Origin of the sequence: Streptomyces sp. NPDC052682, assembly GCF_040678435.1 — a bacterium.
In the GTDB taxonomy this organism is placed as follows: Bacteria; Actinomycetota; Actinomycetes; order Streptomycetales; family Streptomycetaceae; genus Streptomyces.
On the sequence record NZ_JBFATS010000002.1, the window covers coordinates 355,165 to 412,029 of the forward strand.

Sequence of the window (56,865 nt, forward strand, 5' to 3'; positions counted from 1 at the left end):
CGTGGTGGCGGTGTTCGCCCCATCCAGGGCGGACACCCCACCGAGGTTCGGGGCGGTCCCGCCACGCGCGCGTGGCGGCCCCCTTCCGCGTCACCCGAACCGCCGTACCCCCGACGGCGTCACCACCGCGTGCACCGGCCGGTCGTGCGCCTCCTCCGGGACGCGCTCGACGACCTCGGAGTCGTACAGCAGCACCACCAGTGCCGGGTGTGCCCCGGCCCGCTCCAGGCGCGCGAGCACACGGTCGTACGACCCGCCGCCCCGGCCCAGGCGCATCCCCCGCGCGTCCACCGCCAGCCCCGGCAGCAGCACGGCGTCGGCGGCCGTGACGGCCTCCTGCCCGAGGCGGGCCCCGGCCGGTTCCAACAGGGCCATCCGCCCGCCGTGTTGCACGCGCGTGAGGGAGTCCGGACCGTCGTACACGCCCCAGTCCAGGTTGTTGTCGGGGAGCAGCACCGGCAGCAGGACGCGCACGCCCCGCGCGCGCAACGCATCGAGCAGCGCGAGGGTGCCCGGTTCGCTCCCCACGGAGACGTACGCCGCCACCGTGCGCGCCTGCGCCAACTCGGGCAGGCCGAGGGCCCGGCGGGCCAGCTCGGCCGCGGCTTCCCGCACGTCACCGGCGGGCAACCCGCTCCTCACCGCGAGGAGCTCCCGCCGCAACCTCCGCTTGTCAGGATCGTCCGCGCGTCCGCCATGTCTCAAGGTCGCTCCCGAAGTGTTCTGATGTGTTCATATGAGACCCAACTGGCCTGAGTCTCAGATTCCTCATAAACACACCGGATAAGGTGTCGGGCATGACTCAGTCGCACCCTCGGATCAGCAAGGCTGTCATTCCCGCGGCAGGCCTCGGTACCCGGTTCCTGCCGGCCACCAAAGCCACTCCCAAGGAGATGCTGCCGGTCGTGGACAAGCCGGCGATCCAGTACGTGGTCGAGGAGGCCGTGGCCGCCGGCCTCGACGACGTCCTCATGGTCACGGGCCGTAACAAGCGGCCCCTGGAGGACCACTTCGACCGCAACTACGAGCTGGAGTCGGCTCTCGAGCAGAAGGGCGACGCCGAGCGCCTGGCCAAGGTCCAGGAGTCCAGCGACCTCGCGACCATGCACTACGTCCGCCAGGGCGACCCCAAGGGCCTGGGTCACGCCGTGCTGTGCGCCGCCCCGCACGTCGGCGACGAGCCCTTCGCGGTCCTGCTCGGCGACGACCTGATCGACCCGCGCGACCCGCTGCTCAGGCGCATGGTCGAGGTCCAGGAGCAGCGCGGCGGCAGCGTGATCGCGCTCATGGAGGTCGCCCCCGAGCAGATCCACCTCTACGGGTGCGCCGCGGTGGCGACCACCGAGGACAGCGACGTCGTCAAGGTCAGCGGACTGGTCGAGAAGCCGGACGCGGCCGAGGCCCCGTCCAACTACGCCGTCATCGGCCGCTACGTCCTCGACCCGCACATCTTCGGCATCCTGCGCACGACGGAGCCGGGCCGCGGCGGCGAGATCCAGCTCACCGACGCCCTCCAGCAGCTCGCCGCCGACGAGACGATCGGCGGCCCGGTGCACGGCGTGGTCTTCAAGGGCCGCCGCTATGACACCGGCGACCGCGGCGACTACCTGCGTGCCATTGTGCGACTCGCGTGCGAACGTGAGGACCTGGGCCCGGAGTTCCGGGCCTGGCTCCGCCGTTACGTCACCGAGGAGATGCAGCAGCTGTGAGCAGCGCCGCGCCCCGCACCGCAGGCCCCGACCACCTCTGGACGGTGGACGAGCACCTGGAGGACATCCTCGCCACCGTCCGCCCTCTCGAACCCATCGAGCTGAACCTCCTCGACGCCCAGGGCTGCGTCCTGGTCGAGGACGTCACGGTGCCGGTGTCCCTGCCGCCGTTCGACAACAGCTCCATGGACGGGTACGCGGTGCGGGTCGCGGACGTCGCGGGCGCGAGCGAGGAGTTCCCGGCGGTCCTGGAGGTCGTCGGCGACGTGGCGGCGGGCCAGGCCGAGCTGCTGCACGTGGGCCCCGGCCAGGCCGCCCGCATCATGACCGGCGCCCCCCTGCCGCCCGGCGCCGAGACCGTCGTGCCCGTCGAGTGGACCGACGGGGGGCTCGGCCAGGGCCCGGTCAGCGGCATGCGCGCCCGCAGCCTCGCCCCCGAGGGCGCCGAGGGCCATGTGCACGTGTACCGCCCGGCCGAGGCACGCGCGCACGTGCGCGCCCAGGGCAGCGACGTCAAGGCCGGCGACCGTGCCCTGGAGGCCGGCACCGTGCTCGGCCCGCCGCAGCTCGCCCTGCTCGCCGCGATCGGCCGCGGCACGGTCCGTGTCCACCCGCGCCCGCGCGTGGTGGTGCTCTCCACCGGCAGCGAACTCGTCCAGCTCGGCGAGGAGCTGGGCGCCGGCCAGATCTACGACTCCAACAGCTTCGCCCTGACCGCCGCCGCCCGCGACGCCGGCGCCATCGCCTACCGGGTGGGCGCCGTCGCCGACGACGCCGACACCCTGCGCTCCACCATCGAGGACCAGCTGGTCCGCGCCGACCTCATGGTCACCACGGGCGGCGTGAGCGTCGGGGCGTACGACGTCGTCAAGGAGGCGCTCGCCCACGTCGGCGACGCGGACGAGCCCGGCAGCGGCGTGGAGTTCCGCAGGCTCGCCATGCAGCCCGGCAAACCGCAGGGCTTCGGCTCCGTCGGCCCCGACCACACCCCGCTGCTGGCCCTGCCCGGCAATCCGGTGTCGTCGTACGTCTCCTTCGAGCTGTTCGTCCGCCCGGCCATCCGCACCCTGATGGGCCTCAAGGACGTCCACCGGCCGCGGACCCGGGCCACCCTGGCGGCCGGCAAGGCGCTGACCTCGCCCAAGGGACGCCGGCAGTTCCTGCGCGGCACCTACGCCGACGGCACGGTGAGCCCGGTCGGCGGCGCGGGCTCCCACCTGGTCGCCGCCCTGGCGCACGCCGACGCGCTGATCGTCGTCCCCGAGGACGTGGAGTCGCTGGAGCCCGGCGCCGACGTCGAGGTGGTCCTGCTCGGCTGAGAGCCGCTGGTTGGCGGTACCGTGTCGCGCACAGCAGGCCCGTGCGCCGCACCGCGCCGGGCCCGGACCGGGAGCGGCACACGAACATGAGTACCGAGGACCGACGTACGCGCCACGGACGTACGCAGGACCGACTGACGCACCTCGACGACGCGGGCGCCGCCCGCATGGTCGACGTGTCCGACAAGGACGTGACCGCGCGCACCGCCCGCGCCAGCGGACGCGTGCTGGTCTCGCCCCGCGTGGTCGAGCTGCTGCGCGGCGAGGGCGTCCCGAAGGGAGACGCCCTGGCCACCGCCCGGATCGCGGGCATCATGGGCGCCAAACGCACTCCCGACCTCATCCCCCTGTGTCACCCGTTGTCGGTGTCCGGTGTGACACTGGACCTGTCGGTCGCGGACGACGCGGTGGAGATCCAGGCCACCGTGAAGACGACGGACCGCACGGGCGTCGAGATGGAAGCCCTCACCGCGGTCTCCGTCGCCGCGCTCACCGTGATCGACATGGTGAAGGCGGTCGACAAGGGAGCGGTCATCACGGACGTACGGGTGGAACAGAAGAGCGGCGGCAAGTCGGGCGACTGGAGCCGGGCATGACTCCCGACGCCTCGCCCGCGCCGTACCGCGCTCTTGTCGTGACCGCCTCCAACCGGGCCTTTGCCGGTGTGTACGAGGACAAGGGCGGCCCGCTGATCGCCGAGGGCCTCGAGGGCTTCGGCTTCGCCGTCGACGGCCCGCAGGTGGTGCCCGACGGCGAACCGGTGGAAGCCGCGCTGCGTGCCGGCGTCGCAGCCGGGTACGACGTCATCGTGACCACCGGCGGCACGGGGCTGTCGCCCACCGACCGCACCCCCGAGGCGACCCGGAAGGTGATCGAGTCCGAGGTGCCGGGCATCGCCGAGGCCGTCCGGGCGTACGGCCGGGACAAGGTGCCGACCGCGGCCCTGTCGCGGGGCCTGGCCGGTGTGGCGGGGCGCACGCTCATCGTGAACCTGCCGGGGTCCACCGGCGGGGTCCGCGACGGTCTGGCCGTCCTGGAGCCCCTGCTGGTGCACGCCGTGGACCAGATCCGCGGCGGTGACCACCCCAGACCGGACGCCAGTAGTGGGGGTGCGAGCTGAACAGCCCATCCTGGCCGGTCGAGCTGGTGGACGGCGACGTCCTCCTGCGGCCGATAAAGATGCGCGACCAGCGGGCCTGGCGCGAGGTCAACCGGCGCAACCGCGACTGGCTGCGCCCCTGGGAGGCGACCATCCCGCCGCCCGGGCCCGGCGGGCCGCTGGCCCACCGTCCCACCTACCGCCAGATGGTCCGCCACCTGCGTGCCGAGGCGAACGCCGGCCGGATGCTGCCGTTCGTCATCGAGTACCAGGGGCGGCTGGTCGGGCAGTTGACGGTCGCCGGGATCACCTGGGGTTCGATGTGCTCCGGGCACGTCGGCTACTGGGTGGACGAGGCGGTCGCCGGCCGGGGCGTGATGCCGACGGCCGTGGCACTCGTCGTCGACCACTGTTTCCGCACCGTCGGGCTGCACCGCATCGAGGTGTGCATTCGCCCCGAGAACACCCCGAGCCGCCGGGTGGTGGAGAAACTCGGATTCCGCGAGGAGGGCCTTCGGCCGCGCTATCTGCACATCGACGGAGCCTGGCGCGACCACCTGGTCTTCGCGCTCACGGCGGAAGAGGTCCCCGAGGGGTTGCTCAGGCGCTGGCACCGGGCACGCTCCCACAGCGAGCCGCCCCGCAACCCGGGGATTCACCACAGCCCGGGAAATTGAATAAGTGTTCGAATTTGATCGCGTGGCGATCGGCTCGGGGCGGGGAATTCCGGCCGAAGTGGTCCACTGATCGGATCTGTCGCAAAAAAAGTTCGAAATATCAGCCAGATCGTGCGACACACCGGCTCAATTGGCAGATGGCCTCACGCAAACCCCTCTACCGTGTGAGGCGTGAGCAGCAGCGGCCTCATCTACGCAGTCATTGTCGGGGCCTGGGCCGCCTACTTGGTGCCGATGTGGCTCCGTAGGCAGGACGAGCTGAACGAGGCCCGTCCGACGGAACGCTTCAGCACCGCCATCCGGCTTCTGTCCGGAAAGGCGGCCATGGAGCGCCGGTACGCCAGGGACCTGCAGGCGCGCTCCGCCGACGAGGGGGAGCCCGCCGCCGTCGACCCGGACGCGGTCACCGACTCGGTGGACGTCCGGGCCTTCGCCGTGTCCCAGACCCGCCCGCAGACCCAGGTTCCCCTCCCGCCGCACCCCGCGGAGCACCCGGAACCGGAGCGCGGGCACGCGGACGGCGGCCCGGCGCCCGAACCCGCCGAGGCCGGAGCGCGCCAGCGCGTGCCGGCGGCCCGACGCGCGCAGTCGGCGCAGGCGTCACAGGCGGCCCAGGCGGCCGCCGCGCGCGCCCGGCGCTCGAAGGTTCTCGCGCGCCGTCGGCGCACCACCGTGGTGCTCTTCCTCGCCTTCACGCTCGGCGCGATCGTCGCCGCCGTCGGGGGCCTGGCCTTCCTGTGGGCGCCCGGGGTGCCCGCCGTGCTGCTCAGCGCGTACATCGCCTACCTGCGCTCCCAGGAACGCCGCCGCTTCACCTACCAGATGGACCGCCGCCGCGCCGAGGCCGCCGCCCAGCGGCTGCGGGAGCGTCAGCGCCAGCCGCGCCGGCCCGCCGCCGGCCCATCGCTCGACGAGGACGCCGACGAACCCGGCCAGGCCGCCCCCGAGCCGGTGACCGACCCCGGCCTGTCCGCGCTCGCGGCCGACCGGCGCGCGCTGGTCGAGCAGACCGACCACGCCGAGTGGGTCGACCAGCAGCGCGAGCGGCAGCGCCGCCCCGGCCAGGGCGACAGCTGGGACCCGGTCCCCGTGCCGCTGCCGACGTACGTCACCGCCCCTGTCGCCCCCCGGGCCACGCCCGAGGTGGACCTCGGCGCTCCCGACACCTGGAGCTCTGCGCGCTCCAGCGCCGTCGCCCCGGACCGCGAGGAGGAGCCCGGCGAGGCCCCCGGGGAGCCCGGCTCGCGCGATGAGGCCGACGAGACCGGGCGCAGCGACGCCCGCCGGGTGGCCTCGGCGCGGCGCGCGCGGGAACGCGGCCGTACGCCCCTGTTCGACCAGTACGAGGACGGCGAGCGGCCCCGGGCCGCCAACGAGTAGCCCGCGGGCACCCCGCCCGCACCGGCCCCGGGACCGGCCCGGATACGGATTTTTGAGCAGGCCGGTCGGGGTGCTAAGGTTTCTCTCGTTGCAAGGGCCTGTGGCGCAGTCCGGTAGCGCACCTCGTTCGCATCGAGGGGGCCAGGGGTTCAAATCCCCTCAGGTCCACGCACATCAGAGCCCCGGTCGGTGATCACCGACCGGGGCTCTGTCATGTCGCGGTTCCCGGCCCGGACTTCGCTCGCCGAAGACTGAACAGCGCTCGGGCCGAGCGCCGCCCTCACAGCATCTTCGCGAAGCACAGACTCGACTCGTAATGGCGGTAGTAGCCGAACTTCTCGCACGGCTCGTAGCCGCTGGAGACGTACAGGGCGACCGCCTCCGGCTGCTTGGTGCCGGTTTCCAGGACCATGCGGACGCGGCCGGCCGTGCGGGCGTCCTCCTCCAGGGCCGCCAGGATGCGGCGGGCCAGGCCCCGGCCGCGCATTCCCTCCACCACGTACATCCGCTTCAGCTCGGCGTCGCCGTCGCGGTTGCCCTCGCCGTTGGCGTCCTGGGCACGCCAGCCGCCCGAGGCGACCGGGGTGCCGTGCTCGTCGTACGCCAGCAGGTACAGGCCGTTCGGCGGCTCGAAGTCGGACGGGGCGAGCGGGGTGGCGTCGCCGCCGTCGCCGTAGCGCACGGAGTATTCGGCCTGCACCTCGTCGTTGAGCTTGACGGCGTCGGGGTGGTCGAAGGGGACACGGCGGATATCCATGCCGGGCATCGTACATCTCTTCGAATACGGGGTGTCCCGGCGGCCCGGCCCCTCCAGTGTGCCGGTATCGTGCCGGGGTGCTCACCGTGACCTCCGTCAACGTCAATGGACTGCGGGCCGCCGCGAAGAAGGGCTTCGTGGCGTGGCTCGCGCAGACCTCCGCCGATGTGCTGTGCCTGCAGGAGGTGCGCGCGGAGCCGGAACAGCTGCCCGAGCAGGTCCGGGCGCCCGGCGGCTGGCACGTGGTGCACGCGCCCGCGGCCGCCAAGGGCCGGGCCGGCGTGTCCCTGTACACGCGGCGCGAGCCCGACCGCGTGCGGATCGGCTTCGGGTCCGCCGAGTTCGACGGCAGCGGGCGGTACGTCGAGGCCGACCTGCCCGGGGTGACCGTCGCCTCCCTCTACCTGCCCTCGGGCGAGGTGGGCACCGAGCGGCAGGACGAGAAGCTGCGGTTCATGGGCGAGTTCCTCGCCTACCTCAAGGAGCTGCGGCAGCGGGCCGCCGCCGACGGCCGTGAGGTGCTGGTGTGCGGCGACTGGAACATCGCCCACCAGCCGGCCGACCTGAGGAACTGGCGCGGCAACACCAAGAACTCCGGCTTCCTGCCCGAGGAGCGGGAGTGGCTGTCCCGCGTCCTCGACCCGGCCGACGGCGGATACGTCGACGTCGTGCGGGCGCTGCACCCGGAGGTGGACGGGCCGTACACGTGGTGGTCGTACCGCGGGCGGGCGTTCGACAACGACACCGGATGGCGCATCGACCTCCAGGTGGCCACGCCCGGGCTCGCCGGGCGGGCGGTCAAGGGGGTCGTGGAGCGGGCGGCCACGCATGCCGAGCGGTGGTCGGACCACGCGCCGGTGACGGTCGTCTACGACCGTTAGTCCCGCCCGGTCCGCTCGCGCATCCGCCGGTCCAGGGCCAGGGACAGTTCCGCCTCCACCACGCTGCGCGCCAGCGGGCGCAGGCGGGGCAGGTCCTGTTCGGGGGCGTGGCGCAGGATCAGGTCGGTGAAGAGGGCGGCGAGGGCGTCGGCGTGCCGGCGGACCTCCCGGCCCGCCGCCAGCACCTCCGCGAGGGGGATGCCCTCGCGGACCAGGGCCGAGGACACGTCCAGCAGGCGGCGGCTGATGTGGACGATCTCGTCGCCGTCGGTGCCGAGGTAGCCCAGCTCCATCGCCGCCGCCAGGTTCTCGGGGGTCACCTCGCCCTCGAAGCGGGCGGCGAGTTCCTCGGGGGTGAGACGGACCGGCTCCTCCTCGGTGGGGGTGCCCACCCCCAGCAGGTCGGCGACGTCGCGGCCGTGGTCGAAGGCCTCCGCCAGTTCCGCGATGCCGCTGAGGGTGTGGCCGCGCTCCAGCAACGCGGCGATCGTCCGCAGGCGGGCCAGGTGATGGTCGTCGTACCAGGCGATACGGCCCTCGCGGCGCGGGGGCGGCAGGAGCTTGCGTTCGCGGTAGAAGCGCAGGGTGCGCACCGTGATGCCGGCCAGCTCGGCCAGCTCTTCCATGCGGTATTCACGCTTCTCGGCCACCACCGCACCTTAAGGCGTACCGCTGGTAACTTTCCCTGCCAGCCCCCTACCCATCGGTACGGAGCTGCCCTACTCTCCCCATTGTGCCAGTGTTCACTGGCATGGTTCCGGGTGGTGCGTGGAGGCTTTGCATGACCGAACACGAACATGTGCGGGTCGCGGTGGTCGGCTGCGGGTTCGGCGGGCTGGGGGCCGCCGTGCGGCTGCGCCGGGAGGGGATCACCGACTTCGTGGTCCTGGAGCGGGCCGGCAGCGTCGGGGGCACATGGCGGGACAACAGCTATCCGGGGTGCGCGTGTGACGTGCCGTCCCACCTGTACTCGTTCTCCTTCGCGCCCAACCCCGACTGGCCGCGCGCCTTCTCCGGGCAGGAGCACATCCGTGCCTACCTGGAGCACGTCACGGACGTCTTCCGGCTCCGGCCGCACCTGCGTTTCGACTCGGAGGTGACGCGGATGAGCTGGAACCCCGAGCGGCTGTGCTGGGACATCGAGACCAGCGGGGGACGACTGTCCGCCGACGTCGTGGTGTCCGCGACCGGCCCGCTGTCCGAGCCGAGGATCCCCGGCATCCCGGGGCTGGATTCCTTCCCCGGCACGGTGTTCCACTCCGCCCGCTGGGACCACGACTACGACCTCACCGGCAAGCGCGTCGCCATGGTGGGGACCGGAGCCTCCGCGATCCAGATCGTGCCCTCCGTCCAGCCGAAGGTCGGGCACCTCACCCTCTTCCAGCGCACCCCGGCCTGGGTGCTGCCCCGCGTCGACCGCCCCATCAGCGGCGCCGAGCGGTGGCTGCACCGGCAGCTGCCCTTCACCGCCCGGGTGCGCCGCGGAGTGCTGTGGGGCATCCGGGAGTTGCAGGTGCAGGCGTTCACCAAGCACCCGGGCGAGCTCGGCTTCGTCGAGCAGCTCGCCAGACGCAACATGGCCCGCGCCATCAAGGACCCGGCGCTGCGCGCCAAGCTCACCCCCGACTACCGCATCGGCTGCAAGCGGATCCTGCTGTCCAGCGAGTACTACCCGGCCCTCGCCCAGCCCAACGTGGACGTCGTCGCCAGCGGGCTCAGCGAGGTCAGGGGCTCGACCGTCGTCGCGGCCGACGGCAGTACGGCCGACGTCGACGCGATCATCTTCGGCACGGGCTTCCACGTCACCGACATGCCCATCGCCGAGCGGGTCGTCGGCGCGGAGGGCCACACCCTCGCCGAGGTATGGAAGGGCGGCATGGAGGCCCTGCGCGGCGCCTGCGTGGCCGGCTTCCCCAACTGGATCTCGATCATCGGGCCCAACACCGGCCTGGGGAACTCGTCCATGGTCCTGATGATCGAGTCGCAGCTGAACTACCTGGCCGACTTCCTGCGCACCCTCGACGTCCTGGGCGGCCGCGCCGCCCTGGACGCCCGCCCGAGCGCCGTACGCGCCTGGAACCACCGGGTGCAGGAGCGGATGAAGCGCACGGTGTGGAACACCGGCGGCTGCACCAGCTGGTACCTGGACGCGAGCGGCCGCAACACCACCATCTGGCCCGGCACGACGAGCGAGTTCCGGCGCGCCACCCGGCACGTGGACCTCACCGAGTACGACGTGCTGCGCGTCCCCGCCGGCCGGCCCGCAAAGGTGGCGTCATGAGCCGCCTGACGCACGTCTCCTCCGGGCCGTACGCCCCGCCCGCCCCGGCCCGCGAACTGACCGCCGTCTCCTCCGACGGCGCCCGGCTGCACGTCGAGGTGCACGGGCCCGAGGGCGCACCGGCCGTCGTCCTGGCCCACGGCTGGACCTGCTCGACCGCGTTCTGGGCGGCCCAGATCCGCGACCTGGCCGCCGACCACCGGGTCATCGCCTACGACCAGCGCGGCCACGGACGCAGCCCCGCCCACCCGGCGTGCACCACCCACGCCCTCGCCGACGACCTGGAGGCCGTGCTCCGCGCGGCCCTGGCCCCGGGCGAGAGGGCCGTGATCGCCGGGCACTCCATGGGCGGCATGACGGTGCTGGCCGCCGGCGGCCGGGAGGCCTTCCGCGCCCACGCCGCCGCCGTCCTGCTGTGCAGCACGGGCAGTTCGCAGCTGGTCGCCGCCTCCACCCTGCTGCCGCTCGGGCCCGGGCGGCTGCGGACCTGGCTGACCCGGCGCGTCCTCGGCTCCCGGGCACCGCTCGGGCCGGTCACACCGCTCGCCCGGCGGATCCTCAAGTACGGCACGATGGGCCCGGGTTCGGCCCCGCACATGGTGGAGGCGTGCGCGCGGATCGTGCACGCCTGCCCCCGGAAGGTGCGCTACGCCTGGTCGCAGATGCTGGACACGCTCGATCTCGACCACGCCGTACGGGAGTTGGCGGTGCCGGCCGCGGTGGTCGTCGGGACCGCGGACCGGCTGACACCGCCGGTGCACGCCCGTGCGCTGGCCGCCGCGCTGCCGCACTGCGCCGCACTCACCGAACTGCCCGGCGTCGGGCACATGACGCCCGTCGAGGCGCCGGACCTGATCAGCTCGACGATACGGGAACTGGCCGGCACCTATGTGCGGGTGACCCTCGAGGAGGGGGCGGTATGAGCAAGCTGGAGGGACGGGTCGCCGTCGTCACCGGAGCGGCCCGGGGCGTGGGGGAGCTGCTGGCCCGCAAACTGTCCGCGCGCGGAGTGCGGGTGGCGCTGGTCGGGCTGGAACCGGACGAGCTGAAGCGGGTCTCCGAGCGGCTGCACAGCGACAGCGCCCACTGGCACGCCGACGTCACCGACCACGAGACGATGGCGCGGGTGGCCCGGGAGGTCAAGGACCGCTTCGGCCGGGTGGACATCGTCGTCGCCAACGCCGGGGTCGCCACGGGCGGTCCGTTCGCCGACTCCGACCCGCGGTCCTGGCAGCGGGTGATCGAGGTGAACCTCATCGGCTCGGCGGTCACGGCCCGCGCCTTCCTGCCGTCGCTGCTGGACAGCCGCGGCTACCTGCTCCAGATCGCCTCGCTCGCGGCCATCACGCCCACGCCGATGATGACCGCGTACTGCGCCTCCAAGTCCGGGGTGGAGGCGTACGCGCACAGCCTGCGCGCCGAAGTCGGGCACCGGGGCGTGAAGGTGGGCGTCGCCTACCTGTCGTGGACCGACACCGACATGGTGCGCGGGGCCGACCAGGACGACGTCATGCGGGAGTTGCGGCAGCGCCTGCCGTGGCCGGCGAACCGGACCTATCCGCTGGGACCCGCGGTGGACCGGATCGTCGCCGGGATCGAGCGGCGGTCCAGCCATGTGTACGGGCAGTGGTGGCTGCGCGGCATGCAGGGCGTCCGCGGCTGCCTGCCCGGGATCGTCGGGACCGTCGGGCAACGGGAGATGCGGCGGTTCGCGGACCGCCTCGACGGCCTGCGCACCGGGCTGGTCGGAGCGGGCGGCGCGGCCGATGAGCAGGAGCGCACTACGCACCGTGACTGATCGACATGCGCAGGGTGACCGCCCGTGTGAATCTGGTCGGGCCAGATCCCCTCACCCCCCACGGGAGTGAACCCACATGGGTATGAAGGACCAGTTCCAGGAAAAGTCCGAGCAGTGGCAGCAGCAGGCCAAGCAGAAGGCCGAGCAGGCCCGGGAGCGCCTCCAGGAGCGCGGCGAGCGCGGTGAGCGCGGCCGCCGGCGCGAGGAGGGCATGGACCCGATGCAGCCGGAGAGCGAGGACCGCCTCGACGACGAGCTCGACCAGGACTACCGGTAGTCCTGACGTCTGACGTCGTGTGCTTCAGCGCGAGGGGTGCCCCCGACCCGGGGCACCCCTTCCGCGTCCCGCTCAGGTCCGCGGCGGCAGCTTCGGCCGGGAGCGGTCCGGCACGTCGCTGTAAGTCGGCGGTGTCGCCGCCGGGTTGGTCTCCAGCAGCTCCAACGCCAGGTCCACCGCGTCGGCCAGCTGGGCGTGCCGGCCCTCCGCCCAGTCCAGCGGGGTGCGCAGCACCTCCACGTCGGGGGTGACGCCCTTGTTCTCCACGGACCAGCCGTAGGCGTCGAACCAGGCGGCGTTCATCGGCACCGTGATCACCGTGCCGTCGCCCAGCCGGTGCCGGCCCGTCATGCCGACCACACCGCCCCAGGTGCGCTGCCCCACCACCGGTCCGAGCCGCAGCAGCTTGAAAGCGGCGGTGATCATGTCGCCGTCGGAGGAGGTCGCCTCGTCCGCCAGCGCCACCACCGGGCCGCGCGGGGCGTTGGAGGCGTACGACACCGGCTGCGCGTTGCGCGTCAGGTCCCAGCCCAGGATCGTCCGGGTCAGCTTCTCGATGACCAGCTCGCTGATGTGCCCGCCCGCGTTGCCGCGCACGTCCACGATCAGCGCCGGGCGGGAGACCTCCATGCGCAGGTCGCGGTTGAACTGCGCCCAACCGGAGCCGCCCATGTCCGGGATGTGCAGGTAGCCGCACCGGCCGCCGCTCAACTCGCGCACCACGGCACGGCGTTTGGCCACCCAGTCCTGGTAGCGCAGCGGACGCTCGTCGACGAGCGGGACGACGGCGACCCGGCGGGGCGGGCCCTGGCCGCCGGCCTGGCGGAACGTCAGCTCCACCGTCGTACCGCCCGAACCGGCCAGCAGCGGGTACGGGCCCGCCACCGGGTCCACCGGGCGGCCGTCGACATGGGTGAGGACCGCGCCGTCGCGGATGCCGGTGCCGGCCAGCGGGGAGCGGGCCTTGGAGTCGGAGGAGTCGCCGGGCAGGATCCGGCGGACCGTCCAGCCCTCGTCCCGGTGCACGAAGTTGGCGCCGAGCAGGCCCTGCCAGCGCTGGTAGTGCGCCGGGCCCTCGTTGCGGCGGGCGGCGGCGACGTACGCGTGGGAGGTGCCGAGCTCGCCGAGGACCTCGCGCAGCAGGTCGGCGAACTCGTCGGGGGAGGCGACCCGTTCGACCAGCGGGCGGTACTGCGCCAGCACCCCGTCCCAGTCGATGCCGCACATGTCCGGCTCCCAGAAGTAGGCCCGGATCAGCCGCCCGGCCTCCTCGTACGCCTGGCGCCACTCGGCGGCCGGGTCGGCCTGGTGCAGGATGCGGCGCAGGTCGATCCAGGTGCTGGAGTCACTGTCGCCGGGCTCGGTGGCGGGCACCGCGCGCAGGTCGCCCTCGTCGAGCAGCACCAGCCGGGTGCCGTCGCCGCTGACCGAGAACCAGTCGAGGTGGCCGACCAGTTCGGACCTCTTCGCCTTGGTGAGGTTGAAGTGCTCCAGCGTCGGCCGCTCGCTCGGGTCGTCCGGGTTGGCGAAGGTCTCGCCCAGCGCGCCCGAGATCGGCCAGCGCAGCCAGACCAGTCCGCCGCCCGCGACCGGGTGCAGCCCCGAGTACTTGGAGGCCGCCACCGGGAACGGCGTCACCCGGTTCTCCAGCCCCTCCACCTCCACGGTCACCGTGCCGTGCTCGCCGGTCTCCTCCTCGTCCAGCGGGTCCAGACCCCCGGCGGCCGGGCGGCCCTCCGGGTTCAGCGCGAAGGGGGAGGGGGTGGCCGACGACAGCGGCACCAGGTACGGGCGGCAGCCCAGCGGGAAGGACAGGTCGCCGGTGTGCACGTCGTACACCGGGTCGAAGCCGCGCCACGACAGGAAGGCCAGGTAGCGGCCGTCGCGGGTGAAGACCGGGTTCTCGTCCTCGAAGCGGCCGCCGGTGACGTCGAGAACGAACCGGTCCGTGATCCTGGCGAGTTTGATCTGCCGCAGCGAGCGCCCGATGCCCGGGTGCGACCAGGCCAGCCACGCCCCGTCCGGGGAGAACGCCAGGTCCCGCACCGGCCCGTTGACCGACCGGATCAGCTCGGTGACCTCGCCGCCGGACTCCTCCCCGGTCTCGACGAGCAGCAGCCGCCCGTCGTGCGCCGCGACCGCCAGCCGCTCGCCCTCCGGGTCCGACACCAGCTCCAGCACCCGGCCGAGCCGTCCCGCGGCCAGCCGCCGGGGCGCCCGGTCACCGGTCGCCCGGGGCAGGGAGGCGATCTCGATCGCGTCCTCGCCCTCCGCGTCCGTCACGTACGCCACCTGCCCGCTCCCGCCCAGCATCTCCGGCATCCGCACCCGTACGCCCGGGGTGTCGGTGAGGGTGCGGGCCGGGCCGTCCCGGTGGGTGAGCCAGTACAGGCTGCCGCGCACCACCACCGCGCTGGCGCGCCCGGTCTCGTCCACCGCGATCCCGTCGATGTGCTGCGCCGCCGGCACCGGGTACGGCCGCCGTCCGGCGCGCGGCCCGCTCAGCCGGACGTCGAGCCGGCGCGGCACGCAGTCCGGGGCCAGGTCGTCGACGATCCACAGGTCGCCCGCGCACTGGTACACCACCCGCGCGCCGTCGCTGGCGGCGTGCCGGGCGTAGAAGGCGTCGTGGTCGGTGTGGCGGCGCAGGTCGGAGCCGTCGTACGCGCACGAGTAGAGGTTGCCCACGCCCTCGTGGTCGGAGAGGAAGGCGATCCGGCCGCCGACGAACATCGGGGAGTGCAGGTGGCCGCGCAGGCCGTCCATCAGCCGCTGCCCGTGCAGCCACAGCCGGCCCGTCGCCCCGCCCCGGTAGCGCTTCCAGGCGGCCGGCTCGTGCGGCGGTGTACCGGTCAGCAGCAGGGTCTTGCGGACGCCGTCCAGGTCGGCGACCTGGATGTCGGAGGCCGGACCCCAGGGGAGCCGGCGGCCGGGGTCGCCGTCCGGGGAGAGCTTGTAGGCCCAGGTGTAGTGCGAGAACGGCTCGCCGTGCGAGGCCACCGCCAGGATGTCGGCGTGCCCGTCGGCGTCGGGGGGCGTCCAGCCGCAGACCCGGGTGTCCGGGCTGCCCCAGTAGCTGAGCCGGCGGCCCGGACCGCCGTCCACCGGCAGCAGGTGGACCTCCGGCACCAGGCTGCGCCAGCTGGTGTACGCGAGGTGGCGGCCGTCGGGGGAGAAGCGGGGGTGGCCGGCCTTGGTGCGGTCGACGGTGAGCCGCCAGGCGCGGCCGGGTCCGTCCAGCGGGGCGAGCCAGAGGTCGTCCTCGGCCACGAAGCTCAGGAGATCGCCATGCAGGTGCGGGAGGCGCAGATAGCTCACCTCACCATGCTTTTCCGGGGGATGAAGCGGGGCAAGTCGTAACAGAGGGAGGGCGCGGCCGGGCCGTGACGCGCTACACGTACGAAACGGTTTCGTTTTCATAGGCGACTGCGCTACAGTCGCGTCGTACGAAACGGTCTCGTTCCCCTCAGGAGGCGGTGAGAGATGACCGAGGTCGCGGCGGCGCGCCGCAGCCGGATCACTCCCGAGCGCGAGGCCGAGCTGTACCAGGCCGTGCTCGACCTGCTCCGCGAGGTCGGCTACGACGCCCTCACCATGGACGCCGTGGCCGCCCGCACCCGGTCCAGCAAGGCCACCCTCTACCGCCAGTGGGGCGGCAAGGCCCAGCTGGTCGTGAAGGCCATACGGCACATCAAGCCCGGCGAGATCAGCGAGGTCGACACCGGGTCCCTGCGGGGCGACCTGCACGCCCTGATGGCGCGGGAGGACGACTGCACCATCGAGCGGAACTCCGCGCTGATGCGGGGCGTGGCGATGGCGATGCACCACGACCCGGAGCTGCGGCACGAGTTCCGGGAGCAGTTCATCGAACCCGAGATGGCGGAGTTCCGGCACGTCATCCAGCGCGCCGTCGACCGGGGCGAGGTCCGCCCGGACTGCCCGGCCCTGGAGTTCCTGCTGCACATGATGGTCGGCGGGTTCGCCACCCGGGCGCTGCTCGACGACGAGCCGCCGACCCAGGCCTTCCTCACCTCGTACATCGACGCCGTGGTCCTCCCCGCCCTCGGCGTGCCCCCCTCCTCCTGAGAGATCCCCCACCTCCTCCTGAGAAGTCCCCACTCTCCACCTGACGTCACCGCTCAGTCGTCGGGCTGATCACCCCTGCCCCGAAAACCACGACCTGACCGGGAGTACGCCCTCGTGGCCACATTCCTCTACCGACTCGGCCGGCTCTCATTCCGGCGGCGGCATCTCGTCGCCCTGATATGGGTCGCGCTGCTGACCCTCGCGGGGGTCGGCGCGGCCAGCGCCCCCACCCCGGGCGCCACCTCCTTCTCCATCCCCGGCACCGAGGCCCAGAAGGCCTTCGACCTGCTGGAGCAGCGCTTCCCCGGGATGAGCGCCGACGGCGCCACCGCCCGGGTCGTCTTCAAGGCGCCGAGTGGCGAGAAGATGACCGACCCCGGCAACAAGGCGACCGTGAAGACGACCGTCAGGGAGCTGTCCGACGGCTCCGAGGTCGCCTCCGTCACCGACCCCTACCAGGCCAGGGCCGTCAGCAAGGACGGCACGATCGCCTACGCCCAGGTGAAGTACAAGGTCTCCGGCATGGAGCTCCAGGACGCCGGCAAGGACGCCCTGAAGCAGGCGGCGCAGCAGGCGCGGGACGCCGGGCTGACCGTCGAGATCGGCGGTGACGCGCTCCAGGCGGTCCCGCACACCGGCACCAGCGAGGTCATCGGCATCGCGGTCGCCGCCGTGGTCCTCGTCATCACCTTCGGCTCGCTGCTGGCGGCCGGTCTGCCCCTGCTGACCGCGATCATCGGCGTCGGCATCGGCGTCGCGTCGATCACCGCCCTGGCGAGCACGCTCGACCTGGGCTCCACCACCTCCACCCTGGCCACGATGATCGGCCTCGCGGTGGGCATCGACTACGCCCTGTTCATCGTCTCCCGCTACCGCGCCGAACTGGCCGAGGGCCGCGACCGGGAGGAGGCGGTCGGCCGGGCCGTCGGCACCGCGGGCTCCGCGGTGGTCTTCGCGGGCCTGACCGTCGTCATCGCCCTGGTCGGCCTGTCCGTCGTCAACATCCCCATGCTCACCAAGATGGGCGTCGCGGCCGCCGGCACGGTCGCCGTCGCGGTGCTGATCGCCCTGACGATGATCCCCGCCCTGCTGGGCTACGCGGGCCGCCGGGTGCGTCCCGCGGGCGAGAGGAGCAGGCTGCTGGGCGGCGGCCGCACGCCGAGGAAGCCCGGCCGCCCGAACATGGGCACCCGCTGGGCGAGCTTCGTGGTACGCCGCCCGGTCGCGGTCCTGCTGCTCGCTGTCGTCGGCCTGGGCGCCGCGGCCGTACCTGCCGCCTCCCTGGAACTGGGCCTGCCGGACGACGGCTCGCAGCCGGTCTCCACGACCCAGCGCCGGGCCTACGACCTGCTCTCCGAGGGATTCGGGCCCGGGTTCAACGGCCCGCTGATGGTCGTCGTCGACGCCAAGGACAGCGACGACCCCCACGCGGCCTTCGGTGACGTCGCCGACGGCATCAAGGGCCTGAAGGATGTCGTCACGGTGACACCGCCCGCGCCCAACAAGGCCGGCGACACCGCGACGATCACCGTGATCCCCGGCTCCAAGCCGTCGTCGGTGGCCACCGAGAACCTGGTGCACGCCATCCGCGACCAGGGCGCTCAGGTCAAGGCCGACCAGGGCGCGACCGTCCTGGTCACCGGCGCGACCGCGATGAACATCGACGTCAGCCAGAAGCTCAACGACGCCCTGCTGCCGTACCTCGTCCTGGTGGTGGGCCTCGCCTTCCTCCTCCTGATCGTGGTGTTCCGCTCGATCCTCGTCCCGCTGAAGGCGGCGCTGGGCTTCCTGCTCTCCGTCATGGCGGCCCTCGGCGCGGTGGTCGCGGTCTTCCAGTGGGGCTGGCTGGCCGGCCTGCTGGGCGTCGAGGAGACCGGACCGGTGATGTCGATGATGCCGATCTTCATGGTCGGCGTGGTCTTCGGCCTCGCCATGGACTACGAGGTGTTCCTCGTGACCCGCATGCGGGAGGCCTACGTACACGGCGAGAAGCCCGCCCAGGCCGTGGTGACCGGCTTCCGGCACGGCGCGCGGGTCGTCACGGCCGCGGCCGTCATCATGACGGCGGTCTTCGCCGGCTTCATCGGCTCCAGCGAGGCCATGGTCAAGACGATCGGCTTCGGCCTGGCGATCGCGGTCCTCTTCGACGCCTTCGTGGTCCGCATGGCCATCGTCCCCGCGGTCCTCGCCCTGCTCGGCAGGACGGCCTGGTGGCTGCCGAAGTGGCTCGACCGGGCCCTGCCCAACGTGGACGTCGAGGGCGAGGGGCTGCGCACGGAGGCCGACGCCCGCCGGGACGGCGACCTGGAACCGGCCCGCGTCTGACGCCGCCTGCCCGTCCCACCGGCCGGTGAGGGCTCACCCGGGGACCCGGGGGATCCCTCACCGGCTGTGCCGTACCTGGAGAGCAACCGCCTCCGCCGCGCGGTCACTTGACCGGATACGACGAGAAATCACGCTGTTGCGGTCTCGTAACCTGGGGTGCTTGACGACACACACCGTCACGGAATTGGCTTTCAGCCACCTGGGTCGCGATGCTGCTCCCTCGTCCGGAAGGCACCTCAAGTGAACGCGCGTATCACCCGTCGGTCCGCTGTGCGTCGTCGCAGCGCCATAGCCCTGGCCGTGTCCGTCTCCCTCCTCCCGCTCACCGCCTGCGGCGCCCTCGACAGCGTCGCGGGCAGCGACAGCTCCGCGACCCCGAAGAAGGGCGACGCCATCACGGTGGGACTGCTCCTGCCCGACAAGGACACGGCGCGCTTCGAGAAGTTCGACTACCCCCTCATCAAGGAGGAGGTCGCCGCCCTCACCAACCACAAGGGCAAGGTCGTCTACGCCAACGCCGAGGCGAGCGTGGCCCGGCAGAGCCGGCAGTTCCAGCAGATGATCGCCGACAAGGTCGACGTGGTGCTGGTCGACGCCCTGGACGCCAAGGCCATCGCCTCGGACGTGCGCAAGGCCAAGGACGCGGGCATCCCGGTCATCGCCTACGACCGGCTCGCCCAGGGCCCCATCGACGCGTACGTCTCCCACGACAACGAGCTCGTCGGCGAGGTGCAGGGCCGCTCCCTGGTGGACAAGCTCGGCGGCAAGGCGTCGACGGCCAAGGTCGTGGTGATGAACGGCGACCCCGCCGACCCCAACACGGGCCTGTTCAAGAAGGGCGCCCTGAGCGAACTCCAGGGCAAGGTCAACATCGTCAAGCAGTACGACACGACGAAGTGGGCGCCCGAGATCGCCAAGGCCAACATGACCAAGGCGATCCAGGCCGTCGGGCTGAACGACATCGCCGCCGTCTACTCGGCGAACGACGGCATGGCCGGTGCCGTCATCGAGGCGCTCAAGGAGGCCGGGGCCACCAGGATCCCGCCGGTGACCGGGCAGGACGCGAACCTGGACGCGGTGCAGCGGATCGTCGCCGGTCAGCAGTACATGACCGTGTACAAGTCGTTCCTGTTGGAGGCGACCAACGCCGCGAAGATCGCGGTCGCCAAGGTCCAGGGCCACGACATCGAGTTCGACGCGCTGGCCAACGACCGGGTCGACAGCCCCACCCAGAAGGACATCCCGGCCATGCTGGTGCCCGTGGTCGCCGTCACCAAGGACAACATCAAGGACACGGTCGTCAAGGACGGCGTCTACACGGTCGACCAGATCTGCACCGCGCAGTACAAGGCGGCCTGCGCGGCGATCGGCCTGCAGTAGCCGACGGCTCCTCGCGACGGACGCCCCCCCGGCCCGCCCTAGCGGCGGGCTGTGAGGAACGCCTGGGGGGTCGACTCCCCGTACGCGTCGGCCGGGGCGCGCACCGTGCGGGACAGGAGCGTGAACCCGGCCGCCTCGAGCAGCTCCGCGACTTGGCCGGGCCGTCTGCGCAGGAAGTCCAACGCCACCGGGTGGCCGAACGGCCGGTCGTGGCGCCGTGGCTCGTCGCCGGCCTGGAAGGCGACGAGCAGATGGCCGCCCGGGGCCAGCACCCGGCGGAACTCGGTGAACAGGGCGGGCAGCCGGTCCACCGGGGTGTGGATGGTGGAGTACCAGGCGACCACGCCCGCCAGCGCGCCGTCGGCCAGGCCCAGCTCCAGCATCGAGCCCTGGACGAACCGCAGGTCCGGGTTCTCGCGCCGGGCGACGGCGAGCATCGACTCCGACACATCGAGGCCGAAGACGGACAGCCCGAGGGAGGCCAGGTAGGCCGTCACCCGGCCCGGTCCGCAGCCCAGGTCGGCCACCTTCCCGCCCGGTCCCACCAGCGCGGCGAAGCCGTCCAGCAGGGCCCGGTCCAGCGGGCTCGCCGCGATCACGCCCCGGAACAGCTCGGCGTAGTCGTCGGCGATGGCGTCGTAGAAGGTGCGGGTGGCGGTCAGGAAGTCGGAGTCGGTCATGGGCGGGCACGGTACCCGGGGGCACTGACAACCGGGTCCGACGGTCGAGCCGGCCGTGGAAAGGGCAGGAGCCCCGTCACCGGGCGGTGCGGGGCTCCTTGGGCACTGCTATCGATCAGACAGGAGTGACGTTCTCCGCCTGCGGACCCTTCGGGCCCTGCGTGACGTCGAAGGACACCTGCTGGTTCTCCTCGAGGGACCGGAAGCCGGTCGCGTTGATCGCGGAGTAGTGGACGAAGACGTCGGGGCCGCCGCCCTCCTGGGCGATGAATCCGAAGCCCTTTTCGGCGTTGAACCACTTAACGGTTCCGGTAGCCATAAGCCCTCCTTGGGCTCAAAAGGGTTGCCCTGCTCCAGAACCAGCAAGTGTGAAGATGTGAGTTCTGCACAACTGCATATGTCTGAGAACGACGAGAGCCCGCGGTCACATGCTCCGCAGGCTCTGTACTGCAAGGGAAACCAAACTGCAACTTGCGAATGAGCCTAGCACGGAGGCGGCGGAAAGCAACAGAGGTCAAGATCACGCCACCCGAAGGTTTGAACCTCGCTGGTCCGGATGGCGGAGCGGCGCCTCGGGCGGGGGAGCGGCGGGCCGGACGGCGGGCCGGACAACGGGGCGTCGGGCGGCGGGGCGTCGGGCGGCGGGGCGTCGGGCGGCGGGGCGTCGGGGCGTCGGGCGCGGCCGAGGGGCCGCGGTCCGGGCCGTCCCGCCCGAGGGCTAGCCTCACGATGTGGAGAATCCTCGCACCCGGCCGCGTGTCGGCCACATTCAGTTCCTGAACTGCCTGCCCCTGTACTGGGGGCTCGCGAGAACGGGCACGCTCCTCGACTTCGAGCTCACCAAGGACACCCCGGAGAAGCTCAGCGAGAAGCTGGTGCAGGGCGAGCTCGACATAGGGCCGATCACCCTGGTCGAGTTCCTCAAGCACGCCGACCAGCTCGTCGCCTTCCCCGACATCGCGGTCGGCTGCGACGGCCCGGTGATGTCGTGCGTGATCGTCTCGCAGACCCCGCTGGACCGCCTCGACGGCGCCCGCGTCGCCCTCGGCTCGACCTCGCGCACCTCCGTCCGCCTCGCCCAGCTGCTGCTGTCCGAGCGCTACGGCGTCCAGCCCGACTACTACACCTGCCCGCCCGACCTCGGGCTGATGATGCGGGAGGCCGAGGCCGCCGTCCTGATCGGCGACGCTGCCCTGCGCGCCAACATGCTCGACGGCCCGCGCTACGGCCTGGACGTGCACGACCTCGGCCGGCTGTGGAAGGAGTGGACGGGCCTGCCGTTCGTCTTCGCGGTCTGGGCGGTACGCCGCGACTACCTGGAGCGCGAGCCGTTGATCACCCGCAAGGTGCACGAGGCCTTCCTCGCCTCCCGCAACCTCTCCCTGGAGGAGGTCGGCAAGGTCGCCGAGCAGGCGGCCCGCTGGGAGGCCTTCGACGAGCAGACCCTCGCGCAGTACTTCACCACCCTCGACTTCCGCTTCGGCGCTCCGCAGCTTAGGGCGGTGGCGGAGTTCGCGCGCCGGGTGGGCCCGACGACCGGTTTCCCGGCCGACGTGAAGGTCGATCTGCTCGAGCCCTGAGCAAGCGCCGGGCGGCGCACTACTCTGCTGGCAGCAGGCGGTACGGGGGAGGGGTGACGCCATGCGGCCGCTGGACGCCGACGAGCCCACGGTCGTGGGGCCCTACCGGCTGCTCGGCCGGCTGGGCTCGGGCGGCATGGGCCGGGTCTACCTGGGACGCAGCGCCGGGGGCCGTACGGTCGCCGTGAAGATCGTGCACCCGCACCTCGCGCTCGACGAGGAGTTCCGGGCCCGGTTCCGGCGCGAGGTGGCGGCCGCGCGCCGCGTCGGCGGCGCCTGGACGGCCCCCGTTCTCGACGCGGACCCCGAGGCGCGCGTGCCGTGGGTCGCCACGGCCTACGCGGCCGGCCCCTCTCTCGCCTCGGCGGTCGCGGACGAGGGCCCCCTGCCCGCCGCCACCGTACGAGCACTGGGGGCCGGCCTCGCCGAGGCGCTGGCGGCGGTCCACGACCTGGGGCTCGTCCACCGGGACGTGAAACCGTCCAACGTCCTGCTCACCCTGGACGGCCCCCTGCTCATCGACTTCGGCATCGCCCGGGCCACCGACGGCACGGCCTCCCTCACCTCCACCGGCGTCTCGGTCGGCTCGCCCGGCTACATGTCGCCCGAGCAGATCCTCGGCAAGGGCGTCACGGGCGCGGCCGACGTGTTCTCCCTCGGCGCGGTCCTGACCTTCGCGGCGACCGGGCAGCCGCCGTTCCCCGGGGACTCCTCGGCGGCCCTGCTGTACAAGGTCGTACACGAGGCCCCCGACCTCGGTCCGCTCGACGGTGAGCTGCGGGAACTGGCGGAGGCCTGCTTGGCCAAGGACCCGGCCGCCCGCCCGGCCCCCACCGAGGTGGCCCGGCGCCTGGCCCCCGAGGGCGCGGCCCGGCTGGTGGCGGGCGGCTGGCTCCCGGGCGCCCTCGTGGAGCAGGTCAGCCGCCGCGCGGTGCAGGTGCTGAACCTGGAGGCGGGCCAGGACGGGACCGCGGAGGCGGTGTCGGGACCGGTGGGATTCAGCAGCGTGTCGGTGGGGGAGGGGGCCGCGGAGGCGGGTCCTGCGCCGGCAGATGGGTCGGATACCGGGAGACCACCGCGGGCCGGGCGGACCGGCCCGGCTGGTGGGGCGGCGGCGCGGGTGCCGGGGGGCGGGCGGACCGGCTCGACCGATGAGGCCGGGGCGGGGGTGCCGGGGGCCGGGGAGCGTGGTGAGGCGCGCGCCGGCGGAACGCCGAGTGGCGGGGCCACGGGGGCCGCGGCGGCGCGGGTACCGAGTGGGGGCGGCTTCGGGCCTCCGCCGGTGCCGCCGGCGCCCGCGGTGGCGGCGTACCCCGCCCCGCCGGAGGAGACCCGGGCACCGGCGACGCCCGCACGGGACAGCCACGTACAGAACGCCCCCGCAGGGGATGCCCGTGAACGGGACGCCCACGCAGGGGAGGCCCCCGGTCGGGACGCCCCGGGTCGGGACGCCCACGCAGGGGAGGCCCCCGGTCGGGACGCCCCGTCCCGGGACGCTCACGTACAGGACGCCTCCGCACGGGACGCCTCACACATCCGCACGGGACACATCCGCACCGGACGCCTCCTCACGAGACGCCTCCCCGCGGGACACGGCCGTCTCCCCCGGACGCCGCCCCGGCAAGGTCACCGTCAGTGTGTCGGCCACGTCCGCCCAGGAGGGCGGGGGGCGGGTGCGGAGGCTGAGCTGTTCGGTGGCCCTGGCGGTCGCGGGGGCGATGGCGGCCGTGACGATCGGGTCGGTGTTCGTCTTCCACCTGCTGCCGGACTGGCAGCGCGACGACGACGACAGCAGCGGCGCAGGCGCCGGCCCTCCCTCCGTGAGTGCCAGTTCCACCGCGGCCGACAGCGCCCCGCCCACCGCCGTCCCCGCCCGCTACCTCGGCACCTGGGAGGGCGAGGGCAGCGCCCTGGACGGCAAGCTGCCCCTGGGCACCTTCCGTCTCACCGTCCAGCGGGCCGAGGCCGGCCAGGAGCTGGGCCGGCTCCGCCAGACCGACCAGCTCGGCGGCGTCTGCGTCGACGTACTGACCCTGAAGCAGGTGACGGACAAGCAGCTGGTGGCGACGTCCGTCGGTGCCAAGGGCAACCACGGCGGGTGCAACCCGGCCCGGACCACGGTCCGCCTCACGCCGGTCGGCGACGACCTGCGCTACCAGTCGGACAGCGCGGAGTCGGGACGGCCTCAGGCACGGTTGTCGAAGGTCAAGTAGCTTCCTGCCCCGGCACCGGCTCACCCCGGGATGACGACCGTCCGCAGCTCCCCGTCCCCGAGGTGCAGCATGCCCTTGCCGGGGGCGACCTGCCCGCCCACCATGCTGCGGGACAGGCGCACACCGATCAGGTCGCCGCTGGAGGACTCCTGCGGGGAGAGCAGGATGCCGCGGCGGGCCTTCTTGGCGTCGACCTGCCAGCCGGAGAAGCCGCTGCACACGTCCTCCTCGTCACCGGCGATGACCAGGGCGAGACCGCGTTCCGCGCCGCGGGAGACGAGCTTCTTCAGCTGGCTCTCGGCATCGCAGTCCTCCAGGATCTCGCCGTCGTCGACGAGCACGGCGATCGGCTCCTCCACAGATGCCTGGTCGATGAGCTCCTCGAAGTCGTCCTCGTCGATGTCGTCACCGGTGAACACCTTCAGGACCCCCTCTGTGCCGTCGAGTTGGCGCAGCGGGGACTGGCGGGGAGCGGCGACGACCAGACGGGTGCCCTGGGCCAGGAACGACTGGGCGAAGTTCATCAGCACCGTGGAGCGGCCCGACTTGGCCGGGCCCGCGATGACGAACGCCGGTACGCCCTGGGCGAGATCGGGCCCGAAGCCGACGATCTCGTCGCCGCCGATGCCGGCCAGCGCCCACAGCCGGGACCGGGACGCCTCCGGGTCGCGCAGCTCCCAGGCCTCCGCGAAGGAGATCCGGCTGGGCAGGCTGTCGACCCGGAACGGGCGCCGGTGCCGGGGCACTTCGGCATCCCGGGCGGCGGCCGCCTCACCGATCGCGGCCAGCGCCGCCGCCTGCCCCTGACCGGTGGTGTCCGCGGCGAGCAGCGCGAACTGCGTCTCCGTACCGGACTCATTGCGGAACGCGCGGCCCGGCGGGATCTCCTCGGGCACCTTGCGGGCCGGGATGCCGAGCGCGGAGAAGTCGCTGCGGTCGGCCAGCCGCAGACCGTACTTGTCCTCCGTCAGCGTCGCGATACGGCCGACGAGCAGCGTACGGTCGCCGGTCAGGACCAGGTGGATGCCGACGCTGGCGCCCTCGCGCATCATCGTCTGCAACTCGTCGGTCAGCGTGCCGTGGTCGATCTCGCCGAGGGTGGGCACCCAGCCCTCCCAGCGGTCCAGCATCACGACGATGTGCGGCAGCCGCTCCTCCTCGGCGACCGCGGCCCGCTGCTCCCCGATGTCCGCGAAGCCCTTGTCCGCCAGCAGGTCCTGGCGGCGGCCCATCTCGCCCTTGAGGCGGTTGACGAGCCGGACCACCCGCTCGGTCTGGTTCCGGCCGACGACCGCGCCGCAGTGCGGCAGCCGGGTCAGGGCGTTGAGCGCGCCGTTGCCGCAGTCGATGCCGTACAGGTGCACGTCGGCGACGGAGTGCGTACGGGCGATCGAGCCCGCCAGGGTGCGCAGCACCTGGGAGCGGCCGCTGCGGGGCGCGCCGCCGATCATCAGGTGGCCGAAGGTGGAGAAGTCGACCACGACCGGGCGGCGGGACTGCAGCGCGGGCAGGTCCTCGACGCCGTACGGGGCCGGCGGCAGCTTGCCGGGGGCGGGTGCGGTGGCCGGGACCTCGATGTCGTCGAGCAGCAGCGTCTCGTCGAGGGCAGGCAGCCACGGGCTGTGCTGGGCGGGGATGCCGAGCGACCGGTTGGCGTCCCGGATGGCGTCGACCAGGACCTTCAGGTCGGTGATCTCGTCGTCCTCGCGCGTCTCGGCCTTCGGCTTGACCAGCGCGGCCCGGCCGAGGTCCTCCCAGGCCAGCGGCCCGACCCAGGGCGCGAGCGCGGCCGGGTCCGCGGCGCCCGGCCGCCTGCCCCCCACCCGCCCCGACTGGAACGGCACCAGCGACGCGTGGCCCAGCCGGGCGTACGCGCGGCCAGGCGTGCTCTTGGAGATGTGCCCGGCCTCCGGCGAGTCGATGACGTCCGTCGACTCGCCGCTGTCCGTCACACGCAGCGCGATACGGAGGTTGGTGTTGGCGCGGATCTCGGGCGAGACGACACCGCTGGGCCGCTGCGTGGCGAGCAGCAGATGAATGCCGAGGGACCGCCCTCGCTGGGCGATGTTGACCAGGCCCGTGACGAAGTCCGGCAGGTCACGCACCATCGAGGCGAACTCGTCGATGACGATGAGCAGCCGGGGCAGCGGCCGGTACGACGGATCCCGGCGCACCAGGTCCTGGTAGTCCTCGATGTCCTTGGCGTCGGCCGCGGCCAGGATGTGCTCGCGCCGGTGCAGCTCGGCCCCGAGCGACTCCAGGGCGCGTTCGACGAGATGGGCGTCCAGGTCGGTCACCATGCCGACGGTGTGCGGCAGATGGACACAGTCCTTGAAGGCCGCGCCACCCTTGTAGTCGACCAGCACGAACGTCATGTTCTCGGGCGTGTTCGCCACTGCCAGCGCCGCCACGATGGTCTGCAGCAGCTCCGACTTGCCGGAACCGGTCGTACCGGCGATGAGGCCGTGCGGGCCGTCCTTGCGGATGTCGATGCCGAAGGGACCGTCGTACGACTCACCGATGACGGCGAGCGTCGACTGCCCGCCCATCCGCCAGCGCGCCGCGATCGCGTCGGGCGTCGGCGGCTCCAGCTGGAGCACGTCGAGCAGCCGGCTCGAGCCGGGCAGCGCCGAGTCCTCGGTCTCGCCGCTGATGTCCCGCAGCGGCGACAGTGCCCGGGCCAGCCGCAGACACCAGGCGGGGGAGACGAAGTCGGGCCGTACGTCCTTCAGCCGCTCGGCGCCGGCCTCCTCCACACGGAGCCTGAGCCGGTCGGGTTCGTCGGTACGGGCGGGCTCGGTGGCGGTGGTGTGCCACGCCTGGAAGGACGGGAACCCGCCGGCGACCTGCAGGGGCTGCTCCTGCTGGGCGAGTTCGTACTCCTGGGCCTTGGGCTCCGCGACGACGAACGCCTGGCACTCGCCCGGCAGGAACCGCTCCTCGGCGTCGAGGCAGAGGGCGAACATCGACACCGACGGCCCTTCGCGCAGCAGCCGCACCACACCCGGCAGCGACCGCAGCCGCCGCGACCCGTCCCACACCACGACGATGTCCGGATCGCTGAACGTGACGCCCTGGGCTTTGTTCTCCTCGGCGGCCTTCTTGCGCGCGTCGAGGATCTGCGTCAGCTCACCGATCCGGGCACCGACGGTCTCGGCGTCGGTGCCGATGAGCACGTTGACATCCTGGCCCCCGCTCGGCCGGGCGTGCGGCAGCCACCGCACCCAGTCCCAGGCCTCCTGGGCGCTGTTCTCGCTCAGTACGTAGAACTGCACGTCCATGGGGCTGTGCAGCGCGGCGGTCTGCGCCACGGCCCACCGCCCGAGCGCGCGGGCGGAGTCCCCGGGCCCGGCCATGCCGATGACGCCCAGGTGCCGCAGTGACAACGCGACGGGCGCGTCCTCGATCTTCCACGTCACTTCGCGCCGGTGGTCGTCCTGCTCGGGATCGTCGAGGACGACCTCGGAGGGCAACCGCCCGGTGCCGACCCGGATCAGCAGATGGTCCCGGTCGGTTCGCCGCCGCTCCCACAGCCGGGTCCGCGGCCCGGTGCCGAGGGAGAGCACCGTGGCCGGATCCGGAATGGCCTGCCGTCGGTCGTTCCGCTCGGCGACCAGCGCGTCCTGCGCGTCCTTCTCGATCCGCTCCTTCTGCTCCTTGTACTCCTGGACCTGTTTGGCATGGGACTTGCGCCCGTGCTTCTTGTCGTTGAAGTAGTTGGCGAACAGCAGGATGGGGCTCAGGCCCGCCATGATCAGGTAGTACCAGCGCTGGAAGATCAGCACCGATACGACGGCCCCGACGAGCGGCGTCAGTGCCATCAGCCAGGGCAACGGCCGGGGTTCGTACTCCCGGGGCGGCGCCGGCAGCCGGAACCTGGTCTGCCGCTCGGGCGGCCGCAGCCGCGGGGGCCGGTTGTAGTCGAGCCCTATGCCGTCGTCGGACCACTTGAGAGCGGCGTTCGGGGGCGTGTAACGGGCCAGCTCCAGCAACGAGTTGCCGACGGCGATCTGCCCGCCGAGGGGCCAGTCGTAGGTGGTGCCGCCCTTCTTGTCACCGCTTCTCTTCTCGCTGCCCTGTCTGCCCTTCTTCTTCCCGGCCTTCTTCTGCTGGTCCTTGGTCTCCCCCTCGGCCTCGCCCTGGACCTCTTCGATGGGCTTGCCGTCGAGAGTGACGCTGTCCTTGTCCCCGTGGACGGCGACCTGGCAGGTCCCGTCGGTGGCCACGGAGAGGGTGAGGGCGCGGGAATCGACCTCGGGATCGTCGACACGGACGTAGTTCGCGGGCCCGCTGCCGATGTCGTACCGCCCGACCCCCAGCCGGTGCACGAACCCGGCGGCCGGCCCGCCGACGACCCGCAGCTCGACCAGGCCGGTCGGCTCACCCGGCAAACAGCCGGACGGATCCTGGAGACTGACGACGGCGCCCTCGCGCAGCGGGGATCCCACGACGGTGGCGGCGGGGTCGACGGCGTACCCGTCGACGTAGATGAGGGGGCTGTTGTCGGTCGGCGTGTGATGCCCCCCGATGGGAATCACCTGGGCCCCGCTGTTCCCGACCTGCTTGGCCAGTTCCTGCGCGATGTCCCCCACGGTGGACTCAGGATCGGCATCGAGCACGACGTCGGCGGAGCCACCGCCGAACGGGTCGACGACGGTCAGAGTCAGGCGCACGCTTGTCCTCCCCAGGCCCCTGTGGCCGCTTTCCCTGCGCGGATCTGCTTCCGCAACGCGGGTCACAGTCGAAGCGACGATATCTGCTTGGCGTGCGGCCCGGTATCGCACGGTCGGCGACCTGCCGATGAGCTTCCCGATGGCAACGGCGTGCGCACGAGCTCCCGACGCCTTGTTCACAAAGCCGGTATGTGACACCCCAGTTCACCCCCGTAAGCTGCTGCCTCGTATGGACAGGGAGCCACGGGGGTTGGCCCTGCGGCGTGTTGAGAGGGAGCGGCTTCATGGCCAAGGACCTTGACATCACATATCAGGACATGCGGGATGCGGCCAAGCATGTCGTGAAGGAGAAGGAGAAGCTCCAGGAGAAGCTGGAGGCGCTCCGCAAGTACATCAACAACCTGGTGAACTCCGGCTACGTGACGAAGAGTTCGTCGAAGGCGTTCGACGAGAACTTCGACGAGTTCGTACGGGGCACGAAGGACACGCTGGACGGTCTGGACGGCATGGGGGACTACCTGACCATGGCGGCGGACAAGTTCGAGCAGATCGACGAGGAGCTGGCCAAGCAGGCTCGGAGCAAGTAAGCCTCGGCGGCTGTGCAGGGGGACGGCGCGGCATCTGCGGGCAGGTGCCGCGCCGCACCCACGGCCGGCGGGCGTCCCGTGACCGCGGTTGCCTTGGGCGTTCCCGCGGTGGGGCCACCTCGTTCTATGCATCCCCCGCCAATCCCGTCTCCGGCATTGCGTCTGTCCGGTACTGGCCTCCGGGCAACCACGACCGCCAAAGCAGATGAGCATGCACATGGAACCCTGCACGGCCGACCCACATACCTTCGTTGGGCGAGTGCGTGCATAGCGCCGACGGTTCGATCGGTGAGCCGCTACGTCAACGGCAAGGCCGACGAGACGCCGCCCTGTGGGGTGACGTACCGGGGTCGTCGGATGGCAGCTCGTACCCGTTGAAGGTGACCTGGACGTGGGAGAGCACTTGGCGACGAACAGGAGGCATTGGCAGCGACCTGCCCCGTGCGTGAGATCCAAGCCGTTCACCGGTAAGGGTGGCTTGGGCGTATGAGGGGCGAGCGGTGTGTCCTCGGGAGAGGTAACGACTGGTGGCTAGATAGGCCGATCATGCTGGTTGCAAGGGATCCGACCGCCGCTTCCGCGTGGGGAATCGTGGGGCGTTCTGGGTTGTCGGATCGTGCACAGCATTGCTACGTAGAAGGGCCGCTTGCAGGCAACGCTGACTGCAGCGCTCTAGGCGGGTAGCATATTGCCCCGCTATGTGGATTCGACATGGCGTATCCACAGACTCCTCGCGAAATCATCCACAGCATCTGCATAGACAGCCATGCGGCCAGGATCGTTCCATACCATGTAAAAGCAAATATCAACGCCGGCCTCGTCAACCCGCCAGCCATATCGGACGGTAGCCTGGAGCAGGTCATCGACGGTCGACCAGTAGCGAGTTGACCGCAACCCCTGGCCCAAGTGTTCGGTGACGAACGGGTCTACTTCCACAGGGCCCAGCAAACTTGGTGCGTCAGCCTGCACGATCTGCCGCAAGGTAGAGTCCCGCTCCCCAACAATATCTGCCATGAAAATGAAGGATGGGACGGGGGCTTGGTCGGGATCAGGGATAAACAGGAACGCCTGATCCGCAGGTGTTAGCTCAGGAAATCTGGCGACAAATGAAGCAAGTTGTTGCCGAAGTGCCTTGACTCTACGCCGCTTGGGCCTCTCTTCGTGCGCATGCAATACGGAAAGAGCGCAAAGTTCGGCCCACTCTTCGCGCTCCTCATTGCTGCCCCAATGCATGAGTGTTGGAAACCACTGGAGAGTCTCTGAATCTGTGTCAACAAGCTTCATGGGTGGCTCCATCGAAAAGTCGTCATGACGGCATCGAAAAGGTCGACGAGAATGTCCGCCATTTCGCTGTCTGGCTGTCCGTCTGCGATGGTGCTGAAGGAAATAGCTACCCATTTCTCTGGGATGGAATTCGGGATCTGGAGAATGTACTCGACCCGCCGTGAAGGGAAATCGACTTCTCTGTTGGGATCTGCTTCACCCACACCGTCCATCCGGAACCCCACTGCGCCATCAATCATGACTTCGTCACTGTGCGAGGCTTGCGGACGTAGAGACCTTAGATTTGGACCAGAGCCCAATCCAGCTGTCGGCACAGCGAGGGGCTCGGAGACGATAAACGAGGCTGCAAGAGCCATGCCATCAATGCGCTCAACTGGCAGATACAGGTCCATGGCATGCGCTTCGCGGGCTTGCCGAGCGACCCTCTTGAGCCGTTTGACGAGCTCCAAGCGCGCTTTGATGAGGTCATCCCGAGGGACTCCCGCTGGCAACTCGTCCAGGGAGCCATCCACGATGCGCTTGATCACTTCACTCGTTCCCTCCCGCAGCGGGATTCGATTCCAGCCAGGTGGTGGCACGAGCGTGTAACCGGTAGGGGGTGCGGCTTCGGATTCACCGGTTTGGGACACGTGAGATCCTTTCCCATATTACGGAGCCAAGCACCAGTAGTGGCGTAACGAACGCCCCGAAAACCCCCACCCAGTAACTGGTGACGATCGAGGGAAGTACCAGTGTGAAGGACATGACCATTGAGTGTGTCAGGCCAGCGGGGCGGTGCCCAGTCCGCGGATGCTGGGCGAAAATGACGAGTAGGCACACGATGGCAGCTGAGACAACGCCGCGCTGGAGCCACACCCATGCGGGACCTAGTTCCCGAGGGATTAGGAAGGCGCCACCGGCATAGACGAAGAGGTAAGCAAGCGGCACGATAATGCACAGCCGAGCAAGTGCCACGACCCCGCCGCCTAGCCGTTCGATCAGCGAACCGGACATTTTCCCGTGCGGTGTCACGCGATCGTCAACTCCATTTCCGGACATCTACCACGAAGAGCCGATAGGTGCTTTCCATGTATTTTCTTTCCAGTCATTATAGCCGTCGCTTGACCACTTATCTGGGATGACTCCGCCCGTTGTCTCGGAGGCAGCACTCCAGGCATCGCTCTGACCGAATATCTTGTCCGTAGCGTCGGCTCCGGCTCCAGCATAAATGGAAGCCAGCGCAATACCATATCCCGCTCGAGCTTTGGCGGTATTCCCAACAGTCGCCTCAGGGAAGGCGGCATTGTTTTTGGAAAACTGAGCTGCATGAGCTGCAAGCTCATCGTCACCGAGGTGGGCCCAACGAGATGCGGGACTAACCTCGGGAAGTTCCTTCGTCACACGCCCAGCCTCACCTGAGATTTTCTTACGAGTGTAGGTGAGGAGATCCTTATAGAACTTCTTCGCGCCTTCGTCGGCCGTGTTCGCGATGGCTCTTTGAAGCGAATTCATCATCGACCTGTGAGCGGCCAGTCCAGCCCTGGCACGGGAGGTACGGACGGTGATAGCTGCCGCTTTCGTCGCGGTGTTGGCCCCCTTCAGCATCGTTAGGCCGGCTCGTCCGGCGCCCATGGTGAGGAGGCCAATTGAATCCATGGCTACTTCCATCCAACTTGCTTCGCCCGCTGCTGCCAGGAGCGATCTCGCGCCAAGGATGATGGCGCCAAGTGTGATGGCCAAGACGTTCAATCCCGGAATGAATAGCGCAATGACACCGATGATCGTTGCTGCCCAGCCCAAGGCGTCCAGCACGATTTTGATCGTGTCAATGTTGTCATGAATCCATCCCTTGAAGTCGTCCCACCAGCTGTCTTCAATGGCATCATCCAACTGGTCGCGGATCTTGTCGGCGTGATGGCGAGCCCGTTCATCACGTTCGCCTCTGATGCGATCCAACTGATCTCGAAATTCACGTAGCGGATCGCCCGCCGTGCCGCCTGCCGAGGGCTGAGACGTGGTACCGTCTCCAGGCGCTTTCTTGGCCTTCTCTGCCTCAAGGTTCTCCTGTTCCCTCTTTGCGTTGGACAGTACCCTATCGGCTCGGGTTTGGAAGTCCTCCAGATCATTCGCCCAATTGGTCAGGTGTCCGTGGACTCGCTCGTATCGATCTGCTACCTGTCCTAGGCGCTTTTCGAGCTGGCCGGATTCTTCCTTGAGCTTGGCAGCGTATTTTCCCTTGAGTTCGTTGTCGTTACCGATTCCCCGTAGCATTCGCGCCTGGTCGCGAAGTGAAGCGGCTACGGACTTCATGTGGCGTACTTCGCGGCGAATTTCCTCAGGGTCGCCTGGTACGGGATCGGAGTCGGCGAGCGGATGCCAGTCACGCGGGCGAGGCTTGGAAGACCCTGTCACTTCTTCTTCCTGGCCTTTCGGAGCTCATCGGCCAGCTGCTTATCTGCGCCGGTAAATGCATCGATTGTGGACTTCACGAGTCCACCGACGCTTTCCAAGTTCTTGAGCAACGCACTGCGATGATCGTCCCAGTTGTCGACGAACTCGCCCATGGCGTCCGATATTTCCCCACTACCCCAATAGGGGTGCATGCTATCTTTTCGGTGGCTGAGGTTCTTGAGCTCTTTATGAATGCTCTTCAACCGGGATTCTGACTTTACAAGTAGATCGACGTTGACTACGAGGTCGGAGTCGCCTGCCATGACGTTGTTTAACTCTCCCGCACTAGGGTCTCATCGGTCTGTGGTCACCCCGTCATCGATTAATGGCCTGTACCTCTTGCACGGCAACGTCCTGGTCGTTGCCGAATGCGCCGTTGGGTAGTTTGCCTGCGGCGCCACCTGTGCCTGCCCATGTGATCTCCCAAGTGATCGTGGCCTGCAGTTTGAAGGTGTCGCCGCCGGACGAGCGCAGGTACTGGATGCCGCAGGGCGGGATCAGTTGGGCCTTGCCTTTGACGTAAGGCTCGCCAATTGAACCATCGTCGTTGATCGTGCATTCCCCTGAGGCTGGGTAGGTCCGGGCGTCCTTAGTGCCTGGTTCCAGCTTGAGCGAGATCGGCTTGGCGGTGGTGGTGGCTTGGATGTTAAGGCCGCCCGCGTTAAGCGCCGCTGTCACCGATACTTCCTTGAACTTAGCTTTGTCCAGCCAGGCCCAGGTCGGAAGGTTGACCTTGGTGGTGGCTTCCGGGGCGAGTGTTACCTCGGTGGTGGGCAACTGGATGCGGTTGTAGGCGAGTTCGGCGAGCAGTTGAGGTGTGAGCGCGTTGTCGACAGGCGGTGTGTCGCCGTCCTCCACCCAGAAGGGTTGTTTGTCGCACGCTTGTGCTTCCGGATCCATCCAGCGGTTCTCGTCGCGGACGGCCACCCACCAACTTCCTTCGTCCTTCTTGTCGAGGTTGTAGTTTTTGTAGTCGCCATCTTTGTATGTGTCGCGGAACTCGCCGACGGAGGCCTTGGCGTAACTGTGCTGCCCGGGCATGTTGACCGTCTCGTTGTACATGTCTTCTACGTAGTTGGCGAATTCTTCAGCGCTACGAGGCTCGTACCAACAGGCCGGCGGCGCCCAGTTGCCCACTGGGCGAAGGCTGCCCGTGCCGCCACCCTTCCTGCCAGAGGTGGAACCGCGGAAGGTGACCTTGGAGACGATGCTGGTGCCGTTCTGGCCGCCGCTTGCTTCCGTCTTCTGACCGTTCGACTTCCCAGGTGTGCCCCATCCGGCAAACGCGGTGCCCGGAATCAGAGTAAGTACGCTCCCAGTCACCCCCGCGATGAGCCACCGCCGCGGAATTCTCACTGAAGGCACGTCTTGTTCCCCCGATCCGACTCCAGCTTCGTCGTCTGCCAGACTCCCTCGCTGTTCTTTTCCAGGCGCGTGCTATACAGCACGTACGAATCGTCGGTCACTGGAGTCTTGTCGACCTTGTTGGTCTTTCTGTCCTTATTGAACGCCTTGCTTTCGTCGGCGCAGTACGAGACGCCCGCCGACTTGCTATCAAAGACCCTGATGTTGGGCGCGTAGTAGCGGACCGACCCATAGAAGGTGAGTCCGGCATCCACAATTTCTTTGACCCAGTCCTGGCTGCCGGCGAGGGCGGTGCCCGCTTGGTAAAAGCTCAGGGCCGGAGAGTCCGGATCGCCCTGCGTCACGGCGTACGTCACCGCCGTCTGGGCTCGCCCTGCATCCGCCAGGATCGCGTCCTTGGTTGCGTCCCCGGTCTTCCATCCCTCGAACGTCTCCTTGACGTCCTCGGGGAGAGCAATGTCGGGGCCCTTGATGCTGCCTTGCGATGTGCTTGGCGAAACTGAAGGAGTGGACCCACCTGTGTCGGCGCCTGCGATTTTATCGTCGGCCTTCGAACTGTCCTTCCCGCTGCCGCAGGCTGTCAGTAGCAGGGCGGCTGTCGCGACGAGCGCGGCAGCCGCGGGCAAAGGTCGGCGCTTCACAGTTGGCTCCCCGTGAGACATGAGTTCCGTCAAGAGTACTGACGGTATCGAGGTAGGTGCCGATTTCGCCAGAGCGAAGTTCCCTGCGGACAGGGGTATTTCGGGCGAAGGGGACTCATCTCAGGGGCGATTGCGTCCGAATCCTGCCGTAGCAGGTGACAGCCCTTGGACGCTCCGATGTCCGGGGCTGGCTGTCTTCCTGAGGCTAGGCTGGCTATAGCGGCACGCAGTTGGGCAGACGCATGGCGGAAACGCCGACGCGCAAGGCAACGGCTCGTCGTGTCCGCCGAACCAGGATCATGTTGTCGCCGCGGTCATGAGACCCCTTGCCCGCGAGGTCGATGTTGTGGACGGGCATGAGGCTGGAGCGGTGGGGGAATCGCTCGTGGAGTGGCGTGCACCGGCGTGATGCGGGTAGTGGCCGGCGCACTCCTGACAGGCGTACCTAGGGTGAGCACTGGCGTTCGGAGACCGTCAAGCACCTCGGTGTGCTCCGGATGTGCTTTGTGTCGTCGACGATCACTTCATGGCTATGACGGTGGCGGAGGTCTGCCGTAGTGGTGGTTCCCGCGATGTCGCAGCCGCCGTGCGACCGTATGCCGGGTGACCAGACTGCCCCTGGACCGGCCGTCGCGCGTCTTGGACCACCGCTACCCGCCCCGCTCCGTGAACGCGGTGGCGGGAGAGAGCGCCAAGGCGGCGACCGTCAGTCCGGCGAGTATCATCCTATCCGCGATCTCACGGCGTGCACTTCCCGTTCCTCCTCACTGAGAGCAGCCTCGTGGTCTGCCAGACACCCAGCTCGTTCTTCTGCAGGCGCGTGTTGTAGGCGACGTACGAGTTCTTGGTCACGGGGGTTTTCTCAACGGTGTTGGACTTCCGGTCCTTGTCGAAGGCCCGGCTCTCGTCCGCGCAGTAGGCCAGGGCGGCTGTGTTCTTGTCGACCATCAGCAGATCCGGCTTGTAGAAGCGCACGGTTCCTGTGATCGACTTGCCGTCGTCCACATATCCCTGAACCCACTCGGCGGCTCCCGCGAGGGCCTCGCCTCGGTAGTAGAACGTAAGGGCTGCGGAGCCGGGGTCGGCGTCCGTGATCGCGGCGTCGGTGGCGTTGATCCGTTCCTGGACGTCTGACATCAGGGCGTCCTTGGTCGCATCTCCGGTCTTCCAGTTCTCGAAAACGTTCTTGACGTCGCTCGGCAGCGTGATCGTCGGGCGCTTCGCCGAGCCGGAGGCACTGGCACTCGGCGAGACGGTGTCCTTCGTGTCGCCCTCATCAGCCCCTGTGATCTTGTCGTTGCCTCGTGACGAGTCGCCCCAGCCGCCACATGCCGACAGCAGTATTGCGGTTGCGGCGAGCGCGACAGCAATGGGCAAACAACGGCGATGCACGGGCAGCTCCCGTTGAGACGAGGGGCATGTCAAGGGCAGTGAACCAATCGGTGTGGTTCTTGGATTGGACATCTTCTTCTTGAAGTCCTTGGCGCCGAGGTAGGGGGCGTACCAGCAGGGTGGTGGCGTCCAGTTGACGTCGGCGGACGGCACGTTTCCGGTGCTGCCGTCCTTGGTGACGGCTCCGAGTACTGAATGCGTGCGGCGGCGTAGATGCCGGTGTCGTCGTTGCCGCCCGACTGCTCAGTGTTGGAGCCCTGGGTGTTGCTCGGCTGCTCTCCGGCGTAGGCCGGTTGGGTGAGGGCCAGGGCGCCCAACGCCAACGTGAGGCCAGCCGCGCAGGTGCTCAGGGCCGTACGCCGTGGCCTGTTCACCGGCACTTCGCCGCCTTGCCCTCGACGTACACCTTGGAGGCCTGCCACGGATCGTCTCCGGTAGGGAGCTTGACCATGATGAGCCGGAAGTAGTCGAAGTCCGAGATGCTGGGTGTGCCCTTCATGACCTTCCCCGTCTTCACCTCTTCGGAGTAGAACTTGGTCGAGTCCACGCAGAACGCGACCTCCACCGAGTTGCCGTTCGACGCGGACCGGGTAGTGGCCTGATAGTGGCGACGGGTGCCCGTGGCCGTCCAGCCGCCTTTCAGTCTTGCCTCGATCTGCGTCTTCGCGTACTTCAGTCCATCGCCTATCGCATATGCGACCAGAGAAGCGTCCTCGGTTGTGCGCTGGTCAACGCCCCGGTAGATGGAACGGATGAAGTTCGCGGCGTCGTCCATGGCAGCCGCTTCGTTCTTGTCCTTCGGCTTCTCCCAATCGAAGACCAGGTTCATATCCTTGGGCAGGGATACGTCCACGCCGTCTGGTTTGTCCTCCGCCTGCCCGGCCGAGGGCTCCGTCGACTCCTTCGCAGTCTCCGAGTCTTGACTGGCCCCGGCGATCTTGTCGTTGTCGCTGGAGTTGCCGTCCCCGCTACCGCAGGCCGTCAACAGCAGTGCTGCCGTCGCCACCAACGCGGCAGCGGCGGGCAATGGGCGGCGCTTCACAGTGACTCCCCGTGAGACAGAAGTGCAGTCGAGGGCATCGACGCTATGGGTGAGGTTGCCGGTTCTGCCAGTGCGAGGAGATTCCCGGTTCCCCCAGAACGAACTGCCTTGAGACAGGGGCAATCGTGCACTTATGGTGCTCCTGTTGCTCTGTGCCGTGTCCTGATCGCAGTCAAACGGGCGACGCCTCGGGCGGGGGTCAGGACTGGCCTCCAAGGCTGTCGCGTCGATGGTTCCCGCTTCGCTATCGCTGGGCCGACACGGTGCTGCGGGGGCGTCAGGATGAATGCGGCCAGACTGACAGGTCTGGCGCGTCGCCCTAATGGACGCTCACCCCATCCCTCACCTTCTCGATGAGCCGCGAAATCCCACTCGGTACAGCCCTCAGCGGGCCGTCCAGTGTGGTGTACGGGACGCGGGTGTTGCCGGCGGCCGGGTCGGGCAGCTTCAGGATGGTGTCGGGGACGGAGCGGGGGGTGGCGATGGCCGCGGTGCGGCAGGGGGCGCAGACGGGGAGGAGGCGTCTGCTCTGGCTCTTGGGGGCCACGCGTACGTGGTGGCGGGCGACGGCTGGGCCGTGCAGGGGGTTCACGCCGCAGTACAGGTCGTCCGGGTCCCCGGCGAGTGCCGCGCGGCCCGCGCGGGCCAGGACGATCACGGCGACCAGGGTCGCCGGGTCCAGTCCGCGGGCGCGGACGCCGTCGGGGGCGCCGCCGGCGAGGAGCAGGGCCGCGTCCAGGCAGTCCGAGGCGCGGGGGTCGGCGTGGGCTGCCGACGCGTTCTTGGCCAGTGCCCTGAGTTCGGTGCGGGCCGTACGGCGCAGGTAGGCCGTCGACGGTTCGGTGGGGGCCGTGAGGTGCAGTTGGTGGGCGGGTTCGGGGGTGCGGCGCCGGAACAGCGCGGTGGCGGACCTTCGTACGACGGTCAGTACGCCGGTGAGGACGAGGACCAGGAAGGCGCCCACGAACAGGCCCGGCCAGAAGTCGCCCGAGAACAGCGGGGGCAGGGCGTCCTCCTGCGCCGCGTCGGGGGCGTGCGCGGGGGCGGACACGCTCTGGGGGCGGTCCGTGCGCGGGGTCTTGTCGAGGAAGGTCATCAGGGCGTCGAGGCGCTCGCCCAGCAGGTGGTCGTCGGCGTCGTCCGCCTTCTCGTCGCCGTAGGCGAGGGAGTCCGGCAGACCGAACATCAGGTGGTCGGAGTCGAGGCGCAGGCCGTAGGTGTAGACGTCGATGAAGCCGTCGTCCGGGTCGGCGACGACGTACACGCCGTCCCTGCGCAGCTTGGCGTGCACCGCGGCGGCGAAGAGGTGGGAGTCGCCGGCCGACTCGCTCTCGGGGGTCTGGGGGACGAGCGTGACGTAGACCGGGCCCCCGGCTTCCGAGCGGGCGAAGGTCCGGATGCGGTCGTGCAGGCGGGCGAGTTGGCGTGGGTCCAGGGCGCGCGGGCTCTCCGGGTCCTGGTAGACGGGGTCCGTCCGCAGGCCCGCCGCGACCCGCTCCACGCGGGCCGACAGGTCGGCGGGCGTGGGCGGGGGAGACGCGCTCGACCTTGCCTGGTCGCAGACCAGGGAGGCCGTGACGGCGACCGCGGTGGCCGTGGCGAGTGCGACGAGGGGCGGGACCAGCCGGGCGAGACGGCTGGTCGTCGCGGGGGGTTCGGCGCCGGGCAGGCGGTCCCGCCGGTGACGTACGTACCGTCGGGCGTGCCTGATCACGAGCAGAACCAGCAGGGGTACGCCGGTGAGCAGGATGCCCGTCACGAACGACTGGTTCTCGCGGTCGGACGGGCCGATGTACAGGTTTGCGGGGGCCTCGTCGAGCAGGTTCTCGCGGGCCGCCGCCGCTCGTGCGGCGGCCTCGGCCTTGCCCTGTGCGACGACCTCCACGAAGCGTTCGAAGCTGCGCAGGGGACCGGCGTCGACGGGGAGTCCGTACATGGCGGCGTCTGCCGCGTCCTCGGCCGGGGCCCGCACGCCGTACGCGGTGGCGTCCGTGACCGTCGACTCGTCGAGGAGGACGTACAGGCCGTCCCGGTTCAGGCGGTCGTGGACCGCGCCGAGGAGTTCCTCGCCGTGCAGGGCGCTCATGGCGGGCAGGACCAGGACGTACGTCGGGACGCCGGTGCGCTGGGCGAGCTTCGCGAAGGCCGGGGCCATGGACTTGGGGACCTCGCGGGGGAGTTGGTCCGTGACGTGGACCGGGTTGTCGCGGAGGCGGTCGGCGAGGTAGGCGGCCTGGGGGGCCGGCTCCGTGGCCCGGGCCGGGGGCGCGGTCGCGGCCGCGGTGGCGCAGAGGGCGGTCAGGGCGATGAGGAGCCGTATGACTGCTCGCATCGGTAGAACCCCCGTGGTTCCGATCGCTGTCACGCGCGGCACTTTACTGGGGGTTCGCTGGTGCGAAACGAGTGGTGCGGTGGTGCCCGGGCCGGGGTCGGCCGGGGGTTCGCCCAGGATGCCGTCGCGCTGCGGTCCCGCGACCAGTGCATTCGGTAAGGGCACTTTCCCCCTGCCGAGGGTGTCGTACGTCGCGGAGGGTCCCCGTCACCGGTTCGAGCGAAGATCGCGGCAAGCGACCGCGCGGTTTCGTGAGTGAAACGTGCAGGCATGATGGTCGGCGCGTGACGAACGCCCGGTCGGCGGCGGCCTGTTGGGCCTGTCGCCGATTCGCTGGCGCACAGGCGGTTCGTCGTGGCGGGATGTGTTCGCAACGGGGTTGCGGGGCCTAGAAGTTGCAGACGGATAACGCCACGTAACCTGAGGTCGGTGAGGCCGGACGCACCTTGAGGGGCTTATGTGCGGCTGATACGGTGCGATGGCTTGACACTCGCCGCTGCGCTGGCCATTCGCCCAGGTCGGTCGGGTACGTCCGGCGCGTCCGGTGCGTCGCCGCACGGGCGGACGCGGATGAAGTGTCCTGATTCACAAGCAAAGTGACGGACTTATCTTGGGTGTACGGGGAGCGGTTGCGTGAAGATCCAAGAGCGTACGGGGGCGGGCGCGGGTCGTTCCGCCGCTCCGGCTCAGCCGTCGGTCGGTGACCGGCTTCCCACCCCGCCCCGCGAGCGCAAACCGGCGCTGGCCGCGCTGGCCGTGCTGCTGATTCTGGTCGGCGCGCTGGGTGCCACCATGCTCGTGCTGCAGGCGGGGGACCGGATCGAGGTCGTCAAGGTCACCAAGGAGATCCAGGCCGGAGAGTCCGTCGACGACAGCGACGTGACCTCCGTGATGGTCGCCGCCGATGACAGCATCAACTACGTCAAGTGGACGCAGCTGGACACGCTCAAGACCCTGAAGGCCAGGACGACGATCTACAAGGACACCGTCGTCATGGGGCAGATGTTCGGCAAGAAGACCGAACTGCCCGCCGGGAAGGCCGCCGTCGGTCTCTCCCTCAAGGAGGGCCAGTACCCGGCGGACATCAAGCCCGGTGACGTCGTGTCCGCCTACCGCGTGGGCACCAACGGCTCGGGCAACTCCGACAGCGCGGGCTCCGGATCCGGCAGCTCGTCCTCCTCCGGCGGCGCGCTGGTCGACACCGCCCGGGTCAGCGGCGTCAGCGACGACAGCGACGCGACCGTGAGCACCGGCAATCTCTCGCTCACTGTCCTCGTCGACCAGGCCGACGCGGCCGCGCTCGCCTCCGCGGCGGCCGCCGGTCAGGTCGCCATCGTGCACGTCCCCGGCAACTAGAAGGCGGCAGCACACCCATGGCGCTCATCGCTCTCGCCGCCGACAAGGGTTCCCCCGGCGTCACCACCGCGGCCGTCGCCCTCTCGGCGGTCTGGCCGCGGCGCGTCCTGCTCGCCGAGACGGACCCGGCGGGCGGTGACCTCGTCTACCGCAGTGCCGCAGCGCACGGCGGACCGCTCAACCCCAACACCGGGATGCTGTCCATAGCGGCAACCGCCCGGCGCGGGCTCGTGCCCGACCAGCTGTGGGACCACGTCCAGCCGCTCAGCGGCGGGCTGGAGGTGCTGGTCGGGCTCGGTATCGCCGAGCAGGCCGCGGGTCTGGCCGGGCTGTGGCCGACCCTCGGCCACGCCTTCGCCGCGCTCGCCGACTCCCCGCACGCGCCCGCCGACGTCATCGCCGACTGCGGCCGCATCAGCGGGGACACCCCGGCCGTGGAACTGTTCCCGCACGCGGCCCTCGTCCTGCTCGTCTCCCGTACCGAACCGGAGGCGATCGCGCGCGTCCGCGACCGCGCCGCCGCCCTCGCGACCAAACTGCACGGCGGCCCGCGCGGCGCCGCGAGCCTGGCCACCCCGCTCATCGGCGTTGTCCTGATCGCCGACCCGGGCACCGCCGGCAAGCTCGCGTCCCAGGTCAACGACATGCTCGTGCACGCCCAGACCGGTGCCCGGGTCGTCGGCACCCTCGCCGACGACCCCGCAGGCGCCGAACAGCTCGCCGGCCGCAGGCGCGGCCGCCTCGACAAGTCGCTGCTCATCCGCTCCGCCCGCAAGGTCGCCGCCGACCTCTACCAGCAGTACGGCGCCGCCTGGGCGGTGTCCGCACCCGCCCAGCAAGCCCATCACGGGCAGGTCAACAGCGGGCTGAACGCTCAGGCGGCCGGCCAGACGAACGGACAGCCCCACGGCCCGGCGCCGCACGGCCAGGCGGGGGCCGGCGCATGACCGCTGTCGACCACCAGCTGGTCAAGCGGTTCCGCCAGGAGGCCGGCGACCGTATCGCCGAGCAGCGCCGCTTGGACCAGGTCAACGGCGTCACGCCGATGTCCACCGAGGACGAGCGGCAGTACGCCCGTGCCGTCATCGCCCAGATCCTGGAGGAGTACGCCCGCGCCGAGATCAACGCAGGGCGTACGCCGCTGGACGCCGAGACCGAGGAGCAGTACGCCGCCGCCGTGCACGCGGCCCTGTTCGGCGTCGGCCGGCTCCAGCCGCTGCTGGACGACCCCGAGGTCGAGAACATCGACATCAACGGCTGCGACCAGGTCTTCGTCGGCTACTCCGACGGGCGCGAGGTGCGTGGTGAACCCGTCGCCGACTCCGACGAGGAGCTCATCGAGCTCATCCAGGTGCTCGGCGCGTACTCGGGTCTGTCGTCCCGGCCCTTCGACTCCGCCAACCCCCAGCTGGACCTGCGGCTGCCGGACGGTTCGCGTCTGTCGGCGGTCATGGACGTCGCCAAGCGGCCCGCGCTGTCCATCCGCCGGGCCCGCATGGGCAAGGTGTTCATCTCCGACCTCGTCGGCAACGGCACGCTCACCCCGGAGTTGGGGCACTTCCTGGCCTGCGCCGTCCGGGCCCGCAAGAACATCATGATCGCGGGCGCCACCAACGCCGGTAAGACGACGCTGCTGCGGGCCCTCGCCAACGAGATCCCCCCGCACGAGCGGCTCATCACCGTCGAGCGGGCACTGGAACTCGGGCTCGACACCTTCCCCGACCTGCACCCGAACGTCGTGGCCTTCGAGGAGCGCCTCCCCAACTCCGAGGGCCAGGGCGCCATTTCCATGGCGGAGCTGGTGCGCCGTTCGCTGCGTATGAACCCCTCCCGGGTCATCGTCGGCGAGGTGCTCGGCGACGAGATCGTGACCATGCTCAACGCGATGTCGCAGGGCAACGACGGGTCGCTGTCCACGATCCACGCCAACAGCTCCCACGAGGTCTTCAACCGCATCTCCACGTACGCGTTGCAAGCGGCGGAGCGGCTGCCCATCGAGGCCAGCCAGATGCTCATCGCGGGCGCGGTCAACTTCGTCGTCTTCATCCAGCGGCGCAACAACTACCAGAGCGGCGGCCGCCTCCAGCGCATGGTCACCTCCGTTCGCGAGGTCAACGGCGTCGACGGACGCGTGCTGTCCAGCGAGGTGTTCGCCGAGACGCCCGACGGCCGGGTCGTGCCGCACGCCCCCATAGCCTGCCTGGAGGACCTGATGGCACACGGCTACCGGCCCAGCGGAACGTGGGGGTGACCCGGTGACCACGACGCCTGCCGCCCTGGGCTCGCTGGGCTCCATGGGCGGACTGTTCTCCACCACGGTCCTGTACGCCCTCGCCTGCGGCCTCGCCGTCGGCGGCGGGCTCGCCCTGCTCGTCGTCGCCGTACGCGGACTGCCCGCCAAGCCCGAGCACGAGAAGCAGAAGGCGAGCCGGCGGGCGGGCGAGCTCATCCGGTTCGCCGGGCAGCGCGGCTCGCTCGCGGCGATCGTCGGCCTGGCCGTCCTGCTGCTGACCCGCTGGGCGGTGGCCGGCATCGCGGCCGCCGTCCTCGTCTTCTTCTGGGACCGCCTCTTCGGCGGCGCCGCCGAGGAACGCGCCGCGATGCGCCGCGTGGAGGCACTGGCCTCCTGGACCGAGTCGCTGCGCGACACCATCGCCGGCGCGGTCGGCCTCGAGCAGGCCATCCCCGCCTCCGCCCGGGCGGCGGCCCCCGTTCTGCGTCCCCACCTCGACGCGCTCGTCGACCGGCTGCGCGCCCGCAGCCCGCTGCCCGACGCACTCCAGCAACTGGCCGACGAGATCGACGACGCCTCCGCCGACATCATCGTCGCCGCGCTCATCCTCAACGCCCGGCTGCGCGGCCCCGGTCTGCGCCAAGTGCTGGGCGCCCTCGCCAAGTCGGCCCGCGAAGAGGTCGACATGCGCCAGCGCGTGATGGCCCAGCGGGCCTCCACCCGCCGCTCGGTGCAGATCGTCGTGGCGGTCTCGATCGCCTTCGTGCTCGGCCTGTCCATCTTCAACCGGGACTTCGTCGAGCCGTACGGCACGGCCGTCGGCCAGCTCGTCCTGGCCTGCGTCTGCGGCCTGTTCGCGCTCGGCTTCTGGTGGCTGCGCAAGCTGTCCACCATCGAGACGCCCGAACGCTTCCTGGTGCGCGACGAGACGGCCGTCCAGTTCGTCCGTCCCCGGACCCCGGCCCAGCCGGTCCGGCAGGAAGAGGGGGTTCGCCGGTGAACAGCCTGACGATGCCGATCCTCGTCGGCGCGGTCATCGGCCTCGGCGTCTACGTCCTCGTACGCGCGCTGCTGCCCACCAAGCGCAGCCCGATCGCGCAGGTCGCCCGGATCGACGCGATGCGGGCGCGCGGAGCGGCGTACGAGTCGGCGCGCTCGACGCAGGACACCGGCCGGTTCGGCTCGCTGCGGTCTCAGGTCGGCGCCCGGGTGGCCGAGTTCTATCTCCAGCAGGGCTGGGAACAGCGCTCGCTGCGCGCCGACCTCGCGGTGCTGGAGCGCAGCTGGGAGAACTTCCTCGCGACGAAGGTGCTGCTGGGCGCGGCCGGCCTGTTCTTCGGTCCGTTCCTGTTCGCGGTGGTGTGGACGCTGGGCCTCGGCCGCAGCCCGATCATCCCGGTGTGGCTGGCGCTGCTGTGCGCGGCGGTCTTCTTCTTCCTGCCCGACCTCGAGGTACGCCGGGACGCCGCCGACAAGCGCCGCGACCTGCGCCGGGTCATCGGCGCGTACCTGGACCTGGTGTCGATGAGCCTGGCCGGTGGCCGGGGCCTGCCCGAGGCCCTGATGGCGGCGGCCGAGGTGTCCGACGGCTGGGCCAACCAGCGCATCAAGAACGCCCTGGCGGACGCCCGTATCACCGGCGTCAGCCAGTGGCAGGCGCTGGGGGCGCTCGGTGAGGAGCTGGGCGTGGAGGAGCTCAAGGACCTGTCGGCCTCCCTCGCCCTGGTGGCGGACGACGGCGCCAAGGTCCGCGAGTCGCTGGCCTCGCGCGCCGAGACCATGCGGCACCGCGAACTCGCCGAGATCGAGGGCAGCGCGGGCGAGAAGTCCCAGTCCATGCTCGTGGCGCAGCTGCTGCTGTGCGCCGGGTTCCTGGTGTTCCTGATCTTTCCGGCGGCGATGCGGGTGTTCCAGGTGCAGTGAGCCGGTCTTCAGAACAGAACTCCAGAACTTCCGTGAACCGATTCGGAGAGGACAACGCGTCATGAACGGACGTACTCGTAGCTTCCACACCGGAATCCCCGCCGTCGACTTCCTGGTCACCTTCCTCCAGGCCCGCATCGAGCGGGCCCGCTCCGGCGAGCTGGACCGCGGCGCGTCCGCCGTCGAGTGGGTCATCATCTCGGCGGTGGTCGTGGCGATCGTCGGTGTCGTCGCCGCGATCATCAACGCCGCGCTGAGCGAGGGCGCCAACAAGGTCGGCGACTGCATCAAGGGTGCGGACGCGGGCAAGACCTGCTGACCGTACGGACTGGTGCAACGGGGATGTCGGTGCGCGTACATCGCTGGGTACGCCGCAGGGTGGAGGCCGCGCGGAAGGCGGCGGCCACCCGCGGTGACTCCGGCATGACCGCGATCGAGTTCGTGCTGCTCACGCCCGTCCTCTTCTTCATGATCTTCGCGACGGTGCAGTTCGCGCTGTACTTCTTCGCCGACCACGTCGCCCAGGCGGCGGCCCAGGCCGGTGCCCGCAAGGCGCGTGCCATGGCGGACGAGCAGCCGGGCGCGTGGCGCGGCGAGGCGCGGGACGTGGTGGACAGCTACATCCGCCAACTGGGCCCGCAGCTGGTGCTGTCGCCGGACGTGCGGATGGTGCAGCCGGAGCAGAACACTGTCGGCGTGGAGATCACGGCCCGGATCCCGACGGTCTTCCCGGGGCTGGACCTGACGGTGCACGCGCAGTCGGCGGGGCCGGTGGAACGGTTCGTACGGGACGAGGGGAACTAGGTGCGTTTCTTCTCTCTCCTGCGGGAGGGCCGGGCGTTGCTGCGGGAGGCCCGGGCGGACGACCGGGGCCTGTCCACGGTCGAGGTCGTCATCCTCGCCCCGGTGATGATCCTCTTCATCCTGGTCCTGGTGGCCTTCGGGCAACTGGTGGACGGCCGCGGCGCGCTGGACGGCGCCGCCCGGGACGCGGCCCGCGCGGGCTCCATCCAGAAGGACCACGCCACGGCTATGGCCGAGGCGCGCAAGGCCGCCGAGGCCGACCTGGAGGACGTCTGCTCGGGCCCGGTGTCGATCGTCCAGACCAGCCAGGGCTTCGCACCGGACACCCTGTTCACGGTCGAGGTCAGCTGCCAGGTGCGGGGCCTGGCCATGCTCGGCCTGGACGTCCCGACGCGGCTGACGGCGAGCTTCAGCTCGCCGCTGGACCCGTTCCGGAGGGCGGCGTGAGCGTGCGCGCATGGTGGGCCTCGCGCCGGGCGGCGCTGGACGACCGCGGGTCGGGGGCCGGCGCGGTCATCATCTTCGCGCTGGTGTTCCTCTCCCTGTCCGCGTTCGTGATCGACGGCGGCCTGTCCATCTCCAAGCGGGAGCGCGCCGCCGACATCGCGGAACAGGCGGCCCGTTACGCCGCCCAGGACATCGACCGCGAGGCCCTCTACGACAACGTCGGCGGCCCGGCGCCCATCAACTTCCAGAACTGCGACGCCCGCGTGAAGGCCTTCGCCCAGGAGATGGAGATGTCCGGCCCGGACATCGCGGCGACCCACTGCGTGACGGCGAACGCCCAGCAGGTCCAGGTCGAGGTCCAGCTGACCTACTCGCCGGTGTTCACCGGCATGTTCTTCGGCGGGGACGTGGTGGTGCACGGGCGGGCGGTGGCGGAGAACGAGGTGGGGTGAGTCCGCCGCCGCGAGCCACGCAGTTCCCTCCCTCACGGCCCTGTCCCCCACATCGGAGGTACCCCGATGCGCATGGGCGCGACAGCCACGGCGACGCTTGCGGCAGCACTGCTGCTGTCCGCCTGCGGCGCCGCGCGGCCGGACCGGTGACCCGAAGAAGGACGCCGTGCTGGCCGACAACGAGCGGCGCATCAACTCCATCGACGAGGCGATCACCGTCGACGCCCCGAAGCACCCCGCCCTGACGTTCTACTCCAAGGACGACGCCCTGACGTCGGCGACCGCCGCGGTCACCTACTGCATGGACGCCACGCAGACCTACCCGAAGGACCGGGGCGGAGGCCGCCAAGAGGTGCAGGTGGTGCGCCGTACGACTGTGCTGCATGTCGTCACCGCGTCGGCGCTGGCCCTGGCGGCCCTGGCTTCCGTACCGGGTACGGCCATGGCCGGGGGCGGACGAGGCGGCGGGGAGAAAGGCGGCTAGGAGGGTGACGCGAAGGGCTCCGGGCGCCTGCGACAAACCCCCCTTCTGGGTCGACGAGGGCGACACCCCCGACGAGCCCCTCGCCGTCACTCCGCGGGTCCTCACCGAGTACGCCTACGACGAACTGCCCGTCCCCGGCACCCGGATCGAGACGGCGCCGACGGGCACGTCGACGGTCAACCTGCCTCAAGGAGCTGTCGGTGACGGCGAGTCTGCCCGGTACGGGCCTGTCGGCGACCACCACCGCCGAACCGGTCTCCCTGCACATCGACCCGGGCACGGCCGACGCCCGGACCTACCCCGCCTCGGGCGACTGCCGGATCGACGGCGACGGCAGCATCGGCGAGCCGTACGCGCGGGGCAAGACCGGCCGGATTCCGCCCTGCGGCGTCAGCTGCCTCCGCTCGACCGGCGAGAACGGCTCCTCCTACGTACCGGCGAGGGCGACAACCTGCCCGACGGTACGTTCGGCACCACGCAGGACGTGACGGTCCGGGAGATCCAGTCGGTGAACCGCTGACGGGAACATTCCAGGGACCTGCACACCGTTCACCAAGTGGTCGTACACAGACCAGGTGGCAAGGGAAATCCCGTCCCGGAAAGCAGCCGGCCACCACGCCGAGGCGCACCGGAACGCCAGGTCGTGTGAAGAAATACGCCCGATCGGTGACCGTGTTTCCACACTGGTGAATTCGGCGGACGCGCCAGGTGCCACCAGGCGATCGGGCAAGTGGCCGCCTTTTCTCCCGCGTGCTTTGATCGGTGGGCGCAGTCGCCGGTCATGCATCCCGGGTTCCGGGAACGGGTGAACTCCGCCGTCATCGTGAGTTGTTGAAATGAAGGGAAAGGCGCGCCATGAACCTCGTGCCCCAGGTCGAAACGACCGAGATGTCCGACGCTGACCTGGACAGCATCGCCGGCGGCCAGGGGGGCGGCGGCACGGGCGCCGTCGTCGACGCCGGCGCGGCCGGCGCGGCCGGCCTCTACGTCGAGGCCGGGCCCCTCTGCGTCGGTGCCGGAGCCGGTGTCGCCGTGTCGCCGGCGGGCGTTGCGGCGGACGTGCACGCCCACGCCGGCCTGCACTGACCGGACGCGTACCGCACGGCCCCGGATCGACCCCCCGATCCGGGGCCGCACGCTATTCCTTCCCGCCTTCCCCGCCCTTCTGGCTTTTTCCGCCCTTCCCACCCCTCTTGTCCTCGGTCTTCATCGCGTCGTTGACCTTCTTGGCGAGTTCGTCGTCGAGCTTGCTGAATTCACGGACGACGGCGTCGGACATGTCGGCGAGGGCGTCGAGTTGCTGGGTGATGTCCTCGCGGCCGTCCTCCCAGTTGGACTCGAACTCGTCGAGGGCGTCATTGACGCTGCCGTCCCCGATGTCGTCCTTGTAGGACTCGAAGAGCTTCTTGGTGTGGTTCAGCCGTGTCTTGATGGACCGCAGCCGCCGCCCGAACCCTTCCAGCTCGCTCAGCGGAAGCGCGAGGTCGCTCTTGCCCTTGCCCATACGGAAAGTCCCCCAGCAACTCGGATCGGACCACGTCCCAGACGAACGGGCTGGCACCCGAGACGAGCACGACCTGGTCGGTGGCGTCAGGGCGATGCTTCCGGGAACGTATCAGCCCCGGCAAGAAAGGTAGACGGTTGGGAAGGGCATGGCATCCGACCACGACTGGCGCACCGGTGAGGGTCTTTCGGGTATCGACGATCCGGCCGAGGTGGACGCCGCCTTCGCGCGTGGTGAGAGGTGTCTCGGTACGGCCGTGATCGGGCTGGCGTACACCTGCCCGCCGGAGGTGTCCTCGCCGCGCTCCGCGCGGAGGGGTACGGCGGTGCCGCCGAGGACGCCATCGACGACACCCTGACGTTCGTGCCGTTCCGGAAGCTTCCGCGGTGGTTCAAGTGGCGATGGCTGGTCGCCACGGTGCGGGACGCGGTGCAGGGCTGGTGGTTCCGGGTCGCCGATGTGGCCGCGGATGCCTGGGGCGTGTGGCACCGGAGCCGTGACTGAACTGCGTTGCCGCGAGCCCGGGGCACATCGACGCTGTCCCTACGAGTCCATAAGATCTCTGTAGGCTCAGCACACCCCTTTCCTCACTGGCCTCACCCACTCGCTCCACCACACGACCAGGACACCCGCCATGCCGCGACGCCGCACCCCCAGCTCGTCAAGCTCGACGGGAAGCACCACGGCACATGCGACGGCTGCTCCGAGGAACCGGACGCCGCAGCCCGTGCGGATGCGGCGGCGTTCGTTCGGGGACTTCGTCAAGGCGTTCCTGGCGTTCGTGGCGCTGCTCGTGCTGCTGGTCGGGGTGCCGTTCGCGCTGGCCACGCAGATCGGGTGGCCGCTGCCGAGCGGGGCGCCGAGTCTGGACTGGCTCCAGCGGCCCATCACCGTCGACACCTTCCTCAACACCCTGACCGTCGTCGTCTGGTTCGCCTGGGCCCAGTTCACCGCCTGTGTGCTGGTGGAGATGAAGGCCGCGCTGTCGGGGGTCGGCGTGCCGGGGCGGGTGCCCGGTGCCGGGCCCAGCCAGCTTCTCGCCCGGCAGCTCGTCGCCGCACTGCTGCTCGTCGGCGCCACCGCCGCCAGCTTCGCCCCGGGCCTGTCGCAGCTCGGGCAGGGCGGTTACGACGCGCACCACAAGCCGGCCGCTGCCGCCGCCCAGCAGACCCCGGGCCTGTTCGCCCAGCAGCAGGAGCAGGCCGCGAGCACCGCCGCCGCTCTCGCCGAGCAGGCCGCGCACGCCGCCTCCCCTGCCGACGCGGGCAGCACGGCCAAGAAGGGCGCCACGAAGTACTACCGGATCCAGCCGCCCGAGGGTCGGCACCACGACTCCCTGTGGGAGATCGCCGAGCGGCACCTCGGTGACGGGCGCCGGTACAAGGAGATCTTCGAGCTCAACAAGGACCGTATCCAGCCCGACGGTTCCAAGCTGTCCGAGGCCAGCCTCATCCGGCCCGGCTGGATCATGGAGATGCCGGGCGACGCGCGCGGCGGCGAGCTCGTCGAGATGCCCGACGAGGCACCCCACGTCTCGCCCGAGGTGCAGCAGCAGATCCACGACTACGCCGGCACGGGAGACCACGCGCAGGGCGGTGGCGGCGCCGGGAGCGGTGACCACGCCCAGGGCGCCGGTCACGAGCAGGCCGGTGGGGGCGCCTCGCACGACCAGGGCGCCTCCCACGTGTCCCTTCCACAGCAGCGGCCCGCCCCCGACACCGGCCACCAGCACGCCACGGCCCAGCACGGCGAGTCGCACTCTTTCGGGCTGCCCGAAGCCCTGCTCGCCGCCCCGCTGCTCGCCGCCGGGCTGCTCGGCGCTCTCGGGCACCGGCGCCGGCAGGCGCTGTGGCAGTCGGCGCTGGGCTCGTTCGGCGGCGGCCGGCGCGGGATGGAGCCGCCCAGGCCGACCGGCGACGCCCAGGACGTGCAGGACGCGCTGCTGGTCGGCGCCGACCCGGAGGGCGTCCGCCTGCTCGACCGGTCACTGCGCGGGCTGGCCGCCGCCCTGGCCGCCGAGTCGCGGCCGCTGCCGACGGTGTACGCGGCCTGGCTCAGCGGCAACGGCGACCTGCACCTCCAGCTCGCCCAGCCCGCCGGGAAGCCCCCCGCGCCCTGGCAGCTCGGGCAGGACCAGACGTTCTGGATGCTGACGAAGAACGACGCAGAGCGGTACGAGGACGTCGACACCGCCGCGCCCTACCCGGGCCTCGTCAGCCTCGGCACGATGGACGACTCGCGGCTGCTGCTCAACCTGGAAGCCGTGCCGGGCATCGTGTCCCTCAGCGGCCGGGAGGCCGACCGGGCCGCCGTGTTCGCCTCCGTCGCCGCCGAGTTGGCGACCAACGGCTGGTCGGACCGCATGACCATCACGCTCGTCGGTTTCGGGCAGGACCTCACCCCGCTCGCGCCCAACCGGATCCGCCACCTGGAGGACGTCGAGGCGCTCGTCGAGACCATGGAGGCCGAGACGCGCCAGCGGCGCGGCGCCCTGGGGGCCGCTGGGCACGACTCCGTCCTCACCGGGCGTACCGGCCCCGCCCAGCACACCCGTTGGGCCCCGCACCTGGTCCTGCTCGCCGCCCAGCCGTCCGCCGAGGACGCCGTCAAGCTCGCCGAACTCGCCGCCGACGCGAGCCGCCTCGGCATCGGCTACCTCGTCGGCACCGAGACCGGCGACCTGCCCGGCGCGGCCTGGGAGATGGAGATCACCGGCGAGGGCAAGCTGCGCGCCCCGCTCCTCGGGCTCGAGCTCGACGCCCAACTGCTGCCCGCCGCCCAGCAGCGGGCCGTGGTCGAGCTGTTCGTCCAGGCCGACCCCGACCAGGGACCCGACGGTGGCCCCGCCACCACCCCGCCGTTCCTCGTCGACATCAGCGAGCAGGGGCGGCCCGCGGTGTACGCGCGTCTGGTCGGGCCGTACGAGATCATCGGCCTGGACACCCCGGACGGGGAGCGCAGCGCGCTGCTGCACGAGGCCCTCGCCCTGCTCCTGCTGCACCGCGAGGGCGTGCACCCGCGCGTGCTGGCCTCCGCGCTGTGGCCGCGCGGTGTCACCGACGACGTACGCGACGCCCTGATCGAGCGGCTGCGGACCTGGCTCGGCACCGACCCGGACGGCACCCCCCGGCTCGGCACGGACCCCTCCGGCCGGCTCACTCTCGCCACGTCGGTCGTCTCCGACCTGGACGTACTGCGCTCGCTGTACTACGAAGCCACCCAGGGCAAGGGCGTCCACAGCCGGGCGGTACGCGGGCGGCTGCTCACCGACGCGCTGGTGCTGGTGCGCGGGCCGCTGCTCGCCGACCGGCCCCAGGGGCGCTACCGGTGGCTCACCCACGAGATCATCGACGCCCAACTGCCGCTGCTGGTCGCGGACACCGGGCTCGCGCTCGCCGAGTTCCACATGGAGAAGGACCGGGCCGAGAAGGCGATCGAGGCGCTCAACGCGGCGCTGCGCACCGCACCGGCCGACGAGCGCCTGTGGAACGAACTGCTGCGCGCCACCCACGCCACGGGGGACGCCGGCCGGCTCCGTGCCCTCGCCGCCGACCTCATCGGCCGCAGCGGGGCACGCGGTCTGCCGCCGCGGACCGAGGCGCTCCTCGACGAGCTGCTGCCCACCTGGCGCGACGGCACCGCGGCCGCGGGATGAGCGGCGTGGCGGGGCCGAGTGGCGTGGCGGGACCGAAAGGGTGTTGTGGCCCCGCGCTGTGTGATGTGGCCGAGTGCTGTCTCGTGGGCGAGGCGCGGGGCAAGCCCGAGCTGTGCGGCAGGCCTCAGCGGTGTGGCACGTGCGAGCCGTGTGCCGGCGTCGAGCAGCGTGACGTGGGCGAGCCGTGCTCCACGGCCGGGCGGCGTCGCCGGCCCCACCCCCGCCGCAGCGCCGAGCTCCCCGCGATGAGCCGCGCCCGATGAGCGACCTCCTGCTGATCGTCGCCGCCGCACTGTGGGGTGCGGCGGCGGGCGCGCTGCTGCCCCGTGCCGCCTACCGGTTCTCCGCCCCGCCGGGGGAGCCGTGGCGGGACGCGTGCCCGGGCGGGCATCCCGTGCGGGGGTGGCTGGGGCGGGCCCGGTGCGGTGCGTGTCCCGGGGCCGGATCCTCGTACGGCCCCCGCGCCCTGCCGCTCGTCACCTCCACCGCCCTGGTCTGCGCCCTGCTCGCCGCCGCCACCGGTACCCGGCCCGAGCTCGGTGTCTGGCTGCTGCTGGCCCCCGTCGGTGTGCTGCTGACGGTCGTCGACTTCCGGGTGCGGCGGCTGCCCGACCCCCTCACCCTCCCGCTCGCCGGCGCCGCGCTCGCCCTGCTCGGGATAGTCGCGCTCCTGCCCGAGCACGCCGGCGTGTGGACGACCGCCCTGCTGGGCGCCCTCGTCCTCGGCGCCGGCTACTGCGTGCTGTTCCTCGTCAACCCCGCCGGCATGGGCTTCGGTGATGTGAAACTCGCCCTGGGCGCCGGGGCCGTGCTCGGCTGGTACGGCTGGCCGACGGTGATGCTCGGCACGTTCGCCGGGTTCCTGCTGGGGGCGCTGTACGGCGGTGCCCTCGTCGTCGCGCGCAAGGCCGGGCGCAAGACGGCCATCCCCTTCGGGCCGTTCCTGATCGGCGGCGCGTATCTCGGGCTTCTGGTGGGGGCGTTCGCGACATGAGCGTGCCGTTGGCCGGCCTCGCCGCAACCGCCCTGCGGCTGGGACAGCCGCCCGCCGCCGGGCCGGGCCTGCCCCTCGTCGCCGACGTGTGGACGGACGGCGACCTCGGGTTCGTGCTGCTGCTGCACCGCAGGGGCGACGGGTTCTTGGCGGAGGAGCTGTACTGCTCCGTGCGCGGGGAGGGCGGGGAGTGGGACCGCCCGGACCACCTCGGCGGGAGCGTCCTCGGTCTGGAGGTCACGGACCCCTCGGCGGTCGCGGACGCGCTCGCCGGGGTGCCGATGGCCGTGGTCACCGCGTCCGAGTCCCTGGTGTACACCGGGCGGGGCGAGGAGGCGGAACCGGTCCGCGTGTGGGCGCTCCTGGTGGGCGGCGACGCGGACGCCGTCGAGGTCGAGCGGTTCGCGCCCGGGGCCCCGGCACGCTCCGTGCGGCAGGCGCCCGGCCCCCTGGTGCTCGTCGTGCTGCTGCCCGGCGAACGCGCCCGCGTCCGCGCCCTGCGCCGGGGGAGCCCGTGCCCCGGCGAGCCGCTGGAGTTCCGCGGCCCGCAGCGGTGACCGCGCGTCGGCCCGGGAAAAGGGCTGGCGTAGGCTGGTTCGGTCCGTCCACAGCCCTGACGAATCCAGCGAAAGGGACGCCGGTGACCGAGAAGGCCGACCTTCAGCCCGTCCTCGACCGTGCCGCCGCCGGTGGGCGGATCACCCCCGAAGAAGCCCTCGACCTCTACCGCCACGCGCCGCTGCACGCGCTGGGCGCCGCCGCCGACGCCGTCCGCAGGCGCCGGTACGCGGGCACCGAGCACATCGCGACGTACATCATCGAGCGCAACATCAACTACACCAACGTGTGCGTCACGGCGTGCAAGTTCTGCGCCTTCTACGCCCCGCCCAAGAGCGACAAGGGCTGGACCCGCGACCTGGACGACATCCTGCGCCGGTGCGCGGAGACCGTCGAACTCGGCGGTACGCAGATCATGTTCCAGGGCGGTCACCACCCGGACTTCGGCGTCGAGTACTACGAGAAGCACTTCTCGGCCATCAAGAAGGAGTTCCCGCAGCTCGTCATCCACAGCCTGGGGGCGAGCGAGGTCGAGCACATGGCGCGGATCTCCGGCGTCAGCGTCGAGGAGGCCATCACCCGCATCCGCGACGCCGGGCTGGACTCCTTCGCCGGGGCGGGCGCCGAGCTGCTGCCCGAGCGGCCCCGCAAGGCCATCGCGCCGCTGAAGGAGTCCGGCGAGCGCTGGCTGGAGATCATGGAGACCGCGCACCGGCTGGGCGTGGAGTCCACCTCCACCATGCTGATGGGCACCGGCGAGACCAACGCCGAGCGCATCGAGCACCTGCGGATGATCCGGGACGTCCAGGACCGTACGGGCGGCTTCCGCGCCTTCATCCCGTACACCTACCAGCCCGAGAACAACCACCTGAAGGGCCGCACGCAGGCCACCCTCTTCGAGTACCTGCGGATGATCGCGATCGCCCGGCTCTTCCTCGACAACGTGGCGCACATCCAGGGCTCCTGGCTGACGACCGGCAAGGAGGTCGGCCAGCTGTCCCTGCACTACGGCGCCGACGACCTCGGCTCGATCATGCTGGAGGAGAACGTGGTGTCCTCGGCCGGGGCCAGGCACCGCTCCAACCGCCTGGAGATCATCGACCTGATCCGCAAGGCCGGACGCGTCCCCGCCCAGCGGTCGACCACGTACGAGCACCTCGTCGTGCACGACGACCCCGCCCACGACCCCGTCGACGACCGCGTGGCCTCCCACATCTCGTCCACGGCCATCGACGGCGGCACCGCGCACCCCGAGCTGAAGCTGCTCGCGTCCAACTGACCCGCCCGTGCCGACGCTCACCGCCGACGACCTGACGTACCAGACGTACCCGTGCTGACGCTGCACGCCGACTCCCGGGGCCGGGCGCTCGCCGTCGAGGGCGCCCGGATCGCCGGCACCGGCCGCCTCGAGGACCTCGCCGCCGCGCACCCGCACGCGCGCGTGCGGACCTGGCCCGGCATCCTCACGCCGGGGATCGTCACCCCCTACGGCACCGAGCTGCTGGAGGAGGCCTACCACCCCGATCCGCGCGAGGCCGACGAGCTGGGCACCGAGCCGCTGACCGGCGACGCGCTGACCGCGCTCGCCCCGGACGACGCCCGGTGGGGCGCGAGCGCCCGGCGCGGGATCCAGCGGATGCTGGCCCACGGCACGGTCGCGGCGGCCTGCGAGGAACTGCGCAACCGCGCCGTCCGGGACGCCGTGCACCGCTCCGGCCTGGGCGTCGTGCGCCGGCTCGGGCGGCCCGCCGGTGTCCCCGCGCTCGACCCGTACGCCTCCGGCGGGCCCGTCACGTTCGCGCCGGAGCGGGAGCGCGGGTCCGCGGCCCGGTTCGCCGTGTTCGACGTACGGGACGAGGCGGAACTGGCCGAGCGCGGAGCCGGCACCTGCGTGGCGACGGTGCTGGACGGCCGGCTGGTGTTCCGGCGCCGATAGAGCGTCGGCAGCGCGTCGGCAGCGCGTCGGCAGCGCATCGGTGGAGCTGCGGTGGCGCGCCCGTCAGGCGCCCGCTCAGCCGGAGAACGCCGTCGCGAACGCCCCCGGCTTCTGCGTCACCCCGCTGCAGTCGGTGGCCGGGTCGTCCGCCGAGGCGTTGCCCTTCTCGCACGGCCGGTCCCGGAACGCCGACCACATCGACACCCAGCCGATCCCCTTCTGCCGGGCGAAGGCGGCCACCTGGGAGGCGTCCTGGAGCGTGAACGTCTCGCCGTCGACGTCGTTCACCCCGATCATCGAGGTCAGCGCCATGCCCCGCCAGGCACGCGCG

At 70.8% G+C, this 56,865-nt stretch carries 52 protein-coding genes, 1 tRNA gene and 2 pseudogenes (1 of these 55 only partly in view); 37 read left to right on the forward strand and 18 right to left on the reverse strand.

The window, feature by feature from the left end; genetic code table 11:
• Window positions 1-90: 90 nt before the first annotated feature.
• The gene (locus tag AB0K80_RS04110; RefSeq protein WP_365665576.1) at window positions 91-705 is read right to left on the reverse strand and encodes a 5-formyltetrahydrofolate cyclo-ligase; all 615 of its coding nucleotides are present in this window, start codon (window positions 703-705) and stop codon (window positions 91-93) included.
• Window positions 706-797: 92 nt separating this feature from the next.
• Between AB0K80_RS04110 and galU the strand changes: the two genes are divergently transcribed.
• From galU to AB0K80_RS04145, 7 genes are all read left to right on the forward strand, one after another.
• Window positions 798-1,709, forward strand: coding sequence for a UTP--glucose-1-phosphate uridylyltransferase GalU (gene galU / locus AB0K80_RS04115; protein ID WP_365665577.1), 912 nt, complete (start codon window positions 798-800; stop codon window positions 1,707-1,709).
• On the forward strand, window positions 1,706-3,028 hold the full coding sequence (gene glp / locus AB0K80_RS04120) for a gephyrin-like molybdotransferase Glp (RefSeq protein ID WP_365665579.1): 1,323 nt from the start codon (window positions 1,706-1,708) through the stop codon (window positions 3,026-3,028). Before galU ends, glp begins: the two co-directional genes overlap by 4 nt.
• Before the next feature lie 86 nt (window positions 3,029-3,114).
• Window positions 3,115-3,624, forward strand: a complete 510-nt coding sequence (moaC, locus tag AB0K80_RS04125; RefSeq protein ID WP_365665581.1) for a cyclic pyranopterin monophosphate synthase MoaC — start codon at window positions 3,115-3,117, stop codon at window positions 3,622-3,624.
• Window positions 3,621-4,148, forward strand: a complete 528-nt coding sequence (locus tag AB0K80_RS04130) for a molybdenum cofactor synthesis domain-containing protein (protein ID WP_365665583.1) — start codon at window positions 3,621-3,623, stop codon at window positions 4,146-4,148. Before moaC ends, AB0K80_RS04130 begins: the two co-directional genes overlap by 4 nt.
• Before the next feature lie 26 nt (window positions 4,149-4,174).
• Entirely contained in the window at window positions 4,175-4,804 is a 630-nt protein-coding gene (locus AB0K80_RS04135) for a GNAT family protein (RefSeq protein ID WP_365665585.1), read from the forward strand.
• A gap of 171 nt (window positions 4,805-4,975) precedes the next feature.
• Window positions 4,976-6,184: a gephyrin-like molybdotransferase receptor GlpR gene (gene glpR / locus AB0K80_RS04140; protein WP_365665587.1), complete on the forward strand. Its 1,209-nt coding sequence runs from the start codon at window positions 4,976-4,978 to the stop codon at window positions 6,182-6,184.
• 94 nt (window positions 6,185-6,278) lie between these two features.
• Window positions 6,279-6,352: transfer RNA gene (locus tag AB0K80_RS04145), tRNA-Ala, on the forward strand.
• A 112-nt stretch (window positions 6,353-6,464) separates the two neighbouring features.
• Here AB0K80_RS04145 and AB0K80_RS04150 read toward each other — a convergent pair.
• Complete coding sequence (locus AB0K80_RS04150; RefSeq protein ID WP_365665589.1) at window positions 6,465-6,941, reverse strand: GNAT family N-acetyltransferase; 477 nt, start codon at window positions 6,939-6,941, stop codon at window positions 6,465-6,467.
• Between the two features lie 77 nt (window positions 6,942-7,018).
• Here AB0K80_RS04150 and AB0K80_RS04155 point away from each other — a divergent pair, with 77 nt between their 5' ends.
• Window positions 7,019-7,822, forward strand: a complete 804-nt coding sequence (locus AB0K80_RS04155; RefSeq protein WP_365665591.1) for an exodeoxyribonuclease III — start codon at window positions 7,019-7,021, stop codon at window positions 7,820-7,822.
• Here the strand turns inward: AB0K80_RS04155 and AB0K80_RS04160 are convergent.
• Window positions 7,819-8,472, reverse strand: a complete 654-nt coding sequence (locus AB0K80_RS04160; RefSeq protein WP_365665593.1) for a MerR family transcriptional regulator — start codon at window positions 8,470-8,472, stop codon at window positions 7,819-7,821. The genes AB0K80_RS04155 and AB0K80_RS04160 overlap by 4 nt on opposite strands.
• A gap of 131 nt (window positions 8,473-8,603) precedes the next feature.
• Here AB0K80_RS04160 and AB0K80_RS04165 point away from each other — a divergent pair, with 131 nt between their 5' ends.
• From AB0K80_RS04165 to AB0K80_RS04180, 4 genes are all read left to right on the forward strand, one after another.
• Entirely contained in the window at window positions 8,604-10,103 is a 1,500-nt protein-coding gene (locus AB0K80_RS04165; RefSeq protein ID WP_365665595.1) for an NAD(P)/FAD-dependent oxidoreductase, read from the forward strand.
• Window positions 10,100-11,026 carry an alpha/beta hydrolase gene (locus AB0K80_RS04170; protein WP_365665597.1) on the forward strand — a complete coding sequence of 309 codons (927 nt, stop codon included), beginning with the start codon at window positions 10,100-10,102 and terminating at the stop codon, window positions 11,024-11,026. The genes AB0K80_RS04165 and AB0K80_RS04170 overlap by 4 nt, the downstream gene beginning before the upstream one ends.
• Window positions 11,023-11,901 carry an SDR family oxidoreductase gene (locus AB0K80_RS04175; protein WP_365665599.1) on the forward strand — a complete coding sequence of 293 codons (879 nt, stop codon included), beginning with the start codon at window positions 11,023-11,025 and terminating at the stop codon, window positions 11,899-11,901. Before AB0K80_RS04170 ends, AB0K80_RS04175 begins: the two co-directional genes overlap by 4 nt.
• Window positions 11,902-11,977: 76 nt before the next feature.
• The gene (locus tag AB0K80_RS04180) at window positions 11,978-12,178 is read left to right on the forward strand and encodes a hypothetical protein (RefSeq protein WP_365665601.1); all 201 of its coding nucleotides are present in this window, start codon (window positions 11,978-11,980) and stop codon (window positions 12,176-12,178) included.
• Window positions 12,179-12,250: 72 nt separating this feature from the next.
• Here AB0K80_RS04180 and AB0K80_RS04185 read toward each other — a convergent pair whose 3' ends face one another.
• Window positions 12,251-15,496 (reverse strand): S41 family peptidase, encoded by a 3,246-nt coding sequence (locus AB0K80_RS04185; protein ID WP_365665602.1) that lies wholly within the window; start codon window positions 15,494-15,496, stop codon window positions 12,251-12,253.
• Between the two features lie 165 nt (window positions 15,497-15,661).
• Here AB0K80_RS04185 and AB0K80_RS04190 point away from each other — a divergent pair, with 165 nt between their 5' ends.
• From AB0K80_RS04190 to AB0K80_RS04200, 3 genes are all read left to right on the forward strand, one after another.
• Entirely contained in the window at window positions 15,662-16,264 is a 603-nt protein-coding gene (locus AB0K80_RS04190; protein WP_365665604.1) for a TetR/AcrR family transcriptional regulator, read from the forward strand.
• Window positions 16,265-16,378: 114 nt separating this feature from the next.
• The gene (locus AB0K80_RS04195; RefSeq protein ID WP_365665606.1) at window positions 16,379-18,589 is read left to right on the forward strand and encodes an MMPL family transporter; all 2,211 of its coding nucleotides are present in this window, start codon (window positions 16,379-16,381) and stop codon (window positions 18,587-18,589) included.
• A gap of 270 nt (window positions 18,590-18,859) precedes the next feature.
• Complete coding sequence (locus AB0K80_RS04200; RefSeq protein ID WP_365665607.1) at window positions 18,860-19,969, forward strand: substrate-binding domain-containing protein; 1,110 nt, start codon at window positions 18,860-18,862, stop codon at window positions 19,967-19,969.
• Between the two features lie 38 nt (window positions 19,970-20,007).
• Here AB0K80_RS04200 and AB0K80_RS04205 read toward each other — a convergent pair whose 3' ends face one another.
• Window positions 20,008-20,649: a class I SAM-dependent methyltransferase gene (locus tag AB0K80_RS04205; protein ID WP_365665609.1), complete on the reverse strand. Its 642-nt coding sequence runs from the start codon at window positions 20,647-20,649 to the stop codon at window positions 20,008-20,010.
• 115 nt (window positions 20,650-20,764) lie between these two features.
• On the reverse strand, window positions 20,765-20,968 hold the full coding sequence (locus tag AB0K80_RS04210) for a cold-shock protein (RefSeq protein WP_004984723.1): 204 nt from the start codon (window positions 20,966-20,968) through the stop codon (window positions 20,765-20,767).
• 412 nt (window positions 20,969-21,380) lie between these two features.
• Between AB0K80_RS04210 and AB0K80_RS04215 the strand changes: the two genes are divergently transcribed.
• The 3 genes and pseudogenes from AB0K80_RS04215 to AB0K80_RS04225 all read left to right on the forward strand — a co-directional run bounded on the left by AB0K80_RS04215 (window position 21,381) and on the right by AB0K80_RS04225 (window position 24,442).
• Window positions 21,381-22,229 carry a menaquinone biosynthesis protein gene (locus AB0K80_RS04215; RefSeq protein WP_365665611.1) on the forward strand — a complete coding sequence of 283 codons (849 nt, stop codon included), beginning with the start codon at window positions 21,381-21,383 and terminating at the stop codon, window positions 22,227-22,229.
• A gap of 61 nt (window positions 22,230-22,290) precedes the next feature.
• A pseudogene (locus AB0K80_RS04220) lies at window positions 22,291-23,247 on the forward strand (serine/threonine-protein kinase); the annotation flags it as partial.
• Between the two features lie 619 nt (window positions 23,248-23,866).
• Entirely contained in the window at window positions 23,867-24,442 is a 576-nt protein-coding gene (locus AB0K80_RS04225) for a hypothetical protein (RefSeq protein WP_365665613.1), read from the forward strand.
• Between the two features lie 20 nt (window positions 24,443-24,462).
• Here the strand turns inward: AB0K80_RS04225 and AB0K80_RS04230 are convergent, their stop codons facing one another.
• Window positions 24,463-29,115 carry an FtsK/SpoIIIE domain-containing protein gene (locus tag AB0K80_RS04230; RefSeq protein ID WP_365665615.1) on the reverse strand — a complete coding sequence of 1,551 codons (4,653 nt, stop codon included), beginning with the start codon at window positions 29,113-29,115 and terminating at the stop codon, window positions 24,463-24,465.
• 284 nt (window positions 29,116-29,399) lie between these two features.
• Here AB0K80_RS04230 and AB0K80_RS04235 point away from each other — a divergent pair, with 284 nt between their 5' ends.
• Window positions 29,400-29,702 carry a WXG100 family type VII secretion target gene (locus tag AB0K80_RS04235; RefSeq protein WP_365665617.1) on the forward strand — a complete coding sequence of 101 codons (303 nt, stop codon included), beginning with the start codon at window positions 29,400-29,402 and terminating at the stop codon, window positions 29,700-29,702.
• Between the two features lie 696 nt (window positions 29,703-30,398).
• On the opposite strand, the gene AB0K80_RS04240 is transcribed toward AB0K80_RS04235, so the two are convergent.
• The 9 genes from AB0K80_RS04240 to AB0K80_RS04280 form a co-directional block, all read right to left on the reverse strand.
• Window positions 30,399-30,986 carry a hypothetical protein gene (locus tag AB0K80_RS04240; protein ID WP_365665619.1) on the reverse strand — a complete coding sequence of 196 codons (588 nt, stop codon included), beginning with the start codon at window positions 30,984-30,986 and terminating at the stop codon, window positions 30,399-30,401.
• Window positions 30,983-31,513: a hypothetical protein gene (locus AB0K80_RS04245; protein ID WP_365665621.1), complete on the reverse strand. Its 531-nt coding sequence runs from the start codon at window positions 31,511-31,513 to the stop codon at window positions 30,983-30,985. Before AB0K80_RS04245 ends, AB0K80_RS04240 begins: the two co-directional genes overlap by 4 nt.
• A 511-nt stretch (window positions 31,514-32,024) precedes the next feature.
• Window positions 32,025-33,377, reverse strand: a complete 1,353-nt coding sequence (locus tag AB0K80_RS04250; RefSeq protein WP_365665623.1) for a hypothetical protein — start codon at window positions 33,375-33,377, stop codon at window positions 32,025-32,027.
• On the reverse strand, window positions 33,374-33,679 hold the full coding sequence (locus tag AB0K80_RS04255) for a hypothetical protein (protein ID WP_365665625.1): 306 nt from the start codon (window positions 33,677-33,679) through the stop codon (window positions 33,374-33,376). The genes AB0K80_RS04250 and AB0K80_RS04255 overlap by 4 nt, the downstream gene beginning before the upstream one ends.
• A gap of 52 nt (window positions 33,680-33,731) precedes the next feature.
• Complete coding sequence (locus tag AB0K80_RS04260; protein ID WP_365665626.1) at window positions 33,732-34,739, reverse strand: hypothetical protein; 1,008 nt, start codon at window positions 34,737-34,739, stop codon at window positions 33,732-33,734.
• A 29-nt stretch (window positions 34,740-34,768) separates the two neighbouring features.
• Window positions 34,769-35,422: a hypothetical protein gene (locus AB0K80_RS04265; RefSeq protein WP_365665628.1), complete on the reverse strand. Its 654-nt coding sequence runs from the start codon at window positions 35,420-35,422 to the stop codon at window positions 34,769-34,771.
• A gap of 738 nt (window positions 35,423-36,160) precedes the next feature.
• Window positions 36,161-36,799, reverse strand: a complete 639-nt coding sequence (locus AB0K80_RS04270; RefSeq protein ID WP_365665630.1) for a hypothetical protein — start codon at window positions 36,797-36,799, stop codon at window positions 36,161-36,163.
• Window positions 36,800-37,184: 385 nt separating this feature from the next.
• Window positions 37,185-37,856 carry a hypothetical protein gene (locus AB0K80_RS04275; RefSeq protein WP_365665632.1) on the reverse strand — a complete coding sequence of 224 codons (672 nt, stop codon included), beginning with the start codon at window positions 37,854-37,856 and terminating at the stop codon, window positions 37,185-37,187.
• A 319-nt stretch (window positions 37,857-38,175) separates the two neighbouring features.
• Window positions 38,176-40,188, reverse strand: a complete 2,013-nt coding sequence (locus AB0K80_RS04280; protein WP_365665633.1) for a hypothetical protein — start codon at window positions 40,186-40,188, stop codon at window positions 38,176-38,178.
• A gap of 633 nt (window positions 40,189-40,821) precedes the next feature.
• On the opposite strand from AB0K80_RS04280, the gene AB0K80_RS04285 reads away from it, so the two are divergent.
• From AB0K80_RS04285 to AB0K80_RS04340, 12 genes and pseudogenes are all read left to right on the forward strand, one after another.
• Window positions 40,822-41,544, forward strand: coding sequence for a hypothetical protein (locus AB0K80_RS04285; protein ID WP_365665635.1), 723 nt, complete (start codon window positions 40,822-40,824; stop codon window positions 41,542-41,544).
• A gap of 17 nt (window positions 41,545-41,561) precedes the next feature.
• Window positions 41,562-42,491 carry a hypothetical protein gene (locus tag AB0K80_RS04290; protein ID WP_365665637.1) on the forward strand — a complete coding sequence of 310 codons (930 nt, stop codon included), beginning with the start codon at window positions 41,562-41,564 and terminating at the stop codon, window positions 42,489-42,491.
• The gene (locus tag AB0K80_RS04295) at window positions 42,488-43,795 is read left to right on the forward strand and encodes an ATPase, T2SS/T4P/T4SS family (RefSeq protein WP_365665639.1); all 1,308 of its coding nucleotides are present in this window, start codon (window positions 42,488-42,490) and stop codon (window positions 43,793-43,795) included. The genes AB0K80_RS04290 and AB0K80_RS04295 overlap by 4 nt, the downstream gene beginning before the upstream one ends.
• 43 nt (window positions 43,796-43,838) lie before the next feature.
• Window positions 43,839-44,777 (forward strand): type II secretion system F family protein, encoded by a 939-nt coding sequence (locus AB0K80_RS04300; RefSeq protein ID WP_365665851.1) that lies wholly within the window; start codon window positions 43,839-43,841, stop codon window positions 44,775-44,777.
• Window positions 44,778-44,788: 11 nt separating this feature from the next.
• On the forward strand, window positions 44,789-45,700 hold the full coding sequence (locus AB0K80_RS04305) for a type II secretion system F family protein (RefSeq protein WP_365665853.1): 912 nt from the start codon (window positions 44,789-44,791) through the stop codon (window positions 45,698-45,700).
• Between the two features lie 61 nt (window positions 45,701-45,761).
• Window positions 45,762-46,019: a hypothetical protein gene (locus AB0K80_RS04310; protein ID WP_365665640.1), complete on the forward strand. Its 258-nt coding sequence runs from the start codon at window positions 45,762-45,764 to the stop codon at window positions 46,017-46,019.
• A gap of 23 nt (window positions 46,020-46,042) precedes the next feature.
• Complete coding sequence (locus AB0K80_RS04315; protein ID WP_365665642.1) at window positions 46,043-46,504, forward strand: TadE family protein; 462 nt, start codon at window positions 46,043-46,045, stop codon at window positions 46,502-46,504.
• Complete coding sequence (locus AB0K80_RS04320; protein WP_365665643.1) at window positions 46,505-46,951, forward strand: TadE/TadG family type IV pilus assembly protein; 447 nt, start codon at window positions 46,505-46,507, stop codon at window positions 46,949-46,951.
• Window positions 46,948-47,403 carry a pilus assembly protein TadG-related protein gene (locus tag AB0K80_RS04325; protein WP_365665645.1) on the forward strand — a complete coding sequence of 152 codons (456 nt, stop codon included), beginning with the start codon at window positions 46,948-46,950 and terminating at the stop codon, window positions 47,401-47,403. The genes AB0K80_RS04320 and AB0K80_RS04325 overlap by 4 nt, the downstream gene beginning before the upstream one ends.
• Before the next feature lie 166 nt (window positions 47,404-47,569).
• Window positions 47,570-47,887 (forward strand): hypothetical protein, encoded by a 318-nt coding sequence (locus AB0K80_RS04330; RefSeq protein WP_365665647.1) that lies wholly within the window; start codon window positions 47,570-47,572, stop codon window positions 47,885-47,887.
• A gap of 25 nt (window positions 47,888-47,912) precedes the next feature.
• Window positions 47,913-48,407, forward strand: a pseudogene (locus AB0K80_RS04335) (hypothetical protein); the annotation flags it as partial.
• 335 nt (window positions 48,408-48,742) lie between these two features.
• Window positions 48,743-48,973, forward strand: a complete 231-nt coding sequence (locus AB0K80_RS04340) for a hypothetical protein (protein ID WP_365665649.1) — start codon at window positions 48,743-48,745, stop codon at window positions 48,971-48,973.
• Window positions 48,974-49,025: 52 nt separating this feature from the next.
• Here the strand turns inward: AB0K80_RS04340 and AB0K80_RS04345 are convergent, their stop codons facing one another.
• The gene (locus tag AB0K80_RS04345) at window positions 49,026-49,391 is read right to left on the reverse strand and encodes a hypothetical protein (protein WP_365665650.1); all 366 of its coding nucleotides are present in this window, start codon (window positions 49,389-49,391) and stop codon (window positions 49,026-49,028) included.
• 240 nt (window positions 49,392-49,631) lie between these two features.
• Here AB0K80_RS04345 and AB0K80_RS04350 point away from each other — a divergent pair, with 240 nt between their 5' ends.
• The 6 genes from AB0K80_RS04350 (at window position 49,632) to AB0K80_RS04375 (ending at window position 56,534) form a co-directional block, all read left to right on the forward strand.
• The gene (locus AB0K80_RS04350) at window positions 49,632-49,895 is read left to right on the forward strand and encodes a hypothetical protein (protein WP_365665652.1); all 264 of its coding nucleotides are present in this window, start codon (window positions 49,632-49,634) and stop codon (window positions 49,893-49,895) included.
• 229 nt (window positions 49,896-50,124) lie between these two features.
• A complete protein-coding gene (locus AB0K80_RS04355; RefSeq protein WP_365665654.1) occupies window positions 50,125-53,046 on the forward strand; it encodes a BTAD domain-containing putative transcriptional regulator in 2,922 nt (973 codons plus the stop codon).
• Window positions 53,047-53,305: 259 nt separating this feature from the next.
• Window positions 53,306-54,040, forward strand: coding sequence for an A24 family peptidase (locus AB0K80_RS04360; RefSeq protein ID WP_365665656.1), 735 nt, complete (start codon window positions 53,306-53,308; stop codon window positions 54,038-54,040).
• Window positions 54,037-54,597: a hypothetical protein gene (locus AB0K80_RS04365; RefSeq protein WP_365665657.1), complete on the forward strand. Its 561-nt coding sequence runs from the start codon at window positions 54,037-54,039 to the stop codon at window positions 54,595-54,597. The genes AB0K80_RS04360 and AB0K80_RS04365 overlap by 4 nt, the downstream gene beginning before the upstream one ends.
• 83 nt (window positions 54,598-54,680) lie before the next feature.
• Window positions 54,681-55,877 (forward strand): cyclic dehypoxanthinyl futalosine synthase, encoded by a 1,197-nt coding sequence (gene mqnC / locus AB0K80_RS04370; RefSeq protein WP_365665659.1) that lies wholly within the window; start codon window positions 54,681-54,683, stop codon window positions 55,875-55,877.
• Between the two features lie 51 nt (window positions 55,878-55,928).
• A complete protein-coding gene (locus tag AB0K80_RS04375) occupies window positions 55,929-56,534 on the forward strand; it encodes a hypothetical protein (protein ID WP_365665661.1) in 606 nt (201 codons plus the stop codon).
• Between the two features lie 75 nt (window positions 56,535-56,609).
• Here AB0K80_RS04375 and AB0K80_RS04380 read toward each other — a convergent pair whose 3' ends face one another.
• Window positions 56,610-56,865, reverse strand: the 3' end of a protein-coding gene (locus tag AB0K80_RS04380; RefSeq protein WP_365665662.1) for a chitinase. The gene runs 758 nt beyond the window's last position; only the last 256 of its 1,014 coding nucleotides appear in the window; the start codon falls outside the window, past its right edge; it ends in the stop codon at window positions 56,610-56,612.

What these genes read in the sequence shown, in the direction of transcription:
- AB0K80_RS04345 (WP_365665650.1), bottom strand. Translation starts at nt 49,391, where the DNA reads ATGGGCAAGGGCAAGAGCGACCTCGCGCTTCCGCTGAGCGAGCTGGAA.
- AB0K80_RS04355 (WP_365665654.1), top strand. Translation starts at nt 50,125, where the DNA reads ATGCGGCGGCGTTCGTTCGGGGACTTCGTCAAGGCGTTCCTGGCGTTC.
- AB0K80_RS04130 (WP_365665583.1), top strand. Translation starts at nt 3,621, where the DNA reads ATGACTCCCGACGCCTCGCCCGCGCCGTACCGCGCTCTTGTCGTGACC.
- AB0K80_RS04280 (WP_365665633.1), bottom strand. Translation starts at nt 40,188, where the DNA reads ATGCGAGCAGTCATACGGCTCCTCATCGCCCTGACCGCCCTCTGCGCC.
- AB0K80_RS04295 (WP_365665639.1), top strand. Translation starts at nt 42,488, where the DNA reads ATGACCGCTGTCGACCACCAGCTGGTCAAGCGGTTCCGCCAGGAGGCC.
- AB0K80_RS04205 (WP_365665609.1), bottom strand. Translation starts at nt 20,649, where the DNA reads ATGACCGACTCCGACTTCCTGACCGCCACCCGCACCTTCTACGACGCC.
- AB0K80_RS04315 (WP_365665642.1), top strand. Translation starts at nt 46,043, where the DNA reads ATGTCGGTGCGCGTACATCGCTGGGTACGCCGCAGGGTGGAGGCCGCG.
- AB0K80_RS04300 (WP_365665851.1), top strand. Translation starts at nt 43,839, where the DNA reads ATGGGCGGACTGTTCTCCACCACGGTCCTGTACGCCCTCGCCTGCGGC.
- AB0K80_RS04180 (WP_365665601.1), top strand. Translation starts at nt 11,978, where the DNA reads ATGGGTATGAAGGACCAGTTCCAGGAAAAGTCCGAGCAGTGGCAGCAG.
- AB0K80_RS04310 (WP_365665640.1), top strand. Translation starts at nt 45,762, where the DNA reads ATGAACGGACGTACTCGTAGCTTCCACACCGGAATCCCCGCCGTCGAC.
- AB0K80_RS04360 (WP_365665656.1), top strand. Translation starts at nt 53,306, where the DNA reads ATGAGCGACCTCCTGCTGATCGTCGCCGCCGCACTGTGGGGTGCGGCG.
- AB0K80_RS04290 (WP_365665637.1), top strand. Translation starts at nt 41,562, where the DNA reads ATGGCGCTCATCGCTCTCGCCGCCGACAAGGGTTCCCCCGGCGTCACC.
- AB0K80_RS04175 (WP_365665599.1), top strand. Translation starts at nt 11,023, where the DNA reads ATGAGCAAGCTGGAGGGACGGGTCGCCGTCGTCACCGGAGCGGCCCGG.
- moaC (WP_365665581.1), top strand. Translation starts at nt 3,115, where the DNA reads ATGAGTACCGAGGACCGACGTACGCGCCACGGACGTACGCAGGACCGA.
- galU (WP_365665577.1), top strand. Translation starts at nt 798, where the DNA reads ATGACTCAGTCGCACCCTCGGATCAGCAAGGCTGTCATTCCCGCGGCA.
- AB0K80_RS04210 (WP_004984723.1), bottom strand. Translation starts at nt 20,968, where the DNA reads ATGGCTACCGGAACCGTTAAGTGGTTCAACGCCGAAAAGGGCTTCGGA.
- AB0K80_RS04235 (WP_365665617.1), top strand. Translation starts at nt 29,400, where the DNA reads ATGGCCAAGGACCTTGACATCACATATCAGGACATGCGGGATGCGGCC.
- AB0K80_RS04240 (WP_365665619.1), bottom strand. Translation starts at nt 30,986, where the DNA reads ATGAAGCTTGTTGACACAGATTCAGAGACTCTCCAGTGGTTTCCAACA.
- AB0K80_RS04170 (WP_365665597.1), top strand. Translation starts at nt 10,100, where the DNA reads ATGAGCCGCCTGACGCACGTCTCCTCCGGGCCGTACGCCCCGCCCGCC.
- AB0K80_RS04365 (WP_365665657.1), top strand. Translation starts at nt 54,037, where the DNA reads ATGAGCGTGCCGTTGGCCGGCCTCGCCGCAACCGCCCTGCGGCTGGGA.
- AB0K80_RS04150 (WP_365665589.1), bottom strand. Translation starts at nt 6,941, where the DNA reads ATGGATATCCGCCGTGTCCCCTTCGACCACCCCGACGCCGTCAAGCTC.
- AB0K80_RS04340 (WP_365665649.1), top strand. Translation starts at nt 48,743, where the DNA reads ATGAACCTCGTGCCCCAGGTCGAAACGACCGAGATGTCCGACGCTGAC.
- AB0K80_RS04190 (WP_365665604.1), top strand. Translation starts at nt 15,662, where the DNA reads ATGACCGAGGTCGCGGCGGCGCGCCGCAGCCGGATCACTCCCGAGCGC.
- AB0K80_RS04255 (WP_365665625.1), bottom strand. Translation starts at nt 33,679, where the DNA reads ATGGCAGGCGACTCCGACCTCGTAGTCAACGTCGATCTACTTGTAAAG.
- AB0K80_RS04165 (WP_365665595.1), top strand. Translation starts at nt 8,604, where the DNA reads ATGACCGAACACGAACATGTGCGGGTCGCGGTGGTCGGCTGCGGGTTC.
- AB0K80_RS04305 (WP_365665853.1), top strand. Translation starts at nt 44,789, where the DNA reads ATGCCGATCCTCGTCGGCGCGGTCATCGGCCTCGGCGTCTACGTCCTC.